65 protein-coding genes and 1 pseudogene (2 of these 66 only partly in view) are annotated in these 52,991 nt (G+C 68.5%); 57 read left to right on the plus strand and 9 right to left on the minus strand.

The annotated features are described in order from the left end of the window. The 6 genes from ACFY9E_RS25065 to ACFY9E_RS25090 form a co-directional block, all read left to right on the plus strand. On the plus strand, nt 1-449 hold the 3' portion of the coding sequence (locus ACFY9E_RS25065; protein ID WP_390987697.1) for a DUF1707 domain-containing protein. The gene continues 73 nt to the left of window position 1, outside the view; the window shows 449 of its 522 coding nt (coding positions 74-522); its start codon lies beyond the left edge, outside the window; it ends in the stop codon at nt 447-449. 323 nt (nt 450-772) lie between these two features. Continuing rightward, entirely contained in the window at nt 773-1,144 is a 372-nt protein-coding gene (rpsL, locus tag ACFY9E_RS25070) for a 30S ribosomal protein S12 (protein WP_003948652.1), read from the plus strand. Nucleotides 1,145-1,146: 2 nt separating this feature from the next. Next, nucleotides 1,147-1,617 (plus strand): 30S ribosomal protein S7, encoded by a 471-nt coding sequence (rpsG, locus tag ACFY9E_RS25075; protein WP_003992340.1) that lies wholly within the window; start codon nt 1,147-1,149, stop codon nt 1,615-1,617. A gap of 39 nt (nt 1,618-1,656) precedes the next feature. After that, nucleotides 1,657-3,783 (plus strand): elongation factor G, encoded by a 2,127-nt coding sequence (gene fusA, locus ACFY9E_RS25080; RefSeq protein WP_363118620.1) that lies wholly within the window; start codon nt 1,657-1,659, stop codon nt 3,781-3,783. A gap of 156 nt (nt 3,784-3,939) precedes the next feature. Next, nucleotides 3,940-5,133, plus strand: a complete 1,194-nt coding sequence (gene tuf / locus ACFY9E_RS25085) for an elongation factor Tu (RefSeq protein ID WP_030839706.1) — start codon at nt 3,940-3,942, stop codon at nt 5,131-5,133. 128 nt (nt 5,134-5,261) lie between these two features. After that, nucleotides 5,262-5,756: an NUDIX domain-containing protein gene (locus ACFY9E_RS25090; RefSeq protein ID WP_390987701.1), complete on the plus strand. Its 495-nt coding sequence runs from the start codon at nt 5,262-5,264 to the stop codon at nt 5,754-5,756. Between the two features lie 20 nt (nt 5,757-5,776). Here ACFY9E_RS25090 and ACFY9E_RS25095 read toward each other — a convergent pair. Both ACFY9E_RS25095 and ACFY9E_RS25100 read right to left on the minus strand, forming a co-directional pair. Then, nucleotides 5,777-6,601, minus strand: a pseudogene (locus ACFY9E_RS25095) (helix-turn-helix domain-containing protein); the annotation flags it as partial. A 202-nt stretch (nt 6,602-6,803) separates the two neighbouring features. Next, a complete protein-coding gene (locus tag ACFY9E_RS25100) occupies nt 6,804-7,256 on the minus strand; it encodes an ATP-binding protein (protein ID WP_390987702.1) in 453 nt (150 codons plus the stop codon). A 155-nt stretch (nt 7,257-7,411) separates the two neighbouring features. Here ACFY9E_RS25100 and ACFY9E_RS25105 point away from each other — a divergent pair, with 155 nt between their 5' ends. Beyond that, a complete protein-coding gene (locus ACFY9E_RS25105) occupies nt 7,412-8,287 on the plus strand; it encodes a Scr1 family TA system antitoxin-like transcriptional regulator (RefSeq protein ID WP_390987703.1) in 876 nt (291 codons plus the stop codon). Continuing rightward, entirely contained in the window at nt 8,284-8,487 is a 204-nt protein-coding gene (locus ACFY9E_RS25110) for a DUF397 domain-containing protein (protein WP_390987705.1), read from the plus strand. Before ACFY9E_RS25105 ends, ACFY9E_RS25110 begins: the two co-directional genes overlap by 4 nt. Here the strand turns inward: ACFY9E_RS25110 and ACFY9E_RS25115 are convergent. Then, on the minus strand, nt 8,484-9,872 hold the full coding sequence (locus ACFY9E_RS25115) for a S41 family peptidase (RefSeq protein WP_390987706.1): 1,389 nt from the start codon (nt 9,870-9,872) through the stop codon (nt 8,484-8,486). The two genes, ACFY9E_RS25110 and ACFY9E_RS25115, sit on opposite strands and share 4 nt — an antisense overlap. Before the next feature lie 349 nt (nt 9,873-10,221). On the opposite strand from ACFY9E_RS25115, the gene ACFY9E_RS25120 reads away from it, so the two are divergent. From ACFY9E_RS25120 to truA, 37 genes are all read left to right on the plus strand, one after another. Further along, nucleotides 10,222-10,392, plus strand: coding sequence for a hypothetical protein (locus ACFY9E_RS25120; protein ID WP_390987708.1), 171 nt, complete (start codon nt 10,222-10,224; stop codon nt 10,390-10,392). Nucleotides 10,393-10,440: 48 nt separating this feature from the next. After that, nucleotides 10,441-11,088 carry a hypothetical protein gene (locus ACFY9E_RS25125; protein WP_390987710.1) on the plus strand — a complete coding sequence of 216 codons (648 nt, stop codon included), beginning with the start codon at nt 10,441-10,443 and terminating at the stop codon, nt 11,086-11,088. 171 nt (nt 11,089-11,259) lie between these two features. Further along, entirely contained in the window at nt 11,260-11,559 is a 300-nt protein-coding gene (locus ACFY9E_RS25130; protein ID WP_390987711.1) for a hypothetical protein, read from the plus strand. A gap of 116 nt (nt 11,560-11,675) precedes the next feature. Further along, nucleotides 11,676-16,337, plus strand: a complete 4,662-nt coding sequence (locus tag ACFY9E_RS25135; protein WP_390987713.1) for a DUF6531 domain-containing protein — start codon at nt 11,676-11,678, stop codon at nt 16,335-16,337. Nucleotides 16,338-16,398: 61 nt separating this feature from the next. After that, nucleotides 16,399-17,364, plus strand: coding sequence for a hypothetical protein (locus tag ACFY9E_RS25140; protein WP_390987714.1), 966 nt, complete (start codon nt 16,399-16,401; stop codon nt 17,362-17,364). A gap of 301 nt (nt 17,365-17,665) precedes the next feature. Then, complete coding sequence (locus ACFY9E_RS25145) at nt 17,666-18,304, plus strand: hypothetical protein (RefSeq protein ID WP_390987716.1); 639 nt, start codon at nt 17,666-17,668, stop codon at nt 18,302-18,304. 406 nt (nt 18,305-18,710) lie between these two features. Continuing rightward, the gene (gene rpsJ / locus ACFY9E_RS25150) at nt 18,711-19,019 is read left to right on the plus strand and encodes a 30S ribosomal protein S10 (protein ID WP_003948644.1); all 309 of its coding nucleotides are present in this window, start codon (nt 18,711-18,713) and stop codon (nt 19,017-19,019) included. Between the two features lie 17 nt (nt 19,020-19,036). Then, nucleotides 19,037-19,681, plus strand: a complete 645-nt coding sequence (gene rplC / locus ACFY9E_RS25155) for a 50S ribosomal protein L3 (protein ID WP_102909540.1) — start codon at nt 19,037-19,039, stop codon at nt 19,679-19,681. Between the two features lie 4 nt (nt 19,682-19,685). Beyond that, nucleotides 19,686-20,342 (plus strand): 50S ribosomal protein L4, encoded by a 657-nt coding sequence (gene rplD, locus ACFY9E_RS25160; protein ID WP_390987719.1) that lies wholly within the window; start codon nt 19,686-19,688, stop codon nt 20,340-20,342. Then, complete coding sequence (gene rplW / locus ACFY9E_RS25165) at nt 20,342-20,761, plus strand: 50S ribosomal protein L23 (RefSeq protein WP_283973837.1); 420 nt, start codon at nt 20,342-20,344, stop codon at nt 20,759-20,761. Before rplD ends, rplW begins: the two co-directional genes overlap by 1 nt. Nucleotides 20,762-20,801: 40 nt before the next feature. Further along, the gene (gene rplB / locus ACFY9E_RS25170; protein ID WP_145867745.1) at nt 20,802-21,638 is read left to right on the plus strand and encodes a 50S ribosomal protein L2; all 837 of its coding nucleotides are present in this window, start codon (nt 20,802-20,804) and stop codon (nt 21,636-21,638) included. Between the two features lie 12 nt (nt 21,639-21,650). Further along, entirely contained in the window at nt 21,651-21,932 is a 282-nt protein-coding gene (rpsS, locus tag ACFY9E_RS25175; RefSeq protein ID WP_003992359.1) for a 30S ribosomal protein S19, read from the plus strand. 42 nt (nt 21,933-21,974) lie between these two features. Beyond that, nucleotides 21,975-22,322 (plus strand): 50S ribosomal protein L22, encoded by a 348-nt coding sequence (rplV, locus tag ACFY9E_RS25180; RefSeq protein WP_010036727.1) that lies wholly within the window; start codon nt 21,975-21,977, stop codon nt 22,320-22,322. Beyond that, nucleotides 22,322-23,149: a 30S ribosomal protein S3 gene (gene rpsC / locus ACFY9E_RS25185; RefSeq protein ID WP_030839666.1), complete on the plus strand. Its 828-nt coding sequence runs from the start codon at nt 22,322-22,324 to the stop codon at nt 23,147-23,149. The genes rplV and rpsC overlap by 1 nt, the downstream gene beginning before the upstream one ends. Before the next feature lie 5 nt (nt 23,150-23,154). Beyond that, on the plus strand, nt 23,155-23,574 hold the full coding sequence (gene rplP / locus ACFY9E_RS25190; protein ID WP_003992362.1) for a 50S ribosomal protein L16: 420 nt from the start codon (nt 23,155-23,157) through the stop codon (nt 23,572-23,574). Beyond that, nucleotides 23,574-23,798: a 50S ribosomal protein L29 gene (gene rpmC, locus ACFY9E_RS25195; RefSeq protein WP_003974259.1), complete on the plus strand. Its 225-nt coding sequence runs from the start codon at nt 23,574-23,576 to the stop codon at nt 23,796-23,798. The genes rplP and rpmC overlap by 1 nt, the downstream gene beginning before the upstream one ends. Further along, nucleotides 23,798-24,085 (plus strand): 30S ribosomal protein S17, encoded by a 288-nt coding sequence (rpsQ, locus tag ACFY9E_RS25200; RefSeq protein ID WP_030839660.1) that lies wholly within the window; start codon nt 23,798-23,800, stop codon nt 24,083-24,085. Before rpmC ends, rpsQ begins: the two co-directional genes overlap by 1 nt. A 103-nt stretch (nt 24,086-24,188) precedes the next feature. Continuing rightward, nucleotides 24,189-24,557, plus strand: a complete 369-nt coding sequence (rplN, locus tag ACFY9E_RS25205; protein WP_003992364.1) for a 50S ribosomal protein L14 — start codon at nt 24,189-24,191, stop codon at nt 24,555-24,557. 2 nt (nt 24,558-24,559) lie between these two features. Then, nucleotides 24,560-24,883 (plus strand): 50S ribosomal protein L24, encoded by a 324-nt coding sequence (gene rplX, locus ACFY9E_RS25210; RefSeq protein ID WP_003992365.1) that lies wholly within the window; start codon nt 24,560-24,562, stop codon nt 24,881-24,883. After that, complete coding sequence (rplE, locus tag ACFY9E_RS25215) at nt 24,883-25,440, plus strand: 50S ribosomal protein L5 (RefSeq protein ID WP_030839657.1); 558 nt, start codon at nt 24,883-24,885, stop codon at nt 25,438-25,440. The genes rplX and rplE overlap by 1 nt, the downstream gene beginning before the upstream one ends. A gap of 5 nt (nt 25,441-25,445) precedes the next feature. Then, the gene (locus ACFY9E_RS25220) at nt 25,446-25,631 is read left to right on the plus strand and encodes a type Z 30S ribosomal protein S14 (RefSeq protein ID WP_003948630.1); all 186 of its coding nucleotides are present in this window, start codon (nt 25,446-25,448) and stop codon (nt 25,629-25,631) included. A 213-nt stretch (nt 25,632-25,844) separates the two neighbouring features. Then, nucleotides 25,845-26,243 carry a 30S ribosomal protein S8 gene (rpsH, locus tag ACFY9E_RS25225; RefSeq protein ID WP_030839654.1) on the plus strand — a complete coding sequence of 133 codons (399 nt, stop codon included), beginning with the start codon at nt 25,845-25,847 and terminating at the stop codon, nt 26,241-26,243. A 24-nt stretch (nt 26,244-26,267) separates the two neighbouring features. Next, complete coding sequence (rplF, locus tag ACFY9E_RS25230) at nt 26,268-26,807, plus strand: 50S ribosomal protein L6 (protein ID WP_003992368.1); 540 nt, start codon at nt 26,268-26,270, stop codon at nt 26,805-26,807. Nucleotides 26,808-26,810: 3 nt separating this feature from the next. Further along, a complete protein-coding gene (gene rplR, locus ACFY9E_RS25235; RefSeq protein ID WP_007494754.1) occupies nt 26,811-27,194 on the plus strand; it encodes a 50S ribosomal protein L18 in 384 nt (127 codons plus the stop codon). A gap of 41 nt (nt 27,195-27,235) precedes the next feature. Further along, nucleotides 27,236-27,844: a 30S ribosomal protein S5 gene (gene rpsE / locus ACFY9E_RS25240; RefSeq protein ID WP_013001409.1), complete on the plus strand. Its 609-nt coding sequence runs from the start codon at nt 27,236-27,238 to the stop codon at nt 27,842-27,844. Next, nucleotides 27,844-28,026: a 50S ribosomal protein L30 gene (rpmD, locus tag ACFY9E_RS25245; protein ID WP_005481207.1), complete on the plus strand. Its 183-nt coding sequence runs from the start codon at nt 27,844-27,846 to the stop codon at nt 28,024-28,026. Before rpsE ends, rpmD begins: the two co-directional genes overlap by 1 nt. A 2-nt stretch (nt 28,027-28,028) precedes the next feature. Next, nucleotides 28,029-28,484 carry a 50S ribosomal protein L15 gene (gene rplO, locus ACFY9E_RS25250; protein WP_031141307.1) on the plus strand — a complete coding sequence of 152 codons (456 nt, stop codon included), beginning with the start codon at nt 28,029-28,031 and terminating at the stop codon, nt 28,482-28,484. 235 nt (nt 28,485-28,719) lie between these two features. After that, entirely contained in the window at nt 28,720-30,033 is a 1,314-nt protein-coding gene (gene secY, locus ACFY9E_RS25255; protein ID WP_390987727.1) for a preprotein translocase subunit SecY, read from the plus strand. Then, nucleotides 30,033-30,695 carry an adenylate kinase gene (locus ACFY9E_RS25260; protein WP_266455466.1) on the plus strand — a complete coding sequence of 221 codons (663 nt, stop codon included), beginning with the start codon at nt 30,033-30,035 and terminating at the stop codon, nt 30,693-30,695. Before secY ends, ACFY9E_RS25260 begins: the two co-directional genes overlap by 1 nt. Nucleotides 30,696-30,827: 132 nt before the next feature. Then, nucleotides 30,828-31,664 (plus strand): type I methionyl aminopeptidase, encoded by an 837-nt coding sequence (gene map, locus ACFY9E_RS25265; RefSeq protein WP_390987729.1) that lies wholly within the window; start codon nt 30,828-30,830, stop codon nt 31,662-31,664. Nucleotides 31,665-31,900: 236 nt separating this feature from the next. Continuing rightward, nucleotides 31,901-32,122 (plus strand): translation initiation factor IF-1, encoded by a 222-nt coding sequence (gene infA / locus ACFY9E_RS25270; protein ID WP_003948620.1) that lies wholly within the window; start codon nt 31,901-31,903, stop codon nt 32,120-32,122. Between the two features lie 64 nt (nt 32,123-32,186). Then, complete coding sequence (gene rpmJ, locus ACFY9E_RS25275; protein ID WP_003974245.1) at nt 32,187-32,300, plus strand: 50S ribosomal protein L36; 114 nt, start codon at nt 32,187-32,189, stop codon at nt 32,298-32,300. Between the two features lie 228 nt (nt 32,301-32,528). Next, nucleotides 32,529-32,909, plus strand: coding sequence for a 30S ribosomal protein S13 (gene rpsM, locus ACFY9E_RS25280; protein ID WP_004984507.1), 381 nt, complete (start codon nt 32,529-32,531; stop codon nt 32,907-32,909). 64 nt (nt 32,910-32,973) lie between these two features. Further along, the gene (gene rpsK / locus ACFY9E_RS25285; RefSeq protein WP_003956432.1) at nt 32,974-33,378 is read left to right on the plus strand and encodes a 30S ribosomal protein S11; all 405 of its coding nucleotides are present in this window, start codon (nt 32,974-32,976) and stop codon (nt 33,376-33,378) included. 155 nt (nt 33,379-33,533) lie between these two features. Beyond that, the gene (locus tag ACFY9E_RS25290) at nt 33,534-34,556 is read left to right on the plus strand and encodes a DNA-directed RNA polymerase subunit alpha (protein WP_003966937.1); all 1,023 of its coding nucleotides are present in this window, start codon (nt 33,534-33,536) and stop codon (nt 34,554-34,556) included. Between the two features lie 178 nt (nt 34,557-34,734). Then, on the plus strand, nt 34,735-35,223 hold the full coding sequence (gene rplQ / locus ACFY9E_RS25295; protein ID WP_390987734.1) for a 50S ribosomal protein L17: 489 nt from the start codon (nt 34,735-34,737) through the stop codon (nt 35,221-35,223). Between the two features lie 139 nt (nt 35,224-35,362). Beyond that, the gene (truA, locus tag ACFY9E_RS25300; RefSeq protein WP_390987736.1) at nt 35,363-36,217 is read left to right on the plus strand and encodes a tRNA pseudouridine(38-40) synthase TruA; all 855 of its coding nucleotides are present in this window, start codon (nt 35,363-35,365) and stop codon (nt 36,215-36,217) included. Nucleotides 36,218-36,224: 7 nt separating this feature from the next. On the opposite strand, the gene ACFY9E_RS25305 is transcribed toward truA, so the two are convergent. Continuing rightward, the gene (locus ACFY9E_RS25305; protein WP_390987738.1) at nt 36,225-37,094 is read right to left on the minus strand and encodes a hypothetical protein; all 870 of its coding nucleotides are present in this window, start codon (nt 37,092-37,094) and stop codon (nt 36,225-36,227) included. 74 nt (nt 37,095-37,168) lie between these two features. On the opposite strand from ACFY9E_RS25305, the gene ACFY9E_RS25310 reads away from it, so the two are divergent. The 4 genes from ACFY9E_RS25310 to glmM all read left to right on the plus strand — a co-directional run bounded on the left by ACFY9E_RS25310 (nt 37,169) and on the right by glmM (nt 40,220). Beyond that, nucleotides 37,169-37,480, plus strand: coding sequence for a hypothetical protein (locus tag ACFY9E_RS25310; RefSeq protein ID WP_390987739.1), 312 nt, complete (start codon nt 37,169-37,171; stop codon nt 37,478-37,480). 217 nt (nt 37,481-37,697) lie between these two features. Continuing rightward, nucleotides 37,698-38,141, plus strand: a complete 444-nt coding sequence (rplM, locus tag ACFY9E_RS25315) for a 50S ribosomal protein L13 (protein ID WP_010036634.1) — start codon at nt 37,698-37,700, stop codon at nt 38,139-38,141. Nucleotides 38,142-38,182: 41 nt separating this feature from the next. Next, on the plus strand, nt 38,183-38,695 hold the full coding sequence (rpsI, locus tag ACFY9E_RS25320) for a 30S ribosomal protein S9 (protein ID WP_030854572.1): 513 nt from the start codon (nt 38,183-38,185) through the stop codon (nt 38,693-38,695). A gap of 166 nt (nt 38,696-38,861) precedes the next feature. After that, nucleotides 38,862-40,220: a phosphoglucosamine mutase gene (gene glmM, locus ACFY9E_RS25325; protein ID WP_390987740.1), complete on the plus strand. Its 1,359-nt coding sequence runs from the start codon at nt 38,862-38,864 to the stop codon at nt 40,218-40,220. A gap of 128 nt (nt 40,221-40,348) precedes the next feature. Here the strand turns inward: glmM and ACFY9E_RS25330 are convergent, their stop codons facing one another. Together ACFY9E_RS25330 and coaA are read right to left on the minus strand one after the other, a co-directional pair. Beyond that, nucleotides 40,349-41,278: a DUF389 domain-containing protein gene (locus tag ACFY9E_RS25330; RefSeq protein ID WP_390988378.1), complete on the minus strand. Its 930-nt coding sequence runs from the start codon at nt 41,276-41,278 to the stop codon at nt 40,349-40,351. A 31-nt stretch (nt 41,279-41,309) separates the two neighbouring features. Beyond that, the gene (coaA, locus tag ACFY9E_RS25335) at nt 41,310-42,278 is read right to left on the minus strand and encodes a type I pantothenate kinase (RefSeq protein WP_390987741.1); all 969 of its coding nucleotides are present in this window, start codon (nt 42,276-42,278) and stop codon (nt 41,310-41,312) included. Between the two features lie 210 nt (nt 42,279-42,488). On the opposite strand from coaA, the gene glmS reads away from it, so the two are divergent. Next, the gene (gene glmS, locus ACFY9E_RS25340; RefSeq protein ID WP_390987743.1) at nt 42,489-44,336 is read left to right on the plus strand and encodes a glutamine--fructose-6-phosphate transaminase (isomerizing); all 1,848 of its coding nucleotides are present in this window, start codon (nt 42,489-42,491) and stop codon (nt 44,334-44,336) included. Nucleotides 44,337-44,446: 110 nt separating this feature from the next. Here the strand turns inward: glmS and ACFY9E_RS25345 are convergent, their stop codons facing one another. Continuing rightward, entirely contained in the window at nt 44,447-44,848 is a 402-nt protein-coding gene (locus ACFY9E_RS25345; protein WP_390987745.1) for a hypothetical protein, read from the minus strand. A 116-nt stretch (nt 44,849-44,964) separates the two neighbouring features. Between ACFY9E_RS25345 and ACFY9E_RS25350 the strand changes: the two genes are divergently transcribed. Beyond that, complete coding sequence (locus tag ACFY9E_RS25350; RefSeq protein WP_390987746.1) at nt 44,965-45,336, plus strand: holo-ACP synthase; 372 nt, start codon at nt 44,965-44,967, stop codon at nt 45,334-45,336. 16 nt (nt 45,337-45,352) lie between these two features. On the opposite strand, the gene ACFY9E_RS25355 is transcribed toward ACFY9E_RS25350, so the two are convergent. Next, complete coding sequence (locus ACFY9E_RS25355) at nt 45,353-45,625, minus strand: hypothetical protein (RefSeq protein WP_390987748.1); 273 nt, start codon at nt 45,623-45,625, stop codon at nt 45,353-45,355. A 132-nt stretch (nt 45,626-45,757) separates the two neighbouring features. Then, nucleotides 45,758-46,912 (minus strand): hypothetical protein, encoded by a 1,155-nt coding sequence (locus ACFY9E_RS25360; RefSeq protein ID WP_390987750.1) that lies wholly within the window; start codon nt 46,910-46,912, stop codon nt 45,758-45,760. Nucleotides 46,913-47,087: 175 nt separating this feature from the next. Here ACFY9E_RS25360 and ACFY9E_RS25365 point away from each other — a divergent pair, with 175 nt between their 5' ends. From ACFY9E_RS25365 to ACFY9E_RS25390, 6 genes are all read left to right on the plus strand, one after another. Beyond that, nucleotides 47,088-48,518 carry an NAD(P)H-hydrate dehydratase gene (locus tag ACFY9E_RS25365; RefSeq protein ID WP_390987752.1) on the plus strand — a complete coding sequence of 477 codons (1,431 nt, stop codon included), beginning with the start codon at nt 47,088-47,090 and terminating at the stop codon, nt 48,516-48,518. Nucleotides 48,519-48,810: 292 nt separating this feature from the next. After that, a complete protein-coding gene (locus tag ACFY9E_RS25370; RefSeq protein ID WP_390987754.1) occupies nt 48,811-49,698 on the plus strand; it encodes a L,D-transpeptidase family protein in 888 nt (295 codons plus the stop codon). A 38-nt stretch (nt 49,699-49,736) separates the two neighbouring features. After that, nucleotides 49,737-50,906 carry an alanine racemase gene (gene alr, locus ACFY9E_RS25375; protein WP_390987755.1) on the plus strand — a complete coding sequence of 390 codons (1,170 nt, stop codon included), beginning with the start codon at nt 49,737-49,739 and terminating at the stop codon, nt 50,904-50,906. A 108-nt stretch (nt 50,907-51,014) separates the two neighbouring features. Further along, complete coding sequence (locus tag ACFY9E_RS25380; RefSeq protein WP_390987757.1) at nt 51,015-52,274, plus strand: alpha/beta fold hydrolase; 1,260 nt, start codon at nt 51,015-51,017, stop codon at nt 52,272-52,274. Then, nucleotides 52,243-52,761 (plus strand): tRNA (adenosine(37)-N6)-threonylcarbamoyltransferase complex ATPase subunit type 1 TsaE, encoded by a 519-nt coding sequence (tsaE, locus tag ACFY9E_RS25385; protein ID WP_390987759.1) that lies wholly within the window; start codon nt 52,243-52,245, stop codon nt 52,759-52,761. The genes ACFY9E_RS25380 and tsaE overlap by 32 nt, the downstream gene beginning before the upstream one ends. Nucleotides 52,762-52,903: 142 nt before the next feature. Continuing rightward, nucleotides 52,904-52,991, plus strand: the 5' portion of a protein-coding gene (locus ACFY9E_RS25390; RefSeq protein ID WP_390987760.1) for a hypothetical protein. 80 nt of this gene lie beyond the right edge of the window; the window shows 88 of its 168 coding nt (coding positions 1-88); the start codon lies at nt 52,904-52,906; its stop codon lies off the right edge, out of view.

Here is a 52,991-nt window from a genome sequence, read left to right on the forward strand (position 1 = left end):
CCGATCGGGAGCGGGCCGTGGACGTGCTCAGAGCCGGGTACGGCGAAGGCCGGATGGAGCGGGACGAGTTCGAGAAGCGGGTGGGGCGGGCCTACGCGGCGCGGACCGTGGGGGAGCTGGCGCTGCTCGTCGCGGATCTGCCGCAGGGGCCGCTGCCGCAGCCGGCCTCGGTCGTGCCCGTGCCGCCGGCGTTCCTGCCCGCGGCGCGCCCGCGGACCAACGGGAAGGCCGTCGCGGCGGGCGTCTGCGGGCTGCTGTGCGTGCCGACCATGGGGCTGACCGGCATCCCGGCCGTCGTGCTGGGGCATGTGGCCCGGGCGGAGATCCGCAGCCGGGGAGAGCTGGGGGACGGACTGGCGCTGACCGGGCTGGTGCTCGGGTGGTTGTCCACGGCGGGTTGGGCACTCGTTCTGGTGTTGCTGACGGTCGTGTCCGTCGTAGCATCGTGAAGGTGTGCGCATATCGGACACACGCCACCGAATTGAAGATCGACAAGGGCCGGGGGGCTTGACATGCCCCGCGTGGCGATGCGGGCGGTGCCCATTTGTTTTGACCGCAGCGAATGCGGTAGGTACGCTCAGACCTTGTGCCTGGGGTGTGCCCTGGCTCGCGTGTGTGCCATGAACCGCACGGCGAGCTGACACCGGCCACCGCAATCTGCGCTTATTTCTGCCTGGCGGCGGGAGTCCGCGTGATTCGACACACCCGACCGCGTGGGTCGGAGATGTTCCAGGTTAGCTTCACCATTCGGCACACAGAAACCGGAGAAGTAGTGCCTACGATCCAGCAGCTGGTCCGGAAGGGCCGGCAGGACAAGGTCGAGAAGAACAAGACGCCCGCACTCGAGGGTTCCCCTCAGCGTCGGGGCGTCTGCACGCGTGTGTTCACGACCACCCCGAAGAAGCCGAACTCGGCCCTGCGTAAGGTCGCGCGTGTGCGTCTGACCAGCGGGATCGAGGTCACCGCTTACATTCCGGGTGAGGGACACAACCTGCAGGAGCACTCCATCGTGCTCGTGCGCGGCGGCCGTGTGAAGGACCTGCCGGGTGTTCGCTACAAGATCATCCGTGGCTCCCTCGACACCCAGGGTGTCAAGAACCGCAAGCAGGCCCGTTCCCGCTACGGCGCCAAGAAGGAGAAGTAAGAATGCCTCGTAAGGGCCCCGCCCCGAAGCGCCCGGTCATCATCGACCCGGTCTACGGTTCTCCTCTGGTGACCTCCCTCATCAACAAGGTGCTGCTGAACGGCAAGCGCTCCACCGCCGAGCGCATCGTCTACGGCGCCATGGAGGGTCTGCGTGAGAAGACGGGCAACGACCCGATCATCACGCTGAAGCGCGCGCTGGAGAACATCAAGCCGACCCTCGAGGTCAAGTCCCGCCGTGTCGGTGGTGCGACGTACCAGGTTCCGATCGAGGTCAAGCCCGGTCGCGCCAACACGCTCGCGCTGCGCTGGCTGGTCGGTTACTCCCGCGCCCGTCGCGAGAAGACCATGACCGAGCGTCTGCTCAACGAGCTTCTCGACGCCTCCAACGGCCTCGGTGCCGCTGTGAAGAAGCGCGAGGACACCCACAAGATGGCCGAGTCCAACAAGGCCTTCGCGCACTACCGCTGGTAGTCGCTACCCACATCGAGACCGAGAGAAGACTGAAGCCTTATGGCTACCACTTCACTTGACCTGGCCAAGGTCCGCAACATCGGGATCATGGCCCACATCGACGCGGGCAAGACGACCACCACCGAGCGGATCCTGTTCTACACGGGCGTGTCGTACAAGATCGGTGAGGTCCACGACGGCGCTGCCACCATGGACTGGATGGAGCAGGAGCAGGAGCGTGGCATCACGATCACGTCTGCTGCGACCACCTGTCACTGGCCGCTCGAGGACAACGACTACACCATCAACATCATCGACACCCCGGGTCACGTCGACTTCACCGTCGAGGTGGAGCGCTCCCTGCGCGTGCTCGACGGTGCCGTGACGGTGTTCGACGGTGTCGCCGGTGTCGAGCCGCAGTCCGAGACGGTGTGGCGTCAGGCCGACCGCTACGGCGTGCCGCGTATCTGCTTCGTCAACAAGCTGGACCGTACCGGCGCCGAGTTCCACCGCTGCGTGGACATGATCTCGGACCGCCTGGGCGCGCAGCCGCTGGTCATGCAGCTGCCGATCGGTGCGGAGGCTGACTTCAAGGGCGTCATCGACCTCGTGACGATGAAGGCCCTGGTCTGGTCGGCCGAGGCGACCAAGGGCGAGATGTACGACACCGTCGACATCCCGGACACCCACGCCGAGGCTGCCGAGGAGTACCGCGGCAAGCTGCTCGAGGCCGTCGCCGAGAACGACGAAGAGCTGATGGAGCTGTACCTGGAGGGCACCGAGCCCACCGTGGAGCAGCTCTACGCCGCGATCCGTCGTATCACCATCGCGTCCGGCAAGGGCGGCGGCACCACCGTCACCCCCGTGTTCTGCGGCACCGCGTTCAAGAACAAGGGTGTTCAGCCCCTGCTCGACGCGGTCGTGCGCTACCTGCCGACTCCGCTCGACGTCGAGGCCATCGAGGGCCACGACGTCAAGGACCCCGAGCTGGTCGTCGCGCGCAAGCCGTCGGAGGACGAGCCCCTCGCCGCACTCGCGTTCAAGATCATGAGCGACCCGCACCTCGGCAAGCTCACCTTCGTCCGGGTTTACTCGGGCCGCCTGGAGTCCGGCACCGCGGTGCTGAACTCCGTCAAGGGCAAGAAGGAGCGCATCGGCAAGATCTACCGCATGCACGCGAACAAGCGTGAGGAGATCGACTCGGTGGGCGCCGGCGACATCGTCGCCGTCATGGGCCTGAAGCAGACCACCACCGGTGAGACGCTGTCCGACGACAAGAACCCGGTCATCCTGGAGTCCATGGACTTCCCGGCGCCGGTCATCCAGGTCGCCATCGAGCCCAAGTCGAAGGGTGACCAGGAGAAGCTGGGCGTCGCGATCCAGCGCCTGGCCGAGGAGGACCCGTCCTTCCAGGTTCACTCGGACGAGGAGACCGGCCAGACCATCATCGGTGGTATGGGCGAGCTGCACCTCGAGGTGCTGGTCGACCGTATGCGCCGTGAGTTCAAGGTCGAGGCCAACGTCGGCAAGCCGCAGGTCGCGTACCGCGAGACCATCCGCAAGGCGGTCGAGCGGGTCGACTACACGCACAAGAAGCAGACTGGTGGTACCGGCCAGTTCGCCAAGGTGCAGATCGCGATCGAGCCGATCGAGGGCGGCGACGCCTCGTACGAGTTCGTGAACAAGGTGACCGGTGGGCGTATCCCGAAGGAGTACATCCCTTCGGTGGACGCCGGTGCGCAGGAGGCCATGCAGTTCGGCATCCTCGCCGGCTACGAGATGACCGGCGTGCGTGTCACCCTGATCGACGGTGGCTACCACGAGGTCGACTCCTCCGAGCTCGCGTTCAAGATCGCCGGTTCGCAGGCCTTCAAGGAGGCCGCGCGCAAGGCCAGCCCCGTACTGCTCGAGCCGATGATGGCCGTCGAGGTCACCACGCCCGAGGACTACATGGGTGAGGTCATCGGTGACATCAACTCCCGCCGTGGCCAGATCCAGGCCATGGAGGAGCGGGCGGGTGCCCGCGTCGTGAAGGGCCTCGTGCCCCTCTCGGAGATGTTCGGTTACGTCGGCGACCTGCGCAGCAAGACGTCCGGCCGTGCGAGCTACTCCATGCAGTTCGACTCCTACGCCGAGGTTCCCCGGAACGTCGCCGAGGAGATCATCGCGAAGGCCAAGGGCGAGTAACGCACCGCGTCTACACGCCGTAGGCTTGACTCCGGAGCCTTGAGGGGCATTCCGCCGCAATCGCGGTGAGAGTGCCCCAAGGCCCGGGCTTTCCAGCAAAGATCACCTGGCGCCGATGAAGTAAGGCGTACCAGAACCACTCCCAGGAGGACCCCCGTGGCGAAGGCGAAGTTCGAGCGGACTAAGCCGCACGTCAACATCGGCACCATCGGTCACATCGACCACGGTAAGACGACCCTCACGGCCGCCATTACCAAGGTGCTGCACGACGCGTACCCGGACCTGAACGAGGCCTCGGCCTTCGACCAGATCGACAAGGCTCCTGAAGAGCGCCAGCGCGGTATCACCATCTCCATCGCGCACGTCGAGTACCAGACCGAGACGCGTCACTACGCCCACGTCGACTGCCCCGGTCACGCGGACTACATCAAGAACATGATCACGGGTGCGGCGCAGATGGACGGCGCCATCCTCGTGGTCGCCGCCACCGACGGCCCGATGCCGCAGACCAAGGAGCACGTGCTCCTGGCCCGCCAGGTCGGCGTTCCGTACATCGTCGTCGCGCTGAACAAGGCCGACATGGTGGACGACGAGGAGATCCTGGAGCTCGTCGAGCTCGAGGTTCGTGAGCTCCTCTCCGAGTACGAGTTCCCGGGCGACGACCTTCCGGTCGTCAAGGTCTCGGCGCTCAAGGCCCTCGAGGGCGACAAGGAGTGGGGCAACTCCGTCCTCGAGCTCATGAAGGCCGTGGACGAGAACATCCCGCAGCCCGAGCGTGACGTCGACAAGCCGTTCCTCATGCCGATCGAGGACGTCTTCACGATCACCGGTCGCGGTACGGTCGTCACCGGCCGTATCGAGCGTGGTGTCCTCAAGGTCAACGAGACCGTTGACATCGTGGGCATCAAGCAGGAGAAGACCACCACCACGGTCACCGGCATCGAGATGTTCCGGAAGCTGCTCGACGAGGGCCAGGCCGGTGAGAACGTCGGTCTGCTGCTTCGTGGCATCAAGCGCGAGGACGTCGAGCGCGGCCAGGTCATCATCAAGCCGGGCTCGGTCACCCCGCACACCGAGTTCGAGGCGCAGGCCTACATCCTGTCCAAGGACGAGGGTGGCCGCCACACGCCGTTCTTCAACAACTACCGCCCGCAGTTCTACTTCCGTACGACGGACGTGACCGGCGTGGTGACCCTCCCCGAGGGCACCGAGATGGTCATGCCGGGTGACAACACCGAGATGAAGGTGGAGCTCATCCAGCCCGTCGCCATGGAAGAGGGCCTGAAGTTCGCCATCCGTGAGGGTGGCCGGACCGTGGGCGCCGGCCAGGTCACCAAGATCAACAAGTGAGTCTTCGGACTGGCTTGAGGGTCTACTGACCTGAGTGGCTCGAAGGGGCCCGTACGACTTCGGTCGTGCGGGCCCTTTTGCTGTCCTGTTCCGGTCCGTCCCGTATGCCGTGCGGTTAGCGTGTCCGGGTGCCGTCTGTGAACCTGCGCCATTCAGTCCGCGCGCTCATCCTCGACGAGGACCACCGCATCCTCCTCTGCCGGTTCGCGATTCCGGAGCCGGCGGGAACCGTGGTGTGGGCAGCGCCCGGTGGCGGGATCGAGCCGGGTGAGACACCGCTTGCCGCGTTGCGCCGGGAACTGCTGGAAGAGGTGGGTCTCACCGTCAGCGCCGATCCGCCGCACGTCTGGCACCAGGAGGTCGTGGCGCCGGGACACGCCGCGGGCTACGACGGCGTCATCAACGACTACTTCCTCGTACGCACTGCCGGTTTCGTCCCGCGCGGGACGCTGTCCGACGTCGAGCTCGCCGCGGAGAACATCAGCGGTCTGGAGTGGTGGCACCCGTCCGAAGTGGCCCGCTACGACGGTCCGGACCTGTTCTCTCCGCGTGACCTCGCGACTCCGCTGATGGCGTTGATCACCTCGGGTGTTCCGGCCGGGCCGGTGCGGCTCGGGCTCTGAGCGGACAGTGCGGCCGCTGACCGGCAGTGGCCGGGCCCCCGGTGCGCGGAACGCGCGGTCGCAGCCGTCGCAGGTCTGGAGGGGGTGCCGGGTGGGCGGCGGTGGCGCCTGCGGTGCCCCGAAGGGCGGTGGGGGCGGCAGCTGGGCTGTGAGGCGGTGGGCGAGGAGGGCGGCCGGGCGGTGGAAGGGCTCCGGTGGGAGGTCCGTCGTCAGGGCATGCCGTACGGCGGCCGGGGTGACGTCGCGTTCCAGCCAGGCGGCGACGCCCGGGGCGAGGTGGGCGGTGTCGCAGCCGGAGAGGAGGAGGCGGGTGTCCTCGTGGCGGAGGCCGGTGAGGAGGTCCGTGGCCTGCTGGAGGAGGGCGGGGGCAGGGAAGGCCGGGCGTGGTACCGCGGGGAGGGGTTTGCCGCCGGGCTGCCTCGTCCGCTTCCTCGGGGTGGGGCGCGGGGTGTCCGTGCCGTTGTGACCCGGCTGGTTGCAGGAGGTCGTGCGGGTGATGATCCGACCGTCCGGGACGCGCTCGCGGGTGCGGCGCAGGTAGCCGTGCGTCTCCAGCTCGCGCAGGGCCGCGGCGATGCGGGTCGTGCCCTCCGGGAAGCGGGCGGCAAGGGACTTGATGTCGATGCGGGCGCCTGCCGGGGAGACTGGATGTGCACCGACAGCCCGATCGCGAGCAGGGACAGCTCCGGGTGCTGGGCCAGGTGGTTGCCGATCACCGTGAAGCGGGTGGTGTGACGGGTGTTGTCGTGCACCGGGCCGGAGTGGAGGTGCCGCCGGTTCGGGTGTTTCTTTCCGGCAACCCGGGTGTGGGCGTGCGAGGGCACGTTAGGGTTCTGCGTATCCATCAGGAAGTTGGAGCCTTCCTCGGTGGTCAGGCCCTCGCACTGGGATTGCCGTCCCGGCGGGGGCCGTCGCATGTCTGCGGTTGTGTTGCGCTGAGCGTAGGGCAGGCAAGGGCCCCCGAATCCAGCTGAGTTGGTGATGTTCACCCGCGAGGGTGAGGCAGCTCTGCGGCTGGGAGGAGGGGTGGGGTTCGGTCGGGTTCTTTCACCCTTGTGGTCCTTGGGGGAAGGCGCCTGTACCGCCGGAGTGTGGGTTTCCGGGCTCCGGCGCGAGGTCGATCTCGGCCCAGACGGTCTTGCGGGGTGGCAGCCCCCGGGTGACGCCCCAGCGATCGGCGAGTGCGTCGACCAGGAGGAGACCCAGGCCGAGTCGTGCCGTCGGCAGCCGGTCGGCGCGGGTGTCCGTCACCTCGACGCGGAGGGTGCCGGCGACGACGTAGAGGAGCAGGCGGAAGTCGCGGCCGGGGGCGCGGCCGTGCGTCGCCGCGTTGATCGACAGCTCCGCGACGACCTGCCGCGCCGGGTCCAGCGGCAGTCCCCAGGAGCGCAGTTGTTCGGTGGCGAGGAGACGCGCCAGGCGGGCGCCGCGCGGGGTGGGGGAGAGCTGGAGGCTGAAGTTGCGGACGGGGGTGCGGAGTTCAGGGGAGTTCTGCTTCACGTCACTCAGCGTGGCTGTCCGCGCTTACCGTGAACAGTGACTCAGCGGGTGCGTACGGTGACTGTCCGGAGCTTGTCCGGCGTTGTCCGGGCTGTCGGGGCCGGGCGTACGGGTAGGGCGCTGGGCACGGTCGTACGACGGCGGAAGGGTGCGGGATGACGGTCGAGGCGGACTCCGGGCGGCTCAAGGGCGAGGCGGACGAGCCGGGTTGGGAAGTGGACCCGGACGACGAGTGGGGCGTCGCGGTCATCGCCACGGTCGGGCGACAGCTGAAGCTGCGGCGTGAGGCGGTGGGGCTGCGGGCCGCCGAGTTCGGGACGGCGGTCGGCTACGGCGAGGACATGGTCTACAAGATCGAGGGCGGGAAGCGGATTCCCCGGCAGGACTATCTGGTCAGGGCTGATGAGGTGCTGGGGGCGGGTGGGCTGGTTGCGGCGGCCTGGGAGGACGTGAAGAGGGTTCGGTATCCGAAGAAGGTGCGGGAGCTTGCCAAGCTGGAGGGGCAGGCGGTGGAGATCGGGGTGTATGAGTGCAACAGCGTCCATGGCTTGTTGCAGACCCCGGAGCACGCGCGGGCCTTGTTCGAGGCAGCGCAGCCGCCGTACTCGCCGGACGACGTGGAACGGATGGTTGCTGCCCGCATGGCCCGGCAGTCGGTCTTCCACCGAGACCCTGCCCCGTCGGTGCACTACGTCCTGGAGGAGGCGGTGCTGCGTCGACGGGTCGGGGGCACAATGGTGTGGCGACAACAGCTCGAACGGCTGTTGGAGGTGGGCCGCTTGCGCAACGTGACCTTTCAGATCATGCCGACCGAGACGGATGCTCACCCCGGGGTGGACGGCAAGATCGAGCTGCTGAAGTTCCCGGACGGTACGGCGGTGGGTCGCTCCGACGGAGCGTTCAGTGGACGGCCGACCAGTGATCCCAAGCAGCTCCGCATACTTGAGCTGCGGTATGGCACCATCCGTGCGCAGGCTCTCTCCCCTCGGGAGTCGCTGGCCTTCATCGAGCAAGTGCTGGGAGAAACATGATCCGCAACGCTTCTGCCGGGGATACCTCCGAACTGGCCTGGTTCAAGAGCAGCTACAGCAGTGGCACGGACGGCAACTCCTGCGTCGAGATCGCGATAGCGCCCCACACCATCCACGTCCGCGACTCCAAGCACGCCACCCAGGGCCCCCGGCTCGCGCTCACGCCGGAGGCCTGGTTGGAGTTCGTGGCTTCCGTCTAGCCCGCGTTCCGCAGCAGGCTCACCGCGCGGTCGAACGCCGAGTCTCGCTTCTTGGCGAACTCCTCCTTCGTGAAGACCGGTTCGGTCAGGTGGGGCGGGATGCCCGTGCCGTCGTAGGTCCGGCCCGACCGGTTCAGGAACTCCTCGTTCGGGAGGATCGCCGTCATCCCGTTCGGCAGGTTGCGCTGCATGACGTCGGAGAACACACCCTGGGTCGGCTGCCCGACACGAACCGTGCCGCCCGGACGGTCGATCAGGGCCTGCGTGAAGGTCTCACCCGCGCTGACGGTCGTGCCTGAGGTCAGTACGGCGATGGGCCCGGTGTAGCGGGGCCCGGACGCCGGTACGACCCGGATGGGTTCGGGGCGGGTGTGCCGGTCGGGGTCGGTGGGGTGGTTGCGGGCGCGCTTGGCGTAGGCGACGTAGGGCTTGTCCGTGAGGCGTTCGGCGATGTGGATGCCGAGGGCGTCGGAGCCGCCGCCGTTGATGCGCAGGTCGATGATCAGGCCCTTGAGCCGGTGAGTGCGCTCGGGGGTGAGGATCGTGTCCAGGGCCTTGTCGAGTTCGGCGAGGTGGACGGGATAGGGGGCGCCGTCCTGGGCGTACCCGCCGAAGCCGGAGATGCGGAGGTAGCCCTGGCCGGCGGCGCGGCCGGGCAGGTCGGCGTAGGTGATGCGGCCGTTGGCGAAGTCCCGGCGGTAGGGGGCGTTCTTGAGGTCGCGTTCGGTGATGAACTTCTTGACCTTGGTGTCCAGTTCCTCGCTGGGCGGTTGGGTGCCCGGGCGGACCTGGGCGAAGACCTGGTCCCCGTCCCGGACGGCGACATGGGCGTCGTAGAGAGGCCGCACCATGTCGCTGAAGATGCCGAAGAGCTCCTTGCGGGTGGTGTCCGCGTGCACCTCGGGCCGGTAACGGTCCCTCATGGCCTGCCAGTCGACGCCCTTCGTGGCGAAGAAGGGGTAGTTCTCGGCGAACGAGTGCCAGAAGACGTCGAAGGCAGCGCGGGGGTCCTCGGGGGTGGGGCGGGTGCAGTCGGCCGGCAGTTCCTGGATCCGCCGCAGCGAGCGGTGTCCGACCGAGGTGTCGAAGCCCAGGGTGGCGTGGTTCCCGCCGGGGCCGGGCCGGACGGTCAATGTGGTGCCGTCGGCGGTCGCGTACGTGCCGGGGCCGGTCCGCCGAGCACTGTCACCCTTGAGGCAGCTGACGGATGTCGTCTGGAACTCCTGGAGGGTGTCGCCGTCGAGGGAGAGGACGGTGCCGTAGCCGTCCAGGCGCCAGAGGCCCTCGGTGCCCGGCTTGCCGGGGGTGGAGGCGGCCGTGGCGGGCGCTGCGGCTGCTACGGCGACGAGGGCCAGGGTGAGGGCGGTGGCGGTGGTGGTGCGCACGATGGGTCCCCCTGCTGTGTGGTCGGTGCCCTTACGGTGCCTGGGGGGAGCGGGGGCGAGCCATCCGGTGGGCTGGAGGGCGGGGGTGGGGACAGCCCCCGTCCGGTTCGCCACGGCCAGGTAACTGATCGCGGCCACCCTCGTCCAGCAACCTCGCCACGTCGACTGCGCCGACGGACTCTGGGACCAGAACGCCGCGTTCATCGCCATGGCCGGGCAGGCGGTACCACAGCTCGTGGCAGAGGTCAGGCGCCTGCGGGGGCTCGTGGAATACGGGGCGTGCCCCACGGCCGCCAGGATCGACGCGGTGTACGGGACGCGGGAGTCGGTTGCTTTCGGTGTGGGCCTGATGGGTCATGAACTCCCGGAGTACTGGGCCTACGGGACCTATTACAGCCGGGACCACCGGGACCGTCATCCCATCGGGGACCCGACCGCCGACGCGGACATCGACTTCGGCACCCATCCCGTCCGCCCGGCACCTCCGAAGGACTCACCGTTCTGGACGCTGGAGGAGTAGTGGCACGATGTGCGCACACGTGATCGAGCGAACGGGGAGGCCGGCGTCATGGCCCGCTACATGGAGGCACTGACCGTCGAGCGGGGCGGTTTCCGGATCAAGGTGCCGGAGTCGTGGTGGGAGTTCGACGTACGGCCGGAGTCGCGGGACGACTCGATCCGGCGGATGGTGAACGAGCGCGTGCGGCAGCGTCCGGAGCTGGAGCGGTACCGGGACGCGTACGTCGACTTCCTCCGGAAGGCCGCCGCGGATGCCTGGAAGTCGGGCGCGATGTACTGCGGCTGCATGGCGGAGAGCTTCGGCGGGGACACGCCGATCACGGGTTCGGTGACCGTCTCTCTCGTCGGCGGCCGCAACGAGCGCGGCGAGCCCTTGTCGAACGACCCCGCCGTCATCGCGAGCCAGCTCGCGGTCAAGGAGGCGAAGCGGGAAGGTGACTCCTGGCGGAAGGTCACGACCGTCGACATCCCCGGAGTCGGCCCGGCCGCGCGCACGCACGGCATCGAGGACATCGCCGTACCCGGTGACGCGCTCAACCGGACCGTCCGCGCCGTGCTGATGCAGACGTACATCCCCGTACCCGGCCAGGAGGGCAAGGTGGCCCTGGTCGCCGGCAGCAGCCAGGTCCTCGACCTCGCGGACTCCTTCTTCGACATCTTCGACGCGATCACGTCGACGTTCCGGTTCACGGGCTGATCGCTGTCCGGAAAAGGGGACTGGGAGAACGGGCAGAGTCTGCTGGGGCTCGATGACCCCGAAGAATGGGACGCCGCTTTCCGGCGTGGTGAGGCGGGTCTCGGGACGGCAGTGATCGGACTGACGTTCCACTGCACGCTGGCGGAGGTGTCTCCGCGGATCGTGAGGGCGATGCAGCTGCCGGACGCCGGTCAGCGCGGGTTCGCGTTCACAGCGGCGGGCCACGCGGCCCGGCTCAACGGGGAGCTGACCCCGGAACTGTACGCGGCCCTGCGCGCCGAGGGCCCCGGCGGTTTCGCCGAGAACGCCATGGGGGACTCGCTTACTTTCGTGCCGCTCCGGAAGCTTCCGCCATGGTTCAAGTGGCGGTGGGTGTATGAGGCGGTGGGGAACAAGCTGGAAGCCTGGTGGCTGCAGTCCGTGTATGGCGTCGAGGAGGTCTGGCGGGCCGTGCGCGGACACAGATCCTGACGCCGGTCTCCGCAGTTCACCCCCGGGACCCGCCTTTCCGTCGAACGATTGTGCCTTGTAAGTTCACGTGTGCATACGGGTGTTGTGGTAGATGTGCACGTGACGGGGGTTGCGGTATGGCGGGGCACAGGCCTTCGGACTGGCACGTCCTGGATCTGGACAAGGACCCGACGCCTGGCGACCCGCAACGCGTGCGCACACTCGCGAAGCACCTGCACGACTTCGCCGACGACGTCTCCGACGCGCTGCGTCTGGTCAAGGGCATGGCGGGTGAGGGCACGCTTCTGGAGTGGGCGGGCAAGTCCGCGGACGTGTTCAAGGAGGACTTCGCGGATGTCCCGAAGAACCTCAAGAAGCTGAAGAAGTCCTATGAGATGTGCGGTGACGCGCTGGCGGACTTCTGGCCGAAGCTGGAGCGGGCCCAGTCGCTGGCGGACAAGGCCCTGCGCAAGGGGCGTGAGGCCCGGGACAGCCTCTCCTCGGCCCAGTCCCGCCTGGCGTCGGCCGACTCGTGGGTGACGCGGGCCGGCAAGGAGGCCGACAAGTACAAGGACGACCCGACCGGCAGCAAGTCCGACGCCGACAAGCCTGACGAGGCCAAGGTGCGGGCCGCGACCCGGGACGTGCAGCACGCCAAGTCGGCCCAGTCCAAGGCCCAGTCGGACGTTTCCGACGCGCAGGACGCGCTGGCTGCCGCCAAGAAGATGGCCGAGGACGCGCGCAAGATGCGCGACGAGGCCGCCCGCGAGGCCAAGTCGAAGATCGACGAGGCCTCCGATGCGGGTATTCAGAACCGGTCCTGGTGGGAGGAGGTCGGCGACTGGTTCACCGACAACTGGGACACCATCGTCGCGGTGTGCAAGGTCGTCGTCACTGTCGTCGGGATCGTCGCGATGATCATCGGCGGGCCGATCCTGGGCGCGATCGTGCTGATCGCGGCCGCGGTGGTGCTCGCGGACACGCTCTACAAATACTCCAAGGGGCAGGCGTCCCTATGGGATGTGGGGCTGGCCGCGCTGGACTGCATACCGGGCATGAAGGGCCTGACCACCCTCGGCGGACTGGCCAAGGGGATGAAGGCCTTGGGCAAGACAGGGCTCAAAGGGATGGCCCAGGGGGTAAGGGGCTTGGGCAAGAGCGCCCGCAGCATGCTTGGACGGTCCAAGGACGCGTTCGCCCGAATGCAGTCGAGGATTCGCAAGGGCCTGAGCGATCCGATCGACATGGCTACCGGCATGATGTTCCTGCCTCAGACGGACGTGGAACTTCCTGGGGCGCTGCCTCTGGTATTCCAGCGTCGCGTGCAGTCCGACTATCGGGCCGGCTGGTGGTTCGGTCCGTCATGGACGTCTACCGTCGACCAACGCCTTGAAATCGACACACAGGGCGTCATCTTTGTCACTGACGATGGTCAACTGCTCTCGTACCCGCACCCTGTCGGCGACGAATCGGTGCTGCCGGAGGTGGGACCGCAGCTCCCTCTCACTCGTCTCGACGACGGTGGGTACCAGGTGACAGATCCGTACTCCGGTCTGGAACTGCGTTTCGGGCGGCCAGGCAGCGACGGCTCCGCCCGGTTGGTTGCGCTGACCGATCGCAACAGGCGGCGCGTCGAGTTCTCCTATGACGAGGCAGGCGCACCGTCGGCGATCCGTTCTTCCGGCGGATACCACCTCCGGTTTGCCACGGACGACGACCGAGTCACGGCCATGTACCTCGTGGGTGGAGCCGAGAACGGCGACGACGTTCTGATCAGACGGTACGTCTACACGGACGGAAACCTCACGGAGGTGCATGGCCCGTTGGGCCTGCAGTTGCGCTTCGAGTACGACGCCAGACTGCGTGTCGTCTCCTGGACCGACTCGAATGGCAGTCGTTACAGCTACACGTATGACGAGGAGGACCGCTGCATCGCCGAGGGCGGTGTGGCTGGCCATTACACGCTGTCGCTTGCCTACGAGGGGACGGACCCGGCTTTCCCGGGGATGCATGTCACCACAGCCATGACGGGCGAAGGGCACGTTTCCAAGTACGTCGTCAGCGACGCGTGTCTCATCGTTGCGGAGATCGACCCGAACGGCGCTGTGACGCGTGTGGAATACGACGACTCCCGCCATGTGACGGCACGCGTCGACCCCCTCGGCAACCGAACCCACATGGTCAACGACGACTTCGGACTGCCCACCCGCGTCATCCGGCCGGACGGCCTGGAAACCGTCGCCGAGTACAACGCCCTCCATCTGCCCGTCCTGATTCGGCAGGAGGACGGGACCACGATCCGTCACGACTATGACGAGCGCGGCAACCGCACGCTCGTGACGGACGAGTCGGGCGCCACGATGACCTTCGGCTACGACGCCACGGGCCACCTGGTGTCTGCGATGGATGTTCTGGGCAACACCCTGCACGTTCGAAACAACCAGGCAGGGTTGCCCGTGGAGGTGATCGACCCGCGGGGCGCGATCACGAGGTACCGGTACGACGCTTTCGGACGACTGCGCACGGTGGTGGATCCCACGGGTTGTGAGACGAACCTGTGGTGGTCGGTCGAGGGGCACCTGTTGCGCCGACAGGGTCCGCAGGGGAGCGAGGAGTCGTGGACCTACGACGGCGAGGGAAACTGCCTGAGTCACCGGGACAGTGAGGGCCGCACAACTCGCTACGAGTACACGCACTTCGACGTGCTGGCAGCCGAGACCCGCCCCGATGGCGGTCGGTACGTATTCGAGCACAGCCCGACGCTGCAACTGACCAAGGTTGTCAACCCGCAAGGCCTGACCTGGCATTACGAGTATGACCCGGCAGGGCGGTTGACAGCGGAGACCGACTTCGACGGACGCCGGGTCGACTATGTCTACGACCTGGCGGGACGACTCATAGCCAGGCAGAACGCGGAGGGACAGCGGGTCGAATACCAGTACGACGTACTCGACTGCACTGTGGCCAAGACAGTCGATGGCACAACAACGCGCTACGAACGCGATGCGATGAGCCGCGTCCTGCGCCTGGCAAATCCGTTCAGTGAAATCTCCTATGAGCGAGACGTCGCCGGCCGTGCCGTCTCTGAGATGGTTGACGGTCGGGTGCTGCGGCGGACCTACGATCGGCTGGGCCGCCCCACCCGGCGGGTCACGCCGGGCGGCGCGGTCACGTCGTACGCATATGACGAGATCGGCCAACTGTCCGAGATGAGCAGCTCGGGTCGCACTCTGCGCTTCTCGTACGACACGGCCGGTCGTGAGCTGTCCCGGTCGCTCTCTCCCGCGGGGTTGCAGCTGTCTCGGAAATGGGACGGCGCGGGCCGGGTCGCGGAACAAGAGGTCACCGCCTCAGCCGGCACCCTGCTGCGGCGCAAGTACAGCTACCGCACGGACGGTCACCTGGTCGCCGTTGACGAGGGAGCGGGCGGCCTGCGTCGCTTCGAACTGGATCCGGCGGGACGGGTCACCGGTGTCGAGGCACGTGGGTGGCGCGAGAAGTATGCCTACGACGCCAACGGCAACCAGACATACGCGGGATGGCCCGACCGGCATCCCCGCGCCGATGCGCGAGGAGACCGCCAGTACCAAGGCAACAGACTCGTACAGGCGGGTTCGGTCCGATACCTCTACGACGCGGCCGGTCGTGTCGTAACGCGCCGGAAGACCAGGCTCTCCCGCAAGGCCGAGGTGTGGCACTACACCTGGGACGCAGAGGACCGGCTTACTTCCGTCACCACGCCGGACGGTACGTTGTGGCGCTATCGATACGACCCCCTCGGCCGGCGGACGGCCAAGGAGCGCCTCGATGCCGACCACGCGACAGTGGTCGAAGAGGTCCGTTTCACCTGGGACGGGGCGTATCTGGCCGAGCAAGAGCTCACCGGGCCGGACCTGCCCCGTCCTGTCGTGACGACATGGGAGTACGACGGACTCCATCCGGTCGCGCAGACGGATCGGCGGGTGGATTCCATTTCCCGGGAAGAGGTCGATTCCCGTTTCTTCGCTATCGTCACCGATCTCGTCGGAACACCGACTGAACTTGTCGATGAATACGGGGAACTGGCGTGGAAGGCGCGCGCGACCCTGTGGGGAACTACGGCTTGGAACCAGGATGCCTCCGCTTATACGCCATTGCGGTTTCCGGGGCAGTACTTCGATCCTGAATCCGGTCTGCATTACAACTTCCAGCGTTACTACGACCCGGAGACGGCTCGATACTTCAGCCCCGATCCGCTGGGACTCGAACCTGCCCCGAATCCGGCTGTCTACGTCGCCAACCCGCTGCAGGGGTGCGACCCCCTGGGGCTTGCTCCTCGGTACGCCAACAGGCCGGATCGCTACGCGTGGGGAGGCAGCGTCCGTTACAAGGGAACGGACCATCTCGGTCGCCCGACCGGTATATCAGCCTGTATCCGTAAGGAAATGGTGATCCAACAGGGCACGGAGGCAGGAAGCATGTGGACAAAGGGCTGGCGAGGGCACGGAACACTGTTCAACGAGGGGCGTGGACACCTCTTGGCGAACAGTCTGGGCGGTGCGGGCAAGGGGCCCGACGCGCCACACAACCTCGTGACGCTGACACAGAATCCTACCAACCATCCGCACATGTATGAGATGTTCGAGGAACCCACTGCGGCCGCGGCCATGAAGGATGAGATAATCCAGTATGACGTGACACCCGTCTACGAGGGAACGAACCCGGTTCCGATACGGCTGGAATTCGAGGCGTTCGGCAATAAGGGATTCTCGCTGAGTGGTTGGCTGGACAACCCCGCCGCAGGCGTGAGAACGGCATGAAGACCGTGACGGCTCCCAACGCCTTCCCATTCCATGCCCTGTGTCTACGACGAGGAGCACCATGACGCGCACCACTCCCGAGCGCCCCGTGGATATCGAACAAGTCATTCCCGAGCTGTCCGAATACCGTCAGGTCAGTACGCGATTGCATCCGAGGCGGGGAACACCGACGGCGGAGGAGAGTTCCGTGGGCGGTCCGTTTCTGTGGCCGGCGGATGAGCCGTGGCCGCAGTGCACCGAGCCGCACAAGCGAAGGTTCGGCGAGCGCCTCAGTGAAGTCCGTCAGGCTCGGGAGCTTCTTGCTGCCGGACCGACGGAGGAGGAGTACGAGCTTCTCCGTTCCTTCCGTCGGGGGAAGCACGCGCCATGGCTGACGGACACGGATCCCATCCCGCTCATGCCGGTCGCTCAGCTCTATACGCGTGACGTGCCGGGTCTCGCCCTCCCCGGCGACGCGGACCTGCTCCAAATCTTCTGGTGCCCGTTCAACGCGCACGGGCAGGAACGCAACGTCGCGGTCCACCTGTTCTGGCGCAGGGCCGCAGACGTCACCGAACTCCTGACCGACCAGCCAGAACCAGTGGTCGTCGGGCGTGCGGGGTATGTGCCGGATCCCTGTGTACTGCATCCCGAACAGGTGGGCGAGCATCAGTGGGGGCATTTGCTGCCGCTCCCGGTCCGTGCCCGGCTGGACGAGTGGGAAGACTGGGAGGACGAGGACGCGGTCAGCTACCAGTTCGACCTCTCGATCCCCCCCGGCTGGAAGGTGGGCGGGTTCGCGTCTTGGCCCGCCACAGGCCCGCAGGACGTGGTGTGTCAGTGCGGACAGCCGATGGACCTTCTCCTGACCATCGACAGCAGGGAGTGGGACAGGGGAACCCGCAGTTGGGTCCCCATCGAGGATCGTGACGTCGCGGACACGGACGCGAACACCCCCACCTCGATCGTGGTGGGTCGCAACGGCCGCCTCATGATCTTCGTCTGCCCTGCGGACTGGTCGCATGCCCGGCGAGTCGTCCTGCAGTGACGGTTCCGCCGAGTCCCGGCCGTGACGGCCACACGGGGCGGCTGGTCCCCGGCGACCGAAGCAGTGCGGCGCCGCGTGGGCCGACCCGGCCGTTCGGTACCGACAGGCACTCGGGAACCCCTCGTTGTCAGCCGGACGACGCCCTGGCCGGACGGCTCGCACCGGTGCCATCGCCGAAGGTGTAGCGCCTCCCCATCACGATCAGCTCGACAGTCCGCGCTGTCGAAGAAGGCGGAGGACGGAGGACGCGGTGTGCGACACCACTGATCGACCGGTGATCACCGCGGCACGAGCCGAGCCCTTGGCGCGAGCCGTTTTCGCCGCCCTCGGCGGCCTCGTGGAGATCGGCGCTGCCCGGGCTACTGGGGCCGGGGTGCTCGCCGACGTCTCCGTGGGGGACTTCCTCGCGCCCCGGCAGGACGACCTGCGCTGCCTCATGGAGGACGTCCGGGCGCTCGGCCGGTTTCCTGATGCGGTCATGGCCATCGCCGACGAGCTCGGCTACTTCGCGGACCACGAGGTGCCCGCGGCCTCCCTGCTGCTGTGGTCCGAAGGGATCGCCGGCCTCCCCGAGCCTTTGGAGCGGCTGGAGGAGCCCGCGCTGGTGCGGCGCATGTGCCGTATCGGCGCCGATCTTCAGCTGACCCGGCTGCTTCAGGCCCTCGTCACCGCCGCCCTCGCTGCCGGCACCGAGTCGGGGGAGGGAGCCGTCGGGATCGCGGAGATCCTCCGTGCCGCATGCGGCCTCGTCGAACCGGGCCGCGCTCGGACCACCCCCGCCGAAGTCCAGCGCATGTGGCGCGTCGCCCACCTCCCCGCCATCCTCCGCCCGGCGTCCGACGCACCCGACTGGGGGAAGGCCGGCTATCGGGCCTACGACGCAGAGCTGGAGCGGGTTCTTCAGGGGGAGGGGCCCGGGGCGGTCCGGCCTTGTGTTTGACCTACATCACCCCCGGGGTATTCTCCTCGGCTCGATTGGCGTCGACCCTGCCCCATATGGCAGACTGTCGGAGTTGCTCGGTCGAGTGTTGATGCTGCGCGCCTCCCGCCGGGGGGACCGGAAGCGAGTCCCACAGTACTCGTCGCCCTAACTGCCACCACGGCAGCGCTGGGGCGGACGTACGGGAATCTTCCGGGAAGTGTCAGTGCGGCACCGGCCAGGCACCCGGTGGCCTTCTAGGTCCCGGTCCGCGGTTCCGGAAGGGCCGTGCGCAATCCCTGCAGGGATGTTCGGACAAGGGACATCCGTGTCAGCGGAAGAGCGACACGCCCGACCGCGTGGGTCGGAGAGAAGGGCTGGAACGCCGGGTTCCAGAGCGTTACGAGAGACAGGACTACTAGTAGCCATGGCGGGACAGAAGATCCGCATCCGGCTCAAGGCCTACGACCACGAGGTCATCGACTCTTCGGCGAAGAAGATCGTCGAGACGGTGACGCGCACTGGTGCGTCGGTCGCAGGCCCGGTGCCGCTGCCCACTGAGAAGAACGTGTACTGCGTCATCAAGTCGCCGCACAAGTACAAGGACTCGCGCGAGCACTTCGAGATGCGCACGCACAAGCGCCTGATCGACATCCTCGACCCGACCCCCAAGACCGTTGACTCTCTGATGCGACTCGACCTCCCGGCCGGTGTCGACATCGAGATCAAGCTCTGAGGCCGGTGATCTGAACGATGGCTAAGCAGATCAAGGGCATCCTGGGCGAGAAGCTCGGCATGACGCAGGTGTGGGACGCGAACAACCGTGTTGTTCCGGTCACCGTCGTCAAGGCCGGCCCCAACGTCGTCACCCAGGTCCGTACGAACGACACCGACGGCTACGAGTCCGTCCAGATCGCGTTCGGCGAGATCGACCCGCGCAAGGTGAACAAGCCCCTCAAGGGCCACTTCGCCAAGGCCGACGTCACTCCCCGCCGCCACCTCGTCGAGATCCGTACCGCTGACGCCAGCGAGTACACCCTCGGCCAGGAGATCACCGCTGAGGTGTTCGAGGCCGGCATCAAGGTCGACGTGACCGGCAAGAGCAAGGGCAAGGGCTTCGCCGGTGTCATGAAGCGTCACAACTTCAAGGGCCTCGGCGCCGGACACGGCACCCAGCGCAAGCACCGCTCCCCCGGTTCCATCGGTGGCTGCGCCACCCCGGGCCGTGTGTTCAAGGGCCTCCGCATGGCGGGTCGCATGGGCAACGAGCGGGTCACCACCCAGAACCTGACCGTCCACGCCGTTGACGCGGAGAAGGGTCTGCTGCTCATCAAGGGCGCGGTTCCCGGTCCGAACGGCGGCCTCGTCCTGGTCCGCACCGCGGCCAAGGGGGCCTGAGGTAATGAGCACTGTTGACATCCTTTCGCCGGCGGGCGACAAGGCCGGTTCCGTCGAGCTCCCCGCGGAGATCTTCGACGTCGAGAAGGTCAGCATCCCGCTGATCCACCAGGTCGTCGTCGCGCAGCTGGCCGCGGCCCGTCAGGGCACGCACAAGACCAAGACTCGTGGCGAGGTCCGCGGCGGTGGCAAGAAGCCGTACCGCCAGAAGGGCACCGGTCGCGCCCGTCAGGGTTCGACCCGCGCGCCGCAGTTCGCCGGTGGTGGCGTCGTGCACGGTCCCGTGCCGCGTGACTACTCGCAGCGGACGCCCAAGAAGATGAAGGCTGCCGCGCTGCGTCACGCCCTCACCGACCGGGCCCGCCACAACCGCATCCACGTCGTCTCCGGCGTCGTCGAGGGTGAGAACCCGTCGACGAAGGCCGCTCGGACGCTGTTCGGCAAGATCTCGGAGCGCAAGAACCTGCTCCTGGTCATCGACCGCGCCGACGAGGCCGCGTGGCTGTCCGCCCGCAACCTGCCCCAGGTCCACATCCTGGAGCCGGGCCAGCTGAACACGTACGACGTTCTCGTCTCGGACGACGTGGTCTTCACCAAGGCCGCCTTCGAGTCCTTCGTGTCCGGCCCGAAGGCCAATGACACCGAAGGGAGCGAGGTCTGATGGCTATCCGTCACCCCGCTATCGCCTCCAAGGCGGCGAAGAAGGCCAAGGCCGCGCGCGTCGCCAAGGCGCGCCGCCACGCCGCCGAGGGCAAGAACACCGTCGAGACCCCGCTGAGCAAGTCCTTCACGGACCCCCGTGACGTGCTGCTCAAGCCGGTCGTCTCCGAGAAGAGCTACGCGCTCCTCGACGAGGGCAAGTACACGTTCATCGTCGCCCCGAACGCCAACAAGACCCAGATCAAGCAGGCCGTGCAGTCGGTCTTCTCGGTCAAGGTCACCGGGGTCAACACGATCAACCGCCAGGGCAAGCGCAAGCGGACCCGCACGGGCTTCGGCCAGCGCGCGTCCACCAAGCGCGCGATCGTGACCCTCGCTGAGGGCGACCGTATCGACATCTTCGGCGGTCCGACCGCCTGAGGGCGGTCCGGATCGTCCGATATCGGACGAGGACTGAGAAATGGGAATCCGCAAGTACAAGCCGACTACGCCGGGCCGTCGTGGCTCGAGCGTCGCCGACTTCGTCGAGGTCACGCGGTCCACGCCGGAGAAGTCGTTGGTCCGCCCCCTGCACAGCAAGGGTGGCCGTAACAACTCCGGTCGTGTGACCGTCCGCCACCAGGGTGGTGGCCACAAGCGCGCCTACCGCGTGATCGACTTCCGTCGTCACGACAAGGACGGCGTGCCGGCGAAGGTCGCGCACATCGAGTACGACCCCAACCGCACCGCGCGCATCGCGCTGCTGCACTACGCCGACGGCGAGAAGCGCTACATCCTCGCCCCGCGCAACCTGCAGCAGGGTGACCGCGTCGAGAACGGTCCCGGGGCCGACATCAAGCCGGGCAACAACCTTGCCCTGCGCAACATCCCGGTCGGTACCACGCTGCACGCCATCGAGCTGCGTCCGGGCGGCGGCGCGAAGTTCGCCCGCTCCGCCGGCGCCTCCGTGCAGCTGCTCGCGAAGGAGGGCTCCATGGCCCACCTGCGCATGCCGTCCGGTGAGATCCGCCTGGTCGACGTGCGCTGCCGCGCCACCGTCGGCGAGGTGGGCAACGCCGAACAGAGCAACATCAACTGGGGTAAGGCGGGCCGTAAGCGCTGGCTGGGCGTTCGCCCGACCGTGCGTGGTGTGGTCATGAACCCGGTGGACCACCCGCACGGTGGTGGCGAGGGCCGTACCTCGGGTGGTCGTCACCCGGTGTCCCCGTGGGGCAAGAAGGAAGGCCGTACTCGTTCGCCCAAGAAGGCGTCGAACAAGTACATCGTCCGCCGCCGCAAGACGAACAAGAAGCGCTAAGGACGGGTTGAGATGCCTCGTAGCTTGAAGAAGGGGCCCTTCGTCGACGACCACCTGATCAAGAAGGTGGACGCCCAGAACGAAGCCGGCACCAAGAACGTCATCAAGACCTGGTCCCGTCGCTCGATGATCGTGCCGGCCATGCTCGGCCACACGCTCGCGGTGCACAACGGCAAGACCCACATTCCGGTGTTCGTCACCGAGTCGATGGTCGGCCACAAGCTCGGCGAGTTCTCGCCGACCCGCACCTTCCGGGGTCACGTCAAGGACGACCGGAAGTCGAAGCGCCGCTAAGCGCGGGGTGGAATGACCATGACAGACACTGGAAGGACAACCATGGAAGCCAGGGCCCAGGCGCGGTACATCCGCGTCACGCCCATGAAGGCCCGCCGCGTGGTGGACCTCATCCGTGGCCTCAACGCCACGGAGGCTCAGGCGGTCCTGCGTTTCGCCCCGCAGGCCGCGAGCGTGCCGGTCGGCAAGGTGCTGGACAGCGCCATCGCCAACGCCGCGCACAACTACGACCACACCGATGTCGACAGCCTCTACATCTCCGAGGCGTACGTCGACGAGGGCCCGACCCTGAAGCGGTTCCGTCCGCGGGCCCAGGGCCGTGCCTACCGGATCCGCAAGCGGACCAGCCACATCACCGTGGTCGTCAGCAGCAAGGAAGGAACCCGGTAATGGGCCAGAAGGTAAACCCGCACGGGTTCCGGCTCGGTGTCACGACCGACTTCAAGTCGCGTTGGTACGCCGACAAGCTGTACAAGGACTACGTCAAGGAAGACGTCGCCATCCGTCGGATGATGACGTCCGGCATGGAGCGCGCCGGCATCTCCAAGGTCGAGATCGAGCGCACCCGTGACCGTGTGCGTGTGGACATCCACACCGCTCGTCCGGGCATCGTCATCGGCCGCCGTGGCGCCGAGGCCGACCGCATCCGCGGTGACCTCGAGAAGCTCACGGGCAAGCAGGTCCAGCTGAACATCCTCGAGGTCAAGAACCCCGAGACCGACGCTCAGCTGGTTGCCCAGGCCGTCGCCGAGCAGCTCTCCTCCCGCGTCTCCTTCCGCCGTGCCATGCGTAAGAGCATGCAGTCGGCGATGAAGGCCGGCGCCAAGGGCATCAAGATCCAGTGCGGTGGCCGCCTCGGTGGCGCCGAGATGTCCCGCTCGGAGTTCTACCGCGAGGGCCGCGTGCCCCTGCACACGCTCCGCGCGAACGTGGACTACGGCTTCTTCGAGGCCAAGACGACCTTCGGCCGCATCGGCGTGAAGGTCTGGATCTACAAGGGCGACGTCAAGAACATCGCCGAGGTCCGCGCCGAGAACGCTGCGGCCCGTGCGGGCAACCGCCCGGCCCGTGGTGGCGCCGACCGCCCGGCCCGTGGTGGCCGCGGTGGCGAGCGTGGCGGGCGCGGTCGTAAGCCGCAGCAGGCTGCCGGCGCCGAGGCCCCCAAGGCCGAGGCTCCCGCCGCCGCTCCGGCTGAGAGCACCGGAACGGAGGCCTGACCGTCATGCTGATCCCCCGTAGGGTCAAGCACCGCAAGCAGCACCACCCCAAGCGCAACGGCATGTCCAAGGGTGGCACGCAGGTTGCGTTCGGCGAGTACGGCATCCAGGCGCTGACCCCGGCCTACGTGACGAACCGCCAGATCGAGGCGGCTCGTATCGCGATGACCCGCCACATCAAGCGTGGCGGCAAGGTCTGGATCAACATCTACCCGGACCGCCCCCTCACCAAGAAGCCCGCCGAGACCCGCATGGGTTCCGGTAAGGGTTCTCCTGAGTGGTGGATCGCCAACGTCAAGCCCGGACGTGTGATGTTCGAGCTGTCGTACCCCAACGAGAAGATCGCGCGCGAGGCCCTGACCCGTGCGGCTCACAAGCTGCCGATGAAGTGCAAGATCGTCAAGCGCGAGGCAGGTGAAGCGTGATGTCGGCCGGTACCAAGGCGTCTGAGCTGCGCGAACTGGGCAACGAGGAGCTTCTCGCGAAGCTCCGCGAAGCCAAGGAAGAGCTGTTCAACCTCCGCTTCCAGGCGGCGACGGGTCAGCTCGAGAACCACGGTCGGCTCAAGGCCGTCCGCAAGGACATCGCGCGGATCTACACCCTGATGCGTGAGCGCGAGCTGGGCATCGAGACGGTGGAGAGCGCCTGATGAGCGAGAGCAACGTGACTGAAGAGACCAAGACGGACCGCGGTTTCCGCAAGACCCGCGAAGGCCTGGTCGTCAGCGACAAGATGGACAAGACCGTCGTCGTCGCCGTCGAGGACCGCGTCAAGCACGCGCTGTACGGCAAGGTCATCCGCCGTACGAGCAAGCTCAAGGCCCACGACGAGCAGAACGCCGCGGGTGTCGGCGACCGCGTCCTCCTCATGGAGACCCGGCCGCTGTCCGCGACCAAGCGCTGGCGCGTCGTCGAGATCCTCGAGAAGGCCAAGTAATCCCTCCTAGGGGGACCCCCTAGGCATCGTTCCGCCAGGCTCGGGGCGGGTGTGCACGTTTCGCAGCCCGCCCCGGGAACCGGCAGACAATCAGGAGATAGACGTGATCCAGCAGGAGTCGCGACTGCGTGTCGCCGACAACACTGGTGCGAAGGAGATCCTTTGCATCCGTGTGCTCGGCGGCTCCGGTCGCCGCTACGCGGGTATCGGTGACGTCATCGTCGCCACCGTCAAGGACGCGATCCCCGGCGGCAACGTGAAGAAGGGTGACGTCATCAAGGCGGTCATCGTTCGCACCGTCAAGGAGCGCCGCCGTCCGGACGGCTCGTACATCCGCTTCGACGAGAACGCCGCCGTCATTCTCAAGAACGACGGCGACCCTCGTGGCACCCGTATCTTCGGCCCGGTCGGCCGGGAGCTGCGCGAGAAGAAGTTCATGAAGATCATCTCCCTCGCGCCGGAGGTGCTGTGAGCATGAAGATCAAGAAGGGCGACCTGGTTCAGGTCATCACCGGTAAGGACAAGGGCAAGCAGGGCAAGGTCATCGCGGCCTTCCCCCGCGAGGACCGCGTCCTGGTCGAGGGTGTCAACCGGGTCAAGAAGCACACCAAGGCCGGTCCGACGGCTCGCGGTTCGCAGGCCGGCGGCATCGTCACCACCGAGGCGCCGATCCACGTCTCCAACGTCCAGCTGGTCGTGGAGAAGGACGGCAACAAGGTCGTGACCCGCGTCGGTTACCGCTTCGACGACGAAGGCAACAAGATCCGCGTTGCCAAGCGGACGGGTGAGGACATCTGATGACGACCACCACCAGCCCGCGTCTGAAGCAGAAGTACCGTGAGGAGATCACGGGCAAGCTGCGTGACGAGTTCAAGTACGAGAACGTCATGCAGATCCCCGGTCTCGTCAAGATCGTGGTCAACATGGGTGTGGGCGACGCCGCCCGCGACTCCAAGCTGATCGAGGGCGCCATCCGCGACCTCACCACGATCACCGGTCAGAAGCCGGCCGTCACCAAGGCCCGCAAGTCCATCGCGCAGTTCAAGCTGCGTGAGGGCCAGCCGATCGGTGCCCACGTCACGCTCCGTGGTGACCGCATGTGGGAGTTCCTGGACCGCACCCTGTCGCTCGCGCTGCCGCGCATCCGCGACTTCCGCGGCCTGTCCCCCAAGCAGTTCGACGGCCGTGGCAACTACACCTTCGGTCTCACGGAGCAGGTCATGTTCCACGAGATCGACCAGGACAAGATCGACCGCACCCGGGGTATGGACATCACCGTGGTGACCACGGCGACCAACGACGCTGAGGGCCGCGCGCTCCTTCGTCACCTCGGCTTCCCCTTCAAGGAGGCGTGAGCGAGATGGCGAAGAAGGCTCTGATCGCTAAGGCTGCTCGCAAGCCCAAGTTCGGTGTGCGTGGCTACACCCGCTGCCAGCGCTGCGGCCGCCCGCACTCCGTGTACCGCAAGTTCGGCCTGTGCCGCGTGTGCCTTCGTGAGATGGCTCACCGTGGCGAGCTGCCGGGCGTGACCAAGAGCTCCTGGTAATCCCCCAAATAAGGGATTTGCAGGGCTCTCGGTAAGCATCTGGGGCGGCAGGACGCCCAGCCCACATGCCTTAGGCTTGTGGGGTTGGGCGTCTGCCGCCGCCCTTACGACTTACTACGCCGTAGGTCCACCGCGCCGCACCCGTCCCGTCTCGGATCGGGGAGAGGGATGGCGCACCAGGAAACCCCGGCGAGAGAGGCCACAGGCCAATTCATGACCATGACTGATCCGATCGCAGACATGCTGACGCGTCTGCGGAACGCGAACTCGGCGTACCACGACTCTGTGACGATGCCGGCGTCCAAGATCAAGTCGCACATCGCGGAGATCCTCCAGCAGGAGGGCTTCATCACGGGCTGGAAGGTCGAGGACGCCGAGGTCGGCAAGAACCTCGTCCTGGAGCTGAAGTTCGGCCCCAACCGTGAGCGCTCCATCGCGGGCATCAAGCGGATCTCCAAGCCCGGTCTCCGGGTGTACGCGAAGTCCACCAACCTGCCGAAGGTTCTGGGCGGCCTGGGCGTGGCCATCATCTCCACGTCGCACGGGCTCCTGACCGACAAGCAGGCGCAGAAGAAGGGCGTGGGTGGGGAAGTCCTCGCCTACGTCTGGTAATTCGGGAACGGAGGAGAGACAGCAATGTCGCGTATCGGCAAGCTCCCCATCCCGGTTCCCGCCGGCGTGGACGTCACCATCGACGGCCGTACGGTCGCGGTCAAGGGCCCCAAGGGCGAACTGACCCACACCGTCATCGCGCCGATCGACATCGCCAAGGCCGAGGACGGCACCCTTCAGGTGCTGCGGCCCAACGACGAGCGGCAGAGCAAGGCCCTGCACGGCCTGTCCCGCACGCTGGTGGCGAACATGATCACCGGTGTGACCCAGGGATACGTCAAGAAGCTCGAAATCAGCGGTGTCGGTTACCGTGTCGTGGCGAAGGGCTCCAACCTGGAGTTCTCCCTCGGCTACAGCCACCCGATCCTGGTCGAGGCCCCCGAGGGCATCACCTTCAAGGTGGAGTCCCCGACCCGTTTCTCGGTCGAGGGCATCGACAAGCAGAAGGTCGGCGAGGTTGCGGCCAACATCCGCAAGCTGCGCAAGCCCGACCCGTACAAGGCCAAGGGCGTCAAGTACGAGGGCGAAGTCATCCGCCGCAAGGTCGGAAAGGCGGGTAAGTAAGCCATGGCATACGGACAGAAGATCCTTAAGGGCGACGCCTACAAGCGCGCCGCGATCAAGCGCCGCCACATCCGGATCCGTAAGCACATCAACGGTACGGCGGAGCGTCCGCGTCTGGTCGTTACCCGCTCGAACCGCCACATCGTGGCCCAGGTGATCGACGACATCAAGGGTCACACCCTTGCGTCGGCGTCCACCCTGGACACCTCGATCCGCGGTGGCGAGGGCGACAAGTCCGCGCAGGCCAAGCAGGTCGGCGCCCTGGTCGCCGAGCGCGCCAAGGCCGCCGGTGTCGAGGCCGTCGTGTTCGACCGTGGTGGTAACCAGTACGCGGGGCGCATCGCCGCCCTGGCGGACGCCGCCCGCGAGGCCGGACTCAAGTTCTGAGTCGGTTCCGTAGCTAGCGGAAACAGAGAGAGGTAATTCCAATGGCTGGACCCCAGCGCCGCGGTGGCGGTGCCGGTGGCGGCGAGCGGCGGGACCGGAAGGGCCGTGACGGCGGCGCTGCTGCCGCCGAGAAGACCGCGTACGTTGAGCGCGTCGTCGCGATCAACCGCGTCGCCAAGGTTGTGAAGGGTGGTCGTCGCTTCAGCTTCACCGCGCTGGTCGTGGTGGGCGACGGTGACGGCACCGTGGGTGTCGGATACGGCAAGGCCAAGGAGGTGCCGGCCGCCATCGCCAAGGGTGTTGAGGAGGCCAAGAAGCACTTCTTCAAGGTCCCCCGCATCCAGGGCACCATCCCGCACCCGATCACGGGCGAGAAGGCCGCGGGCGTCGTCCTGCTCAAGCCTGCTTCCCCCGGTACCGGCGTTATCGCCGGTGGTCCGGTGCGTGCCGTGCTCGAGTGCGCCGGTGTGCACGACATCCTGTCGAAGTCGCTCGGCTCGTCGAACGCGATCAACATCGTGCACGCGACCGTGGAGGCCCTGAAGGGTCTGCAGCGTCCCGAGGAGATCGCGGCCCGCCGTGGTCTGCCGCTCGAGGACGTCGCTCCCGCGGCTCTGCTGCGTGCGCGTGCCGGGGCTGGTGCTGCGTAATGGCTCAGCTCAAGATCACGCAGACGAAGTCGTACATCGGCAGCAAGCAGAACCACCGTGACACCCTGCGTTCCCTTGGTCTCAAGGGCATCAACACGCAGGTCGTCAAGGAGGACCGCCCCGAGTTCCGCGGCATGGTGCACACCGTCCGCCACCTCGTGACGGTCGAGGAGGTCGACTGATCATGGCGGAGAACAACCCGCTCAAGATCCACAACCTCCGTCCCGCCCCGGGCGCCAAGACCGCCAAGACCCGTGTGGGTCGTGGTGAGGCGTCGAAGGGTAAGACGGCCGGTCGTGGTACCAAGGGCACGAAGGCCCGTTACCAGGTTCCGGAGCGCTTCGAGGGTGGGCAGATGCCCCTCCACATGCGCCTCCCGAAGCTGAAGGGCTTCAAGAACCCGTTCAAGACCGAGTTCCAGGTCGTGAACCTCGACAAGCTCGCCGCGCTCTACCCCGAGGGTGGCGAGGTCACCGTCGAGGGTCTGGTGGCCAAGGGTGCCGTTCGCAAGAACAGCCTCGTCAAGGTCCTCGGCCAGGGCGAGATCTCCGTGGCGCTGCAGGTGACGGTCGACGCCGTCTCCGGCTCCGCCAAGGAGAAGATCACCGCCGCCGGCGGTTCCGTCACCGAGCTCGTCTGAACACCACAGGCGTCTCGATGACCTGAGCGATCCCGACCGGGGATACCCCACATATGGGGTATCCCCGGTTGGTCGTTCCTAGGGCGGCAGTCTCGCCGGTAAGGTGGCCTGCACTGCCCTCTTTTCACAGGGTGCTTCACTTCGGGCACTCTGAGCGGCAGTTGACCGTTACCTATTCGTCGAACCTCAAGACCGTCACCCTTGACGCAGTTGCGCGGGGGTCGCAGGAGGCACCGTGCTCACCGCGTTCGCCCGGGCGTTCAAGACGCCCGACCTGCGCAAGAAGCTGCTCTTCACGCTCGGCATCATCGTGATCTACCGGGTCGGTACACACGTCCCGATCCCAGGCGTCGACTACCGGAACGTCCAGACCTGTATCGACAATGCTCAGGCCAACCAGGGCCTCTTCGGCCTGGTCAACATGTTCAGTGGCGGCGCGCTGCTGCAGATCACGATCTTCGCGCTGGGCATCATGCCGTACATCACGGCGAGCATCATTCTGCAGTTGCTGACCGTGGTGATCCCGCGTCTGGAAGCCCTGAAGAAGGAGGGCCAGGCCGGTACGGCGAAGATCACGCAGTACACCCGTTACCTGACGATCGCCCTCGCCATCCTTCAGGGCACCGGCCTCGTCGCCACCGCCCGCAGCGGCGCTCTGTTCCAGAACTGCCCGGTGGCCAGTCAGATCGTCCCGGACCAGTCGATCTTCGTCACCATCACCATGGTCATCACGATGACCGCCGGTACGGCGGCCGTGATGTGGCTCGGTGAGCTGATCACCGACCGCGGCATCGGCAACGGCATGTCGATCCTGATGTTCATCTCGATCGCCGCCACCTTCCCGTCCGCGCTGTGGGCCATCAAGCAGGGGGGCTCCCTGGCCGGTGGCTGGATCGAGTTCGGCACGGTCATCCTGGTCGGCTTCGTCATGGTCGGCCTGGTGGTCTTCGTCGAGCAGGCCCAGCGCCGTATCCCGGTGCAGTACGCCAAGCGCATGATCGGCCGCCGTTCCTACGGCGGTACGTCCACGTACATCCCGTTGAAGGTGAACCAGGCGGGTGTGATCCCTGTCATCTTCGCCTCGTCGCTGCTCTACATCCCGGCGCTGATCGCTCAGTTCGCCGGAGGCACCTCGGGCTGGAAGACCTGGATCGAGCAACACTTCGTCAAGGGCGACCACCCGTATTACATCGCCACGTACTTCGTGCTGATCGTTTTCTTCGCGTTCTTCTACGTGGCGATCTCGTTCAACCCCGAGGAAGTCGCCGACAACATGAAGAAGTATGGTGGCTTCATCCCGGGCATCCGGGCTGGCAGGCCGACCGCTGAGTACCTGAGCTACGTACTCAACCGGATCACCTGGCCGGGTTCGCTGTACTTGGGACTGATCGCTCTCGTGCCGACGATGGCGTTGGCTGGTTTCGGGGCAAACCAGAACTTCCCGTTCGGCGGGACCAGCATCCTGATCATCGTGGGTGTCGGTCTCGAGACGGTGAAGCAGATCGAGAGCCAGCTCCAGCAGCGCAATTACGAAGGGTTCCTCCGCTGATGCGTATCGTCCTCGTCGGGCCGCCGGGCGCCGGTAAGGGAACGCAGGCCGCGTTCCTGGCCAAGAACCTGTCGATCCCGCACATCTCCACGGGCGACCTGTTCCGGGCCAACATCAGCCGGCAGACGGAACTCGGCAAACTGGCGAAGTCCTACATGGACGCGGGCAACCTGGTGCCCGACGAGGTCACCATCGCCATGGCGAAGGACCGTATGGAGCAGCCGGACGCCGAGAACGGTTTCCTGCTGGACGGCTTCCCCCGCAACGTGTCGCAGGCCGAGGCGCTCGACGAGCTGCTCGAGACCGAGAGCATGCAGCTCGACGCGGTGCTGGACCTGGAGGTCCCCGAGGACGAGGTCGTCAAGCGGATCGCCGGCCGCCGCATCTGCCGCAACGACTCCTCGCACGTCTTCCACGTGACGTACAAGCAGCCGGCCAAGGACGGCGTCTGCGACGTCTGCGGCGGCGAGCTGTACCAGCGGGACGACGACTCCGAGGAGACGGTCCGCACGCGGCTGGAGGTCTACCACACCCAGACCGAGCCGATCATCGACTACTACAAGGCCCAGGGCCTGGTGGTCACGATCTCGGCGCTCGGCAAGGTGGAGGACGTCACGACGCGCGCCATGGAGGCGCTCAAGCGTGGCGAGGACGACAAGTAGTCGTCCGTACGCAGCTACGGCCGCGGTTCCCCTCGGGGGGCCGCGGCTGCTGTGTGGGCGGGGTCGGGTGCACGGCCCCGTATCGTTGAAGGCGTCCGCAGTCGCCGAAGGTCCAGAAAGGCCGTAGCTCCCATGGTGCAGATCAAGACCCCCGAGCAGATCGCCAAGATGCGTGAGGCGGGGCTGGTGGTCGCAGCCATTCACGCGGCGACCCGTGAGGCCGCCGTGCCCGGGGCCACGACGAAGGATCTGGACCAGGTCGCGCGCAAGGTGCTCGCCGAGCACAACGCCAAGCCGAACTTCCTCGGCTACGGCGGCTTCCCCGCGACCATCTGCACCTCGGTCAACGAGGTCGTCGTCCACGGCATCCCCTCCGACGACGTCGTCCTCAAGGACGGGGACGTCATCTCCATCGACTGCGGCGCGATCATCGACGGCTGGCACGGCGACGCGGCCTTCACGGCCTTCGTCGGCTCCGGTCACGCTCCGGAGCTCGTCGAGCTCTCCCGGGTGACCGAGGAGTCGATGTGGGCCGGCATCGCGGCCATGAAGCAGGGCAACCGCCTGGTGGACATCTCCCGGGCCATCGAGACCTACATCCGCCGCCAGCCCAAGCCCGGCGGCGGCAAGTACGGGATCATCGAGGACTACGGCGGCCACGGCATCGGCACCGAGATGCACATGGACCCGCACCTGCTGAACTACGTCGACCGGCGGCGCGGCAAGGGCCCGAAGCTGGTGCCCGGCTTCTGCCTCGCGATCGAGCCGATGGTGTCCCTGGGGACGCCCAAGACGGAGGTCCTCCAGGACGACTGGACCGTCATCACGACGGACGGCACCTGGTCCTCCCACTGGGAGCACTCCGTCGCGCTGACGGAGCAGGGCCCGCTGGTGCTGACGTCTCCCGACGGGGGCAAGGCGAAGCTCGCCGAGCTGGGGATCGTCGCCGCGCCCGATCCGCTGGGCTGAGCGCCGCGCCCTCCGGGGTGGACGGTCGAGTCGTCCGGCGGCTGCGGGTCCGTGGTTCTTCGCGCACTTCCCCGCGCCCCTGCCGGGGCGCTTAAAGCCCAGCCCGCTGGGGCAGACTCTCTCGATTCGTGTTTCCGGGGGCCCTGTCGTAGACTGACTCGTCGGCTCTTGTGTACCCGCATGCCTGCATGCGCCAGCACAGAGTCGATCAAGGTAGTCGATTCGAAGGGCGAAGCGTGGCCAAGAAGCAAGGTGCCATCGAGATCGAGGGCACTGTCGTCGAGTCTCTTCCGAACGCCATGTTCAAGGTCGAGCTCCAGAACGGCCACCAGGTCCTGGCACACATCAGCGGCAAGATGCGCATGCACTACATCCGCATCCTCCCTGACGACCGGGTCGTGGTGGAGCTGTCTCCGTACGACCTGACGCGTGGCCGGATCGTCTACCGCTACAAGTAGATCTTGCCTGTGCCCCGCCGCCGCGTGCGGCGGGACTGCCGGCACTGACCCGGAGAACCTCAACATGAAGGTCAAGCCGAGCGTCAAGAAGATCTGCGACAAGTGCAGGGTGATCCGCCGTCACGGCCGGGTCATGGTCATCTGCGACAACCCGCGCCACAAGCAGCGCCAGGGCTGACGCACGACCGATCCCTCTGCATTCATCGCAGGGTTTCGCGCGACGCAAGCTGAATATGTTCATACGCAGGACCCAGGGGAACGAGCGTTCGCCTGACACCCCCGGTTCGGAGGCTGGGGACCCAGTCCGTACCTAATCTTTGGCTGCGTCTTTCTGAACAGCGCGAAGAGGCCGGCGGCTGGGAGTCGGTTCTGCGGAAGACCTCCGACAAGTAACTGGAGCCATTGAATGGCACGCGTTTCCGGTGTTGACATCCCGCGCGAAAAGCGCGTGGAGATCGCCCTCACCTACGTGTTCGGCATCGGCCGGACCCTCTCCCAGCAGACGCTGGCCGCCACCGGCGTGGACCCGAACACCCGTGTTCGTGACCTCTCCGAGGAGCAGCTGGTCGCGATCCGCGAGTACGTCGACAACAACATCAAGACCGAGGGTGACCTCCGTCGCGAGATCCAGGCCGACATCCGCCGCAAGGTCGAGATCGGTACCTACCAGGGTCTGCGTCACCGTCGTGGCCTGCCCGTCCGCGGTCAGCGCACCAGCACCAACGCTCGTACCCGCAAGGGACCGCGTCGCGCCATCGCCGGCAAGAAGAAGCCGGGCAAGAAGTAGTCCACAGCGGACGCCTGTCCACGGTCTTCGCTGTAGGACCGACCACCTCCCGTAGGAGTAATAGATGCCCCCCAAGGGTCGTCAGGGCGCTGCCAAGAAGGTGCGCCGCAAGGAAAAGAAGAACGTCGCTCACGGCCACGCGCACATCAAGAGCACGTTCAACAACACCATCGTCTCGATCACGGACCCCTCGGGCAACGTGATCTCCTGGGCCTCCGCCGGCCACGTCGGCTTCAAGGGCTCGCGCAAGTCCACCCCCTTCGCCGCGCAGATGGCCGCCGAGTCGGCCGCCCGCCGCGCGCAGGAGCACGGCATGCGCAAGGTCGACGTCTTCGTCAAGGGCCCGGGCTCCGGTCGTGAGACCGCGATCCGCTCCCTCCAGGCGACCGGCCTCGAGGTCGGCTCGATCCAGGACGTCACGCCGACCCCGCACAACGGCTGCCGCCCGCCGAAGCGCCGCCGCGTCTGACGCGACGCCTTCGGGTTCACGGTTTTCGGGCGGTACGGCTCCGTAAAGGGGCCGTATCGCCCGTACCCTTGCAGTACCCGTCCCTTTTGTGCCGGGGACGGCTCACGTCGGGTGTCAAATAGCGGGCGCCCACGACTGAAGGATCTGATCCACACATGCTGATCGCTCAGCGTCCCTCTTTGACCGAAGAGGTCGTCGACGAGTTCCGCTCCCGGTTCGTGATCGAGCCGCTGGAGCCGGGCTTCGGTTACACCCTCGGCAACTCCCTGCGTCGTACGCTCCTGTCCTCGATCCCGGGTGCGGCGGTCACGTCCATCCGTATCGACGGTGTCCTGCACGAGTTCACCACCGTGCCGGGCGTCAAGGAGGACGTCACCGACCTGATCCTCAACATCAAGCAGCTGGTCGTCTCCTCGGAGCACGACGAGCCGGTCGTGATGTACCTGCGCAAGCAGGGTCCGGGTCTGGTCACCGCCGCCGACATCGCGCCCCCGGCCGGTGTCGAGGTGCACAACCCCGACCTGGTCCTGGCCACGCTCAACGGCAAGGGCAAGCTGGAGATGGAGCTGACGGTCGAGCGTGGCCGCGGTTACGTCTCCGCTGTGCAGAACAAGCAGGTCGGCCAGGAGATCGGCCGGATCCCGGTCGACTCGATCTACTCGCCGGTTCTGAAGGTCACGTACAAGGTCGAGGCCACGCGTGTCGAGCAGCGGACCGACTTCGACAAGCTGATCGTCGACGTCGAGACCAAGCAGGCGATGCGTCCGCGTGACGCCATGGCGTCCGCCGGCAAGACCCTGGTCGAGCTGTTCGGTCTGGCCCGTGAGCTGAACATCGACGCCGAGGGCATCGACATGGGCCCGTCGCCCACGGACGCCGCCCTGGCCGCCGATCTGGCCCTGCCGATCGAGGAGCTGGAGCTCACCGTTCGGTCGTACAACTGCCTCAAGCGCGAGGGCATCCACTCCGTGGGTGAGCTCGTCGCCCGTTCCGAGGCGGACCTGCTCGACATCCGCAACTTCGGTGCGAAGTCGATCGACGAGGTCAAGGCGAAGCTGGCCGGCATGGGCCTGGCCCTGAAGGACAGCCCGCCCGGATTCGACCCGACCGCCGCCGCGGACGCCTTCGGCGCGGACGACGACGCGGACGCCGGTTTCGTGGAGACCGAGCAGTACTGAGAGCTCGGGCCCTCGGGTCCATGCTCGGGTGCGGGTGCGCTGTGGCTTGTCGCACAGTTCCCCGCGCCCCTTCCGGGCAGCCCTTCGGGGCCTGCCCGGATCTCCGACAGGCGACCGCCTGCTCGGATACTGACCCCGGTACCTGATACGGCCGGGGCAGACACCTAGGAGAAACACCATGCCGAAGCCCACCAAGGGTGCCCGTATGGGCGGCAGCGCCGCGCACGAGAAGCTCCTCCTCGCGAACCTCGCGAAGTCGCTCTTCGAGCACGGTCGTATCACCACCACCGAGGCGAAGGCCCGCAAGCTGCGGCCGTACGCCGAGCGTCTGGTCACCAAGGCGAAGAAGGGCGACCTTCACAACCGCCGTCAGGTGCTCCAGGTCATCACGGACAAGAGCATCGTGCACACGCTCTTCACCGAGATCGGCCCGCGCTACGAGAACCGTCCGGGTGGCTACACCCGCATCACCAAGATCGGTAACCGCCGTGGCGACAACGCGCCCATGGCTGTCATCGAGCTGGTCGAGGCGCTGACGGTGGCGCAGGAGGCGACGGGCGAGGCCGAGGCCGCGACGAAGCGTGCCGCGAAGGACGCCGAGGCCACTGAGGCTCAGGTCGACACGACCAAGGCCGAGGACGCCGCCGAGGAGTCCAAGGACGCCTAAGCGTCCGCCGGGGACCGTTCGTCGGCGGCTGCGGGTTGGTTGTCGCTCGTCGCGCGGTTCCCCGCGCCCCTTTAGGGCGTTGGCGGGCTCGTTCCTTTCCAGGAGCGGGCCCGCTTTTGTGTCTTGAGAGGATCTGTTCGTGAGTGATGAAGCAGCACCTGGCCACGTTCGTGTCCGGCTCGACCTGTCGTACGACGGGAGCGAGTTCTCCGGGTGGGCCAAGCAGGCCGGGGGACGGCGGACCGTGCAGGGGGAGATCGAGGACGCCCTGCGGACCGTGACGCGGTCACGGGAGACGTACGAGCTGACCGTCGCGGGGCGCACCGATGCCGGCGTGCATGCGCGGGGGCAGGTCGCCCATGTCGATCTGCCGCGTGAGGTGTGGGCCGAGCACCACCAGAAGCTGCTCAAGCGGCTCGCCGGGCGGCTGCCCCGGGACGTACGCGTCTGGGCCCTCAGGGAGGCGCCCAGTGGCTTCAACGCCCGCTTCTCGGCGATCTGGAGGCGCTACGCGTACCGGGTCACCGACAACCCCGGGGGCGTCGACCCGCTGCTGCGCGGCCACGTCCTGTGGCACGACTGGCCCCTCGATGTGGAGGCCATGAACGAGGCCGCCCGGGGGCTGCTGGGCGAGCACGACTTCGCCGCCTACTGCAAGAAGCGCGAGGGCGCCACCACCATCCGCACGCTCCAGGAGCTGAGCCTGGTGCGGGGCGACGACGGGATCATCACGGCCACCGTGCGGGCCGACGCCTTCTGCCACAACATGGTGCGCTCGCTCATCGGGGCGCTGCTGTTCGTGGGCGACGGACACCGGCCGGCCGACTGGCCGGGGAAGGTGCTGGCGGCCGGCGTACGCGACTCGGCCGTGCACGTCGTACGGCCGCACGGCCTGACGCTGGAGGAGGTCGGCTACCCGGCCGACGAACTGCTCGCCGCGCGCAGCAAGGAGGCGCGGAACAAGCGGTCGTTGCCGTCGGCCGGCTGCTGCTGACGTCCGCTCACTCGTCGGCCGCGGCCGAGGCCTGGGCTTCGCCGCGGCGGCGGATCTGGTTGAACGTGAACTGGCCCAGGTCGTCCCCGGTCTTGTAGACCGCGGTGTCCTTGGGCGTCACGTCCTTGCCGTTGGTGAAGCCGGCGTTGGTGAAGTAGGCGTAGCGGCCGTAGGAGTTGCTGGTCGTGCGGCAGAAGCCCGATTCGCAGAAGGGCTTGACGCCGCCGCCGGAGAGCGACTTGACGAAGCTTCTCTTGTCGGTCTGCCCCTTGGCCTTGACGGCCTGAGCCTCGGTGTCGAAGACGGCCACGCCGACCGTCACCGCGATGCCGTCCTTGACGTACGTCACGCGTATCAGGCGGGTGCAGCCGTTGGCGGTGACGGCTTTGGGGAGGGTGCCTCCGGCCGCCGAGGCGCAGTTCCTCGTGTCCGCCGTGGGACCCTTCTTGTAGACCGTCTCGCCCATGGTGAGCTGCGTGCCCGGGAAGAGGGTGGCCGGGCTGAGCGGGGCCTTGTCCTTCTTCGCGCTGGCGATGAAGTCCTTCGGGTCCAGCGGGGGAGGGGCGCTGGTCGGGGCGAACGACGGGGCCGAGGCGGACTGGCTCGGGATGTCGGCCGACGGCAGGGAGGTCGGGTTGCCCTTGTTGTCGCCGCCCGCCGAGACGACGGCCACCGCGACAGCGGCGCCGATCGCGACGGTGGCGAACGCGCCGCCGCCGATCAGCAGCAGCCGGCGTCGCTTGTTGCGGGCCTCGGAGGCCTCGGCGAGCGCCGCCCAGTCCGGAGCATGGCCGCCCCCGCTGGTCCAGGGCTGCTGCGATTGTGGTTTCCAGGGATCCCACTGGGACTGAGGTCCCCCCTGCTGCCCAAAGCTCATGGGCCGCATCTTAGACGGGACAAGGGGTGTGCTGGTCCGCCCGGATCGGCTCTCCAGCCCCTAGCGTTCCTCCCATGCGCACGGTCAAAGGCGACATCTCCGGGTGGTTGGGGCGACTGCTGCCGGCCGTGGTGCTGCTGGTGTTCCTGCTGTCGTGGCCGGGTCTCGCGGCCGGGGTGTGGCCGTCGGTCGTGGTGGGGGCGCTGCGGGGGTTCGGCCGTCCGCGCGGTGGCCGTTCCGTGGTGCGGTGGTGCGCCGGGGCCGCCGTCGACCTGCTGCTCTCGCCGGTCCTCCCCTGGGTCCGGCCGGTGCGGCGCAGGACGCTGCGGAGGGCCGTCACGTTCTGTGCCGTCCTGTATCTTTCGGTGACCGAGCGGCTGCGGTGATACCGCGTTTTGACCCTTGTGGTGTACCCCGGTATTCTGCTTGTTCGTTGTGTATTGGCTTGCTCATTCTCACGGGACGGGCCCTTACACCGGTCCACCGGGCCGATGACCAGCGACCCCACGTACGCGGTATGCGTCGCCGCAGTGCGGTCCAGGCTGTCGTGATCGTTTCGGTGACCAGTTATGGACCATTCACTCGAAGCGAAGGCTACGAACCGTGCGTACGTACAGCCCCAAGCCCGGCGATGTGACGCGCCAGTGGCACGTCATCGACGCCCAGGACGTTGTCCTGGGTCGTCTCGCCACCACTGCCGCGACGCTCCTCCGGGGCAAGCACAAGCCGATCTACGCCCCCCACGTCGACGCTGGTGACTTCGTCATCATCATCAACGCGGACAAGGTGCACCTGTCCGGCAACAAGCGGACCCAGAAGATGGCGTACCGCCACTCCGGCTACCCGGGTGGTCTGCGCTCCGTCCGTTACGACGAGCTCCTCGACAAGAACCCCGAGAAGGCCATCGAGAAGGCCGTCAAGGGCATGCTCCCCAAGAACACGCTGGGCCGTCAGATGCTCTCGAAGCTGAAGGTCTACAAGGGTGACCAGCACCCGCACGGCGCGCAGCAGCCGCAGCCGTACGAGATCACCCAGGTCGCGCAGTAAGTCCGGCCACCCCCAAGACTGAACAGAATCTGAGGAGAATCGTGGCCGAGACCACTGCCGAGCAGCCGCTCGAAGAGCTTGACATCGACAGCTACACCACCGAGTCCGAGGTCCCCGTCGAGGGTGAGTACACCTCGGAGTCCATGGCCTCCCGCTTCGGTGAGCCCCAGCCGGCCGCCGGCCTGGGCCGTCGTAAGAACGCCATCGCCCGCGTCCGGATCGTCCCGGGCACCGGCAAGTGGAAGATCAACGGTCGCACCCTCGAGGACTACTTCCCGAACAAGGTGCACCAGCAGGAAGTCAACGAGCCCTTCAAGGTGCTCGAGCTCGACGACCGCTACGACGTCGTCGCCCGCATCTCCGGTGGCGGTGTCTCCGGTCAGGCCGGTGCGCTCCGTCTCGGTGTCGCCCGTGCGCTGAACGAGGCGGACGTCGACAACAACCGCGGCCCGCTGAAGAAGGCCGGCTTCCTCAAGCGCGACGACCGTGCGGTCGAGCGCAAGAAGGCCGGTCTGAAGAAGGCCCGCAAGGCTCCGCAGTACAGCAAGCGCTAATCGCGTCGCCCGTCCTTGCGACTGGCTTCGCAACGATCGCCTCGGCGGCACGGTTGTGCTGCCGGGGCGGTTTCGTTTACACAACCCCTACAGCCCCCGGACAGTCTCAGGGGGCGTACTCGGGGATGTGAGCCGCATTCTCTTCAGCAATTCGGAGGACACCACTGTGGGACGACTCTTCGGCACGGACGGCGTGCGCGGTGTCGCCAACGCGGATCTGACGGCGGAGATGGCCCTGGGCCTCTCCGTGGCCGCGGCACACGTACTGGCCGAGGCGGGCACGTTCGAGGGACACCGGCCGAGGGCCGTGGTCGGGCGTGACCCCCGTGCGTCCGGGGAGTTCCTGGAAGCCGCCGTGGTCGCGGGCCTCGCCAGCGCCGGCGTGGACGTCCTGCGGGTCGGCGTGCTGCCGACGCCCGCCGTGGCCCACCTCACCGGAGAGCTCGGCGCGGACCTCGGTGTGATGCTCTCCGCGAGCCACAACGCCATGCCCGACAACGGCGTCAAGTTCTTCGCCCGCGGTGGGCACAAGCTCGCCGACGAGCTGGAGGACCGGATCGAGTCCGTCTACGAGGAGCACCGCACCGGCGCCCCGTGGGACCGCCCGACCGGCTCCGGCGTGGGCCGCGTAAGCGACTACGACGAGGGCTTCGACCGGTACGTCGCGCATCTGCTGGGTGCCTTGCCGAACCGGCTCGACGGGCTGAAGGTCGTCCTCGACGAGGCGCACGGCGCCGCCTCCCGGGTCTCGCCCGAGGCGTTCCAGCGGGCCGGTGCCGAGGTCGTCACCATCGGGGCCGAGCCGGACGGGCTCAACATCAACGACGGGTGCGGTTCGACGCACCTGGACAAGATCAAGGCCGCCGTCGTCGAGCACGGAGCCGATCTGGGCATCGCGCACGACGGGGACGCCGACCGGTGCCTCGCCGTCGACCACACCGGCGAGGAGGTCGACGGGGACCAGATCCTCGCCGTGCTCGCGCTGGCGATGCGGGAGCGCTCGGCGCTGCGGTCCGAGACGGTCGTGGCCACCGTGATGTCCAACCTCGGGTTCAAGCTGGCCATGGAGCGCGAGGGCATCCGGCTGGTGCAGACCGCCGTCGGCGACCGGTACGTGCTGGAGGAGATGAAGGAGCACGGGTTCGCCCTCGGGGGCGAGCAGTCCGGGCACGTCATCATCCTCGACCACGCGACGACCGGGGACGGGACGCTGACCGGGCTGCTGCTGGCGGCCCGGGTCGCCGAGAGCGGGCGTACGCTGCGGGAACTCGCCGCCGTCATGGAGCGGTTGCCGCAGGTGCTGATCAATGTGCCGGACGTCGACAGGTCCCGGGTGGGGACGTCCGCGGAGCTCGCGACGGCCGTCGGGGACGCGGAGCGGGAGCTCGGGGCGACCGGGCGGGTGCTTCTTCGGCCCTCCGGGACCGAGCCGTTGGTGCGCGTGATGGTCGAGGCGGCCGATATCGAGCAGGCCCGGTCCGTCGCGGGGCGGCTCGCCGACGCGGTGAAGTCCGCGCTCGGTTAGGGAACCGGGCGGGGGCGGGGCTGCGGCCGTCTGCCGGCTGCGGGTTGCTCATGGCCTGTCGCGCCCACGCGGCGGAGCCGCCGATGGACACAGCCCCGTGCCCCTGAGGGTGCTGCCCCCGGCCCCCTTCAGGGCCGTCGGCGTTGTTTCCGCCAGAACCACTTCTGCGCCAGCAGGGTCAGCGTCCCGGCCAGGATGATGCCCAGCAGGTTCAGCAGGAGCTGCTGGGTGGAGCCCCAGGTCTGCCCCATGTCGCCGTAGCTCAGGGCCACGGCCGCGTTCGCGGCGGCCGGGATCGTGGTCACCGAGATGGCCACCCCCACCAGGGCACCCGACTTGGCCGACGTCAGGGAGAGGGTGCCGGCGATTCCGGCGAGGACCGCCACCACGAAGGACAGCAGGTCGGGCGCGTAGATGAAGCCCGTGTTGGGCCGGTCCGCTTCCAGTCGGGCCTCGGTGAACAGGCCGACCGCGTCCATGAAGAGGCTGAAGCCGACCGTCACCGCCATCGCCGCCGCGAAGCCCACCAGCAGGGCGCTCAGTGAGCGCAGGGCGAGGCGCGGCCGGCGGCGGACTATCGCGGTGCTGAGGCCGGCGAGGGGGCCGAACTCGGGGCCCACCGCCATGGCACCCACGATCAGGATCGCGTTGTCCAGGACCACACCGCAGGCCGCGATCACCGTGGCGAGCGTGATGAAGGCCAGGTAGGTGGCCGAGAGGGTCGACTCCTCGTGGGTCGCCTCGGTCAGCTGCTCCCAGAGCACCGCGTCCGCGCCCTCGCCCGGGGCGTCCGCCTCGGCCTGGTCGGCCCGCTCCGACAGGGACAGGTCGATGGACTCGACGGCGATCGAACCGCTGGTGTCGATCCCCAGTTCCCGCAGCCCGGCGAGCAGTTCGTCACCCGCCTCCCGCGCCACGTCGCACATCACCACGTCCCCGGCGGGGTCGCGGGCGGCGCCCGGCAGCACGACGAGGTGGGTGGTGCCGACCGTCTTGCCGATCAGCCGCACCACGTCGTCGGTCTTCCCGGACGGTGTGATCAGACGCAGATGGAGCATGGCGCTCATCTAACCCGCTTTTCTCCGGGCGTCACAGCTTGCGCAGGCTGAGCCGCTGCACCTTGTGGTCCGGGCCCTTGCGCACGACGAGGGCGGCGCGGCCCCGCGTGGGGGCGATGTTCTCCACCAGGTTGGGCCGGTTGATGGTGCGCCACATCGTCCGGGCGTAGTCCAGGGCCTCCTCCTCCGAGACCTGGGTGTACTTGCGGAAGTACGAGGACGGGTTCTGGAAGGCGGTCGCGCGCAGCTTGCGGAAGCGGTTGAGGTACCAGGTCTCGATGTCCTCGAGGCGGGCGTCGACGTACACGCTGAAGTCGAAGTAGTCGGCGAGACCGACGCGGGTGCGGCCGTCCTTGCCGGGCAGGGCCGGCTGGAGGACGTTCAGGCCCTCGACGATCAGGATGTCGGGACGGCGGACCGTGAGCCTCTTGTCCGGGACGATGTCGTAGATCAGGTGGGAGTAGACGGGCGCGGTGACCTCGTCCTTGCCGGCCTTGATGTCGGCGACGAAACGGGTCAGGGCGCGGCGGTCGTAGGACTCCGGGAAGCCCTTGCGGGACATCAGGCCGCGGGCCTGGAGCTCCCGGGTGGGCAGCAGGAAACCGTCGGTGGTGACCAGCTCGACGCGCGGGTGCTCGGGCCAGCGCGAGAGCAGGGCCTGGAGGAGGCGGGCGACCGTCGACTTGCCGACGGCGACCGAGCCGGCCACGCCTATGACGAACGGGGTGCCCGACTGGGAGCCCTTTTCGCCCAGGAACGTGTTCAGCGCGCCTCTGAGGCCGTCGGTGGCGCCGACGTAGAGGTTGAGGAGCCGGGACAGCGGGAGGTAGATGTCCCGCACCTCGTCGAGGTCGATCACGTCGCCGAGACCGCGCAGCTTCTCGACCTCCTCGGCCGTCAGTGGCAGCGGCGTCTTGTCACGCAACGCGCTCCACTCGGCTCGGGTGAGGTCCACGTAGGGAGTCGCCTCCGGGCGGGGCCGGTGGGCGCTCCGGGGCATCGAGGAGACCGGAGAGATCACAGTCCATTGTGACGGGCGTACGAACGGATGGTGAGGTGGGATCCGTCACGCGGGCTCTTCCCTCGCCCCGCGGAGGCGGAAACCGGCCGGACACCTCGCGGGCTTCGGGGTACGTACCCCGGTGGGAATTTCCGATTTCGGGCACGCTTCGGCCGGTTCGGCGCGGGAATCGACCCTAAGCTGCCGCCCATGTGTGGAATCGTGGGATACGTGGGGCCGCAGTCCGCGCTCGAGGTCGTGATGGCCGGGCTGAAGCGGCTGGAGTACCGGGGGTACGACTCGGCGGGCGTCGCCGTCCTGGCCGACGGCGGGCTGGCGACGGCCAAGAAGGCCGGCAAGCTCCTCAACCTGGAGAAGGAACTGGACGGCAGGCCGCTGCCGACCGGCGCGACGGGCATCGGGCACACCCGCTGGGCCACGCACGGCGGGCCGACGGACTCCAACGCCCACCCGCACATCGACAACGCGGGACGGGTCGCGGTGGTGCACAACGGCATCATCGAGAACTTCGCCCTGCTGCGGGCCGAGCTCGCGGAGCGCGGCCACGACCTGGCCTCCGAGACCGACACCGAGGTCGTCGCCCACCTGCTCGCCGAGGAGTTCTCCTCCTGCGCGGATCTCGCCGAGGCGATGCGGCTGGTGTGCCGGCGTCTGGAGGGTGCGTTCACTCTGGTCGCCGTGCACGCCGACGAGCCGGACGTGGTGGTGGGCGCGCGCCGGAACTCGCCGCTGGTGGTCGGCGTCGGGGAGGGCGAGGCGTTCCTCGCCTCGGACGTCGCCGCGTTCATCGCCCACACGCGCTCGGCGATCGAGCTCGGCCAGGACCAGGTGGTGGAGCTGCGCCGGGACGGCGTGACGGTGACCGGCTTCGACGGCCGCCCCGCCGACGTGCGCTCGTACCACGTCGACTGGGACGCGTCGGCCGCCGAGAAGGGCGGTTACGACTACTTCATGCTCAAGGAGATCGCCGAGCAGCCCAAGGCGGTCGCCGACACGCTCCTGGGCCGTATCGACGGGTCCGGTTCGCTGACCCTGGACGAGGTGCGGATTCCGGCGGGGGCGCTGCGGGAGATCGACAAGGTCGTCATCGTCGCCTGCGGTACGGCCTTCCACGCCGGGATGATCGCCAAGTACGCGATCGAGCACTGGACGCGGCTGCCGTGCGAGGTGGAGCTGGCGAGCGAGTTCCGCTACCGGGACCCGATCCTCGACGCGCAGACGCTCGTCATCGCCATCTCCCAGTCCGGCGAGACCATGGACACGCTGATGGCGCTGCGGCACGCCCGTGAACAGGGCTCCAGGGTGCTGGCGATCTGCAACACCAACGGTTCGACGATTCCTCGCGAGTCGGACGCGGTGCTGTACACGCACGCCGGGCCGGAGGTGGCCGTCGCCTCGACGAAGGCGTTCCTGACGCAGCTCGTGGCGTGTTACCTGGTCGCCCTGTACCTGGGCCAGGTGCGCGGCACCAAGTGGGGCGACGAGATCCGGGCGGTGGTCCGCGACCTGTCCTCGATCGCCGGTGCGGTGGAGCAGGTGCTGGGCACGATGGAGCCGGTACGGGAGCTGGCGCGCACGCTGGCCTCGAAGAACACGGTGCTGTTCCTCGGGCGGCATGTGGGGTATCCCGTGGCGCTCGAAGGCGCGCTGAAGCTCAAGGAACTCGCCTACATGCACGCGGAGGGCTTCGCGGCCGGGGAGCTGAAGCACGGGCCGATCGCCCTGATCGAGGAGGACCTGCCGGTCGTCGTGGTGGTGCCGTCGCCGCGCGGGCGGTCGGTGCTGCACGACAAGATCGTGTCCAACATCCAGGAGATCCGGGCCCGGGGCGCGCGGACGATCGTGATCGCGGAGGAGGGCGACGAGGCGGTCGTGCCGTACGCCGACCACCTGATCCGGGTGCCCGCCACACCGACCCTGCTGCAGCCGCTCGTGGCGACGGTGCCGCTTCAGGTGTTCGCCTGCGAACTGGCGACCGCGCGCGGCAACGAGGTGGACCAGCCCCGGAACCTGGCGAAGTCGGTGACGGTGGAGTGACGGCGGGGGAGTGAGCGGGCTGCGCCGGCCCGGGCGTCCGGGAAAGGGGGCGAACGGCTGTGTGCCGTCCGCCCCTTTGCTCAGCCGGTCGGTCCGTCGGCGGCTCAGGCTCAGATGGGCAGGCAGGTCGCCGGGACCCAGCCTTCCACGCTGGTGCTGTTGGGGCCGCCGAAGTACCACTTGTTGCTCGTCTTGCCGCAGGCGGTGTAGCTGCCGCCCGTGGCGGGCTTGCCGTCGCCGAAGCAGACACCGCCCTTCTGGCCCTTGCCCCAGGTGCCGAGAGCGGTGGCGCTCGTCTTGGGCGCGCTGCGGAGGTTGACGGTCGCCTTGGGCTTCACGTTCACCAGGGCGCTGCTGCAGTCGGGCTTCGTCGCCGCGGCGGCGGTGCCGGCGGTGGCGACGGTGCCGGTGAGGGCCGTGGCGAAGAGAGCCAGGGCACTGACGGCGGTCCCCAGCGACTTGAACTTCATGGTCGGTTCGTCCTCCCGTTTGGTGCGATGCCGTTTGCTCATCGCGGTCAGCGCGAACTCTGTAGCGGGGAGGGGGAGTTGCCGATCACGGGGTCGTCCGGGCGGTCCGTCCGGCGCCGTTTCCGCCGGATCCCGCCCGTCACCGTAGGGTGCTGCCCATGAGCATCATCGGGGTCGGCATCGACGTTGCCGAGATCGACCGGTTCGCGGCTTCACTGGAGCGTACGCCCGCGCTGGCCGGACGGCTGTTCCTGGAGCGGGAGTTGCTGCTGCCCAGCGGGGAGCGGCGGGGGGTCGCCTCGCTCGCCGCGCGGTTCGCGGCCAAGGAGGCGCTGGCCAAGGCGCTCGGCGCTCCATCCGGGCTGCTGTGGACCGACGCCGAGGTGTGCGTCGAGGACAGCGGGCAGCCCCGGCTGCGGGTGACCGGGACCGTGGCCGCGCGGGCCGCCGAGCTCGGCGTGCGGACCTGGCATGTGTCGCTGAGTCATGACGCGGGCGTCGCCTCGGCCGTGGTCATCGCCGAGGGGTAGGGGTGAGCGGCGAGCGCTAGGACACGGCCCAGAGGAGCGTGACCGTGCTGACGACGCCGATCGCGCCCAGTGCCGTACCGGCCGCCGCGGGCCACAGCCGGCCCGTGCCCCTGCGGGCGTAGTGGAGGCCCATGGCGCCGAACGTCACCGCGAGCGCTCCGGCCAGCACCGTCCACGGGAACAGGAACGCCCAGGTGCCCACCGCGGAGAAGGCGCCGAGGACCAGGGCCGTGGGGCCCAGGGCGGTGGCGGGGCTGTCTGTGTCCTCGGGCGCTGTCGAACTGGTCATGCCTCGCTGATCCCCCTTTTTGAACGAGTTCAAAACACGACTCGATCATACGCCCGGGGCGTGGTCCGGGGGAACAGAGGCCCGAAAGCCCCCGCCGGGCGTGGCGGCGGGGGTTTCGGCGGCCCGGTCGGGTCAGCAGATCGACTGGCTGCTGTTCACCCGCGTGATGTTGCGGAACGTCGTGTTCTCGCCACACGGGCTCTCCCTGATGGCCGAGTCGGTGACCGTCAGGTTCTGGATGGTGATGTCCTTGTTGTTCGGGAACTCCGAACGGGCGGCCAGCCGCAGCTCACCGCCGCCGGTGACCGTGCCGCTTCGGGCCGCGAGGCTGACGTTGTAGCAGTTCTCGATCAGGACCGAGTTGTTGCCGGTGTTCGAGAGCGTCACCCTGTCGATGACGGCCCCGCCGCTCTCCGAGACGCAGAACACCCCGCGCCCGCCGCCGCGCGCGATGACCTCGCCGACACGGATGTTGGTGGGGTAACCGCTGCCGACCCGGCCGTTGCGGTTGGCCATGCGGAAGGCGGCGTAACCGGTGCCGGTGCCCGCGTTCTCGGCGTCGACCTTGGTGACGGTGGCGTTGACGGTCTGGTTGAGCAACAGGCCGGACTCGCCCACGTTGCGTGCGGTGACCGTGCCGATGGTGATGCCGTCGACGCCGTAGGTCTCCACCGCGTGGCTGGACGCGCCGGAGACGTAGACGTTGTCGATGCGGACGTTGCGCGTCCACTGGCTGGTGTCGCCCCGGTTGTCGATGCGGACGCCCAGGCCGCGCGAGAGGCGCATGTCGATCTGGCCCAGCACCACGTTCTGGACGTTGCGCAGGAAGATGCCGTACAGCGGGGTGCCGGTGAGCTTGAGGTTCTGGATTTCCACGTCGCGGGTGCCGCGCGAGTAGACCGGCGCCTGGTCGCCCGAGCCGCTGCCGGTGACGTTGATCGTGCCGCAGACGTCGAGGACCGTGTAGCTCGGCAGGGAGATGCGCGAGCCCGCCGAGACGGAACCCGAGCCGCGGACCACGACCCGTTCCTTCGAGGTGCGCCCGGCGCTGAGGCTGTTGAGGGCCGCCTGGACGGCCGCGCGCATGTCGGTTCCGGTGGAGACCGTGCTGCCGCCGCGCCGGGCGGTCCAGGTGCCGCCGCTCTGCACGGCCTCGGCCTGGTAGGAGCCGTCTCCGCAGGCCAGTGCTCGTGTGGGGGCGGCCGTGGCGGGGGCGGTCAGGGTGCCGGCCGCGGTGAGGAGGGCGGTGGCACCGGCGGCGGCCAGTAATGCGGCTCTGCGCCCCATGGGGGCCTCGGTTTCGTCGGGTGTGGGGGAGTGTGCAAGCGCTTTCTGCGCGGCCGGGAGTCTGGCAAAGGGGCGGCAAAGCGTCAATGGACGCGGCACGGTTCGCAGAGGGGGGAGATGCGGGAGGTGCGTGTGAGGGGGAGTGGCCCGGCGGTCGTACGGGAAACTCGACCGCATGCGTACTGCGTACAGCGTGGAGACGGTCCGGAACGCCGAACGGGAGCTGATGGCGCGGCTGCCGGAGGGGGCGCTGATGCAACGCGCCGCCGCCGGGCTCGCCGCGGCCTGCGCCGACCTGCTGGGGCGGGTGTACGGGAGCAGGGTCGTGCTGCTGGTCGGCAGCGGCGACAACGGGGGTGACGCCCTGTACGCCGGGGCCCGGCTGGCCCGTCGGGGGGCCGGGGTCACGGCGGTGCTGCTCGCGCCGGACCGGGCGCATGCGGCGGGGCTCGCGGCGCTGCGGCGGGCCGGGGGCCGCGTCGTCGGGGCCGGTGAGGGCGAGGCGCCGACCGAGGGCGCGGACCTCGTCGTCGACGGGATCGTCGGGATCGGCGGGAAGGGCGGGCTGCGGCCGGACGCCGTGCCGTTGGCCGCTGCCGCCGGGCGGTCGCGGGGGGCCGTGGTCGCCGTCGATCTTCCGAGCGGCGTAGACGCCGACACCGGGGAGGTCCACGGCGTCGCCGTGCGGGCCGATCTGACCGTCACCTTCGGGACGCACAAGCCGGGGCTCCTGATCGACCCCGCACGCGAGTACGCGGGGTCGGTGCGCCTGGTCGACATCGGGCTGGAGCTGCCGGCCGAGGCGGAGCTGGAGGCGTTGCAGCACCGGGACGTGGCCCGGTTGCTGCCGGTACCGCGGGCGGAGAGCGACAAGTACCGGCGGGGCGTGGTCGGGATCGCCGCCGGGTCGGCGCGCTACCCGGGGGCCGCCGTGCTGGCCGTCGCGGGCGCGCTGCGGGGCGGGGCCGGGGCGGTTCGGTACGTCGGGCCGGCCGGGGACGCGGTCATCGCGCGGTTCCCCGAGACGCTCGTGTCGGATCAGGGGCCGAAGCACGCCGGGCGGGTGCAGGCGTGGGTCGTCGGACCGGGGGCCGGGGACGACGCGGCGACGGTGGCGGAGGTGCTGGCGGCGGGGGTGCCGGTGCTGATCGACGCGGACGGGCTGCGGCTGGCGGACGCGGAGGTCGTGCGGGGGCGGCGGGCACCGACGCTGATGACGCCGCATGCGGGCGAGGCGGCGGCCCTGCTGGGAGTGGAGCGGGGGGAGGTCGAAGGGGGCCGGCTGACCGCGGTGCGGGAGCTGGCGCGACGGTACGGGGCGACCGTGTTGCTGAAGGGGTCCACGACCTTGGTGGCCGACTCCGGGGGCGGGGCGGTGCGGGTGAACCCGACGGGCACGGGGTGGCTGGCCACGGCCGGCAGCGGGGACGTGCTGTCGGGGCTGGCAGGCTCGTTGCTGGCGGCGGGGCTGTCCGCGAGGGACGCGGGGAGTGTGGGGGCGTATGTGCACGGGCTGGCCGGACGGCTGGCGGCGGAGGGGGCGCCGGTGGGGGCGCACGACGTGGCCGGTGCGGTTCCGGAGGCGTGGCGGAATGTCTTGGGCTGAGGGGTGAGGGCTGAGGAGTGAGGGCGAAGGGTGAGCGGGTGCGGGCCGGTGGGGGGTGCCGGGGTGGGTCACCCTCTCCGCCCCTTCCCGTCCCGCCTCCGGAGGCTGCCGACCCCGCCCCCCGCTTCGGCCTGAACGGTCTCGTCCTCGAGCGCCGGACGGGCTGAACGTGGTCGAGCGGTGTCGTCGGGTGGGCGCTGCGACGGTCACCCTGAGGTGTGCTGATGCCTCCGGGTGACCCCCGCAGCGCGGCAACCCCGGCCCGCCCCGGCCGCCGCGCTTGTCTGGGCGCATGACCCGCAGACGTACCGCCGGGCGCGCCCTCGCCCTGCTTCTCGCCGCCGTCACCGCCGTGCCCCTCGGTGTCGCCTCCGCCGCTCCCGTGCCGCCGGCTCCCGGCCCGTCGGCCGAACTGGTGCCCGGGGTCGCGCCGGGGCCCGCTCAGCCCTGGGCGCTCGACACGCCCGACCAGGCCCTGCCGCCCGTGGTGTACACGCCGTCCGCGGAGGAAGAGGCCGTCGAGCCGCGGAGCGCGGCGGCGGGGACGTACGCGCTCGTCGAGTACGTGCCGCTGGGCGAGGCGGTCGCGCAGGTGAGCTGCACCGCGAAGACGGGGCCGTATCAGCGGCAGGTGGAGCGGTGGCTGGGGCTGCGGGTCGACGGGAGGCAGTCGGCGGGCGACTGCCGGGGCATCCGGGCGTTCCAGGTGAAGCAGGGGATCAAACCGGCCATGGGGTTCGCGGGGCCGGTCACATGGGCGCGGATGCGGTATCTGTCGGCCCGCCTCGATCCGAACGCCGCCGGGAACTGCCCGGTGAGGAGCCACCCCGTGGCGTGTGTGGACCTCAGCCGGCAGCTGATGTGGGTGCAGAAGGGCCGGCAGGTCGTGTTCGGGGCGGTGCCCATCCGCAGCGGGCGGGCCGGGTACCGGACCCGGGCCGGGTGGCACACGGTCTACTGGCGGCACAAGAACCACTGGTCGACGCTGTACAACACGCCCATGCCGTACTCCCAGTTCTTCGACGGCGGGCAGGCCTTCCACGGTGTCTACGGCTCTCTCCACACCGCCGTCGGCTCGATGGGCTGCGTCAATCTCACCGTGGGTGACGCGCAGAGGCTGTGGGGCGTGCTCAGGAAGGGCGACCGGGTGTTCGTGTGGGGGCGGCGGCCCGGGACGTAGCCGAACCGTCGCCGGAGCCCTCTGAGACACTGGGCGCGATGAGCGAGAGAAGAGCCCCGCGGACCGCGTTCATGAGGGCCCGTGCCGAGATCGACCTGGCCGCCCTGCGGGCCAATGTGCGGACCCTGCGCGCCCATGCGCCGGGCGCGGCCGTGATGGCCGTGGTGAAGTCCGAGGCGTACGGGCACGGGGCTGTGCCGTGTGCCCGGGCGGCCGTCGCCGCGGGGGCGACCTGGCTGGGCACGGCCACGCCCGAGGAGGCCCTGGCCCTGCGGGCCGCCGGGCTGCCGGGCCGCATCATGTGCTGGCTGTGGACGCCCGGCGGGCCGTGGCGCGAGGCGATCGAGGCCGAGCTGGACGTGTCCGTCAGCGGCATGTGGGCCCTGGAGGAGGTCGTCGAGGCGGCCAGGGGGGCCGGCCGGCCCGCCCGGGTGCAGCTGAAGGCGGACACGGGGCTCGGGCGCAGCGGGTGCCAGCCCGGGGACGACTGGGCGGCACTGGTCCGCGAGGCGCTGCGGGCCGAGGCCGAGGGGCTGCTGCGCGTCACGGGCCTGTGGTCGCACTTCGCCTGCGCGGACGAGCCCGGGCACCCCTCCATCGCCGCCCAGCTCGCCGTGTTCCGCGAGATGGTCGCGTACGCCGAGGAGCGGGGCGTGCGGCCCGAGGTCCGGCACATCGCCAACTCGCCGGCCACCCTCACGCTCCCCGAGAGCCACTTCGACCTGGTCCGCACCGGCATCGCCACCTACGGCATCTCGCCCAGCCCCGAGCTCGGCACCCCGGCCGATTTCGGGCTGCGCCCCGTCATGACGCTGTCCGCCTCGCTGGCCCTGGTCAAGCACGTACCGGGCGGGCACGGCGTCAGCTACGGACACCGGTACGTGACCCCCGGCGACACCACCCTCGGCCTGGTGCCGCTGGGCTACGCGGACGGCGTCCCGCGGCACGCCTCCTCGGCCGGGCCGGTCCTGGTCGAGGGCAAGTGGCGCACCATCGCCGGGCGGGTCGCCATGGACCAGTTCGTGGTGGATCTGGGCGGCGACGAGCCCGCCGCGGGAGCCGAGGCGGTCCTCTTCGGCCCTGGGGACCGGGGTGAGCCCACCGCCGAGGACTGGGCCCAGGCGGCCGGAACCATCGCCTACGAGATCGTGACCCGGATCGGAACGCGTGTTCCTCGCGTCTATGTGAATGAGGAACAGGACGGGTAACTCGCACAGAGAACGGGTCACGCGAGAAACGACAGTCACTCAGGCACCACCGGCATCACCCGACCCGACGAGTCACCCGATCGGCAGCCCGGCGAAGAGGAGCGGTACGTGAGCGAGAGCAGTGCGGAGGTCGTCGTCGACGTCGCCTCCGCGGCCGTCGCGGCCTCCGCCGCGGGGGCGGCGGGAGGCTGGCGCCGGGCGACCGGTCTCGCCGGCGTGGCGATAGGCGTGGTGGCCGCGGGCGCGGCCGCCGGTGTCGCCCTGGAGCGGATGACGGTCGGCCGGGGCATGCGCCAGAAGGCCCGGCTCGCCCTGGACTCGGCGGGACCGTACGGCTCGCTGCGCGGCATGCCGGGCAAGGCGTTCTCGGACGACGGCACCGAGCTGTACTACGAGGTCGACGACGTCGACGAGGAGGCCGTCCCGGCGGCCATCGGCCCCCGGCGCCGCCGGCTCTTCGGCCGCAAGTCCCCCGCGCCCGTCACGGTCGTCTTCAGCCACGGTTACTGCCTGAGCCAGGACTCCTGGCACTTCCAGCGGGCGGCCCTGCGGGGCGTCGTACGGACCGTGCACTGGGACCAGCGCAGCCATGGCCGGTCCGGGCGGGGCCTCGCGCAGACGCGGGACGACGAGCCGATCACCATCGAGCAGCTGGGCCGGGACCTGAAGGCCGTCATCGACGCGGCAGCCCCCGAGGGTCCGCTGGTGCTGGTCGGGCACTCCATGGGCGGCATGACGGTGATGGCGCTGGCCGACCAGTACCCGGAGCTGATCAGCGAGCGGGTCGTCGGGGTCGCCTTCGTGGGGACGTCCTCGGGGCGGCTCGGCGAGGTCAACTACGGCCTGCCCGTCGCCGGGGTCAACGCGGTGCGGCGGGTGCTGCCCGGGGTGCTGAAGGCGCTGGGGCAGCGGGCCGACCTGGTGGAAAAGGGGCGCCGGGCGACGGCCGACCTGTTCGCCGGGATCATCAAGCGGTACTCCTTCGCGTCCCGGGACGTCGACCCGGCCGTCGCACGGTTCGCCGAGCGGATGATCGAGAGCACGCCGATCGACGTGGTCGCCGAGTACTACCCGGCGTTCAACGACCACGACAAGACCGAGGCGCTCGTCCACCTCGCGGACCTGCCGGTGCTCGTCCTGGCCGGGGTGCAGGACCTGGTCACGCCGAGTGAGCACAGCGAGGCCATCGCCGATCTGCTCCCCGACGCCGAACTGGTGCTGGTGCCGGATGCGGGGCACCTGGTGATGCTGGAACACCCGGAAGTGGTCACCGACCGCCTCGCCGACCTGCTCACCCGCACGGGTGCCGTGCCCGCAGGGGCTACCGTGAAGGGCTATGGAAGCAGCAGCACCGCACAGCCCGGCTGAGCCCGGATCCGTCCAGATCGTCGTCACGTCCCCCGAGCAGATGCGGGAGCTGGGCCGCCGGCTCGCGAAACTGCTCCGCGCGGGTGACCTGGTGATGCTCAGCGGGGAGCTCGGCGCGGGCAAGACGACGCTGACCCGCGGCCTGGGCGAGGGGCTCGGCGTGCGCGGAGCCGTCACCTCGCCGACCTTCGTGATCGCCCGGGTGCATCCCTCCCTGGGTGACGGGCCGCCGCTCGTCCATGTCGACGCCTACCGGCTCTCCGGCGGTCTCGACGAGATGGAGGACCTGGACCTCGACGTCTCGTTGCCCGAGTCCGTGGTCGTCGTGGAGTGGGGCGAGGGCAAGGTCGAGGAACTGACCGAGGACCGGCTCCAGGTCGTGATCCACCGTGCGGTGGGCGACACGACCGACGAGGTCCGGCACATGACGGTCACCGGTGTGGGCGAACGCTGGGCCGCGGCGGACCTGAGCGTGCTCGCCACCTGAGTGCGGTGTGCGGTCATCCGATGAACGTTCCGACAAGACGTCGGCAAGATGTTGCGTTCGGCGTCTTGTGCGTGGTCACATGGTATCCAGTCCGTAGTTAGGTCTACCTAACTATGTTGCCCCGGCCCTTCGGGAGGCGTCCATGTCGGCTACAGAGAGCAAGGGGCAGCCGCAGCGGTTCGCGGTCGCCGGGGTGTCCATGCGTGACCTGCTGGCGGCCGGCGAGGCGG

The sequence above is a fragment of the Streptomyces sp. NPDC012466 genome (assembly GCF_042955215.1).
Classification (GTDB): Bacteria; Actinomycetota; Actinomycetes; order Streptomycetales; family Streptomycetaceae; genus Streptomyces.

What these genes read in the sequence shown, in the direction of transcription:
- rpsG (WP_003992340.1), top strand. Translation starts at nt 1,147, where the DNA reads ATGCCTCGTAAGGGCCCCGCCCCGAAGCGCCCGGTCATCATCGACCCG.
- fusA (WP_363118620.1), top strand. Translation starts at nt 1,657, where the DNA reads ATGGCTACCACTTCACTTGACCTGGCCAAGGTCCGCAACATCGGGATC.
- ACFY9E_RS25105 (WP_390987703.1), top strand. Translation starts at nt 7,412, where the DNA reads ATGACGGTCGAGGCGGACTCCGGGCGGCTCAAGGGCGAGGCGGACGAG.
- ACFY9E_RS25110 (WP_390987705.1), top strand. Translation starts at nt 8,284, where the DNA reads ATGATCCGCAACGCTTCTGCCGGGGATACCTCCGAACTGGCCTGGTTC.
- ACFY9E_RS25120 (WP_390987708.1), top strand. Translation starts at nt 10,222, where the DNA reads ATGGGTCATGAACTCCCGGAGTACTGGGCCTACGGGACCTATTACAGC.
- ACFY9E_RS25125 (WP_390987710.1), top strand. Translation starts at nt 10,441, where the DNA reads ATGGCCCGCTACATGGAGGCACTGACCGTCGAGCGGGGCGGTTTCCGG.
- ACFY9E_RS25130 (WP_390987711.1), top strand. Translation starts at nt 11,260, where the DNA reads ATGCAGCTGCCGGACGCCGGTCAGCGCGGGTTCGCGTTCACAGCGGCG.
- ACFY9E_RS25135 (WP_390987713.1), top strand. Translation starts at nt 11,676, where the DNA reads ATGGCGGGGCACAGGCCTTCGGACTGGCACGTCCTGGATCTGGACAAG.
- ACFY9E_RS25140 (WP_390987714.1), top strand. Translation starts at nt 16,399, where the DNA reads ATGACGCGCACCACTCCCGAGCGCCCCGTGGATATCGAACAAGTCATT.
- rpsJ (WP_003948644.1), top strand. Translation starts at nt 18,711, where the DNA reads ATGGCGGGACAGAAGATCCGCATCCGGCTCAAGGCCTACGACCACGAG.
- rplC (WP_102909540.1), top strand. Translation starts at nt 19,037, where the DNA reads ATGGCTAAGCAGATCAAGGGCATCCTGGGCGAGAAGCTCGGCATGACG.
- rplD (WP_390987719.1), top strand. Translation starts at nt 19,686, where the DNA reads ATGAGCACTGTTGACATCCTTTCGCCGGCGGGCGACAAGGCCGGTTCC.
- rplW (WP_283973837.1), top strand. Translation starts at nt 20,342, where the DNA reads ATGGCTATCCGTCACCCCGCTATCGCCTCCAAGGCGGCGAAGAAGGCC.
- rplB (WP_145867745.1), top strand. Translation starts at nt 20,802, where the DNA reads ATGGGAATCCGCAAGTACAAGCCGACTACGCCGGGCCGTCGTGGCTCG.
- rpsS (WP_003992359.1), top strand. Translation starts at nt 21,651, where the DNA reads ATGCCTCGTAGCTTGAAGAAGGGGCCCTTCGTCGACGACCACCTGATC.
- rplV (WP_010036727.1), top strand. Translation starts at nt 21,975, where the DNA reads ATGGAAGCCAGGGCCCAGGCGCGGTACATCCGCGTCACGCCCATGAAG.
- rpsC (WP_030839666.1), top strand. Translation starts at nt 22,322, where the DNA reads ATGGGCCAGAAGGTAAACCCGCACGGGTTCCGGCTCGGTGTCACGACC.
- rplP (WP_003992362.1), top strand. Translation starts at nt 23,155, where the DNA reads ATGCTGATCCCCCGTAGGGTCAAGCACCGCAAGCAGCACCACCCCAAG.
- rpmC (WP_003974259.1), top strand. Translation starts at nt 23,574, where the DNA reads ATGTCGGCCGGTACCAAGGCGTCTGAGCTGCGCGAACTGGGCAACGAG.
- rpsQ (WP_030839660.1), top strand. Translation starts at nt 23,798, where the DNA reads ATGAGCGAGAGCAACGTGACTGAAGAGACCAAGACGGACCGCGGTTTC.
- rplX (WP_003992365.1), top strand. Translation starts at nt 24,560, where the DNA reads ATGAAGATCAAGAAGGGCGACCTGGTTCAGGTCATCACCGGTAAGGAC.
- rplE (WP_030839657.1), top strand. Translation starts at nt 24,883, where the DNA reads ATGACGACCACCACCAGCCCGCGTCTGAAGCAGAAGTACCGTGAGGAG.
- ACFY9E_RS25220 (WP_003948630.1), top strand. Translation starts at nt 25,446, where the DNA reads ATGGCGAAGAAGGCTCTGATCGCTAAGGCTGCTCGCAAGCCCAAGTTC.
- rpsH (WP_030839654.1), top strand. Translation starts at nt 25,845, where the DNA reads ATGACCATGACTGATCCGATCGCAGACATGCTGACGCGTCTGCGGAAC.
- rplF (WP_003992368.1), top strand. Translation starts at nt 26,268, where the DNA reads ATGTCGCGTATCGGCAAGCTCCCCATCCCGGTTCCCGCCGGCGTGGAC.
- rplR (WP_007494754.1), top strand. Translation starts at nt 26,811, where the DNA reads ATGGCATACGGACAGAAGATCCTTAAGGGCGACGCCTACAAGCGCGCC.
- rpsE (WP_013001409.1), top strand. Translation starts at nt 27,236, where the DNA reads ATGGCTGGACCCCAGCGCCGCGGTGGCGGTGCCGGTGGCGGCGAGCGG.
- rpmD (WP_005481207.1), top strand. Translation starts at nt 27,844, where the DNA reads ATGGCTCAGCTCAAGATCACGCAGACGAAGTCGTACATCGGCAGCAAG.
- rplO (WP_031141307.1), top strand. Translation starts at nt 28,029, where the DNA reads ATGGCGGAGAACAACCCGCTCAAGATCCACAACCTCCGTCCCGCCCCG.
- ACFY9E_RS25260 (WP_266455466.1), top strand. Translation starts at nt 30,033, where the DNA reads ATGCGTATCGTCCTCGTCGGGCCGCCGGGCGCCGGTAAGGGAACGCAG.
- map (WP_390987729.1), top strand. Translation starts at nt 30,828, where the DNA reads ATGGTGCAGATCAAGACCCCCGAGCAGATCGCCAAGATGCGTGAGGCG.
- rpmJ (WP_003974245.1), top strand. Translation starts at nt 32,187, where the DNA reads ATGAAGGTCAAGCCGAGCGTCAAGAAGATCTGCGACAAGTGCAGGGTG.
- rpsM (WP_004984507.1), top strand. Translation starts at nt 32,529, where the DNA reads ATGGCACGCGTTTCCGGTGTTGACATCCCGCGCGAAAAGCGCGTGGAG.
- rpsK (WP_003956432.1), top strand. Translation starts at nt 32,974, where the DNA reads ATGCCCCCCAAGGGTCGTCAGGGCGCTGCCAAGAAGGTGCGCCGCAAG.
- ACFY9E_RS25290 (WP_003966937.1), top strand. Translation starts at nt 33,534, where the DNA reads ATGCTGATCGCTCAGCGTCCCTCTTTGACCGAAGAGGTCGTCGACGAG.
- rplQ (WP_390987734.1), top strand. Translation starts at nt 34,735, where the DNA reads ATGCCGAAGCCCACCAAGGGTGCCCGTATGGGCGGCAGCGCCGCGCAC.
- ACFY9E_RS25305 (WP_390987738.1), bottom strand. Translation starts at nt 37,094, where the DNA reads ATGAGCTTTGGGCAGCAGGGGGGACCTCAGTCCCAGTGGGATCCCTGG.
- ACFY9E_RS25310 (WP_390987739.1), top strand. Translation starts at nt 37,169, where the DNA reads ATGCGCACGGTCAAAGGCGACATCTCCGGGTGGTTGGGGCGACTGCTG.
- ACFY9E_RS25330 (WP_390988378.1), bottom strand. Translation starts at nt 41,278, where the DNA reads ATGCTCCATCTGCGTCTGATCACACCGTCCGGGAAGACCGACGACGTG.
- coaA (WP_390987741.1), bottom strand. Translation starts at nt 42,278, where the DNA reads ATGCCCCGGAGCGCCCACCGGCCCCGCCCGGAGGCGACTCCCTACGTG.
- glmS (WP_390987743.1), top strand. Translation starts at nt 42,489, where the DNA reads ATGTGTGGAATCGTGGGATACGTGGGGCCGCAGTCCGCGCTCGAGGTC.
- ACFY9E_RS25345 (WP_390987745.1), bottom strand. Translation starts at nt 44,848, where the DNA reads ATGAGCAAACGGCATCGCACCAAACGGGAGGACGAACCGACCATGAAG.
- ACFY9E_RS25350 (WP_390987746.1), top strand. Translation starts at nt 44,965, where the DNA reads ATGAGCATCATCGGGGTCGGCATCGACGTTGCCGAGATCGACCGGTTC.
- ACFY9E_RS25355 (WP_390987748.1), bottom strand. Translation starts at nt 45,625, where the DNA reads ATGACCAGTTCGACAGCGCCCGAGGACACAGACAGCCCCGCCACCGCC.
- ACFY9E_RS25360 (WP_390987750.1), bottom strand. Translation starts at nt 46,912, where the DNA reads ATGGGGCGCAGAGCCGCATTACTGGCCGCCGCCGGTGCCACCGCCCTC.
- ACFY9E_RS25365 (WP_390987752.1), top strand. Translation starts at nt 47,088, where the DNA reads ATGCGTACTGCGTACAGCGTGGAGACGGTCCGGAACGCCGAACGGGAG.
- ACFY9E_RS25370 (WP_390987754.1), top strand. Translation starts at nt 48,811, where the DNA reads ATGACCCGCAGACGTACCGCCGGGCGCGCCCTCGCCCTGCTTCTCGCC.
- alr (WP_390987755.1), top strand. Translation starts at nt 49,737, where the DNA reads ATGAGCGAGAGAAGAGCCCCGCGGACCGCGTTCATGAGGGCCCGTGCC.
- tsaE (WP_390987759.1), top strand. Translation starts at nt 52,243, where the DNA reads ATGGAAGCAGCAGCACCGCACAGCCCGGCTGAGCCCGGATCCGTCCAG.